The sequence below is a fragment of the Sulfitobacter sp. G21635-S1 genome, from assembly GCF_027213915.1.
Taxonomy (GTDB): Bacteria; Pseudomonadota; Alphaproteobacteria; order Rhodobacterales; family Rhodobacteraceae; genus Sulfitobacter.
Window position 1 is genome coordinate 54690 of sequence record NZ_JAPWGV010000019.1, and the last position, 54368, is coordinate 109057.

Annotated in this window: 58 protein-coding genes and 1 tRNA gene (2 of these 59 cut by a window edge); 31 read left to right on the forward strand and 28 right to left on the reverse strand. The window is 62.5% G+C overall.

Going from position 1 to position 54368, the window contains the following annotated elements; genetic code table 11:
* From O4H53_RS17610 to O4H53_RS17655, 10 genes are all read left to right on the forward strand, one after another.
* Window positions 1-329: the 3' portion of a trypsin-like peptidase domain-containing protein gene (locus O4H53_RS17610; RefSeq protein ID WP_269365865.1), read on the forward strand. The gene continues 1048 nt to the left of window position 1, outside the view; only the last 329 of its 1377 coding nucleotides appear in the window; its start codon lies off the left edge, out of view; the stop codon is at window positions 327-329.
* A gap of 3 nt (window positions 330-332) precedes the next feature.
* Entirely contained in the window at window positions 333-1646 is a 1314-nt protein-coding gene (locus O4H53_RS17615) for a replication-associated recombination protein A (protein ID WP_269365866.1), read from the forward strand.
* Window positions 1647-1916: 270 nt separating this feature from the next.
* Window positions 1917-2297: a fluoride efflux transporter CrcB gene (gene crcB / locus O4H53_RS17620; protein WP_114273595.1), complete on the forward strand. Its 381-nt coding sequence runs from the start codon at window positions 1917-1919 to the stop codon at window positions 2295-2297.
* Complete coding sequence (locus O4H53_RS17625) at window positions 2294-3343, forward strand: RluA family pseudouridine synthase (RefSeq protein ID WP_114273594.1); 1050 nt, start codon at window positions 2294-2296, stop codon at window positions 3341-3343. The genes crcB and O4H53_RS17625 overlap by 4 nt, the downstream gene beginning before the upstream one ends.
* Window positions 3340-4026 (forward strand): HAD-IA family hydrolase, encoded by a 687-nt coding sequence (locus tag O4H53_RS17630; RefSeq protein ID WP_269365868.1) that lies wholly within the window; start codon window positions 3340-3342, stop codon window positions 4024-4026. The genes O4H53_RS17625 and O4H53_RS17630 overlap by 4 nt, the downstream gene beginning before the upstream one ends.
* Window positions 4023-4736, forward strand: a complete 714-nt coding sequence (locus O4H53_RS17635) for an ATP12 family chaperone protein (RefSeq protein WP_269365870.1) — start codon at window positions 4023-4025, stop codon at window positions 4734-4736. The genes O4H53_RS17630 and O4H53_RS17635 overlap by 4 nt, the downstream gene beginning before the upstream one ends.
* Before the next feature lie 195 nt (window positions 4737-4931).
* Window positions 4932-5948, forward strand: coding sequence for an amino acid ABC transporter substrate-binding protein (locus O4H53_RS17640; protein WP_269365872.1), 1017 nt, complete (start codon window positions 4932-4934; stop codon window positions 5946-5948).
* A 156-nt stretch (window positions 5949-6104) separates the two neighbouring features.
* The gene (locus O4H53_RS17645; protein ID WP_269365873.1) at window positions 6105-7319 is read left to right on the forward strand and encodes an amino acid ABC transporter permease; all 1215 of its coding nucleotides are present in this window, start codon (window positions 6105-6107) and stop codon (window positions 7317-7319) included.
* A gap of 1 nt (window position 7320) precedes the next feature.
* Window positions 7321-8619 carry an amino acid ABC transporter permease gene (locus tag O4H53_RS17650; RefSeq protein WP_269365874.1) on the forward strand — a complete coding sequence of 433 codons (1299 nt, stop codon included), beginning with the start codon at window positions 7321-7323 and terminating at the stop codon, window positions 8617-8619.
* A 14-nt stretch (window positions 8620-8633) separates the two neighbouring features.
* Complete coding sequence (locus O4H53_RS17655) at window positions 8634-9401, forward strand: amino acid ABC transporter ATP-binding protein (protein ID WP_269365875.1); 768 nt, start codon at window positions 8634-8636, stop codon at window positions 9399-9401.
* A 167-nt stretch (window positions 9402-9568) separates the two neighbouring features.
* Here the strand turns inward: O4H53_RS17655 and O4H53_RS17660 are convergent, their stop codons facing one another.
* The 8 genes from O4H53_RS17660 to ttcA form a co-directional block, all read right to left on the reverse strand.
* Complete coding sequence (locus tag O4H53_RS17660; protein ID WP_269365876.1) at window positions 9569-10066, reverse strand: SixA phosphatase family protein; 498 nt, start codon at window positions 10064-10066, stop codon at window positions 9569-9571.
* A gap of 1 nt (window position 10067) precedes the next feature.
* Window positions 10068-10721 (reverse strand): ferredoxin, encoded by a 654-nt coding sequence (locus O4H53_RS17665; protein WP_269365878.1) that lies wholly within the window; start codon window positions 10719-10721, stop codon window positions 10068-10070.
* Window positions 10718-11581 carry an acetylglutamate kinase gene (gene argB / locus O4H53_RS17670; RefSeq protein WP_205388138.1) on the reverse strand — a complete coding sequence of 288 codons (864 nt, stop codon included), beginning with the start codon at window positions 11579-11581 and terminating at the stop codon, window positions 10718-10720. Before argB ends, O4H53_RS17665 begins: the two co-directional genes overlap by 4 nt.
* A 28-nt stretch (window positions 11582-11609) precedes the next feature.
* Window positions 11610-12260, reverse strand: coding sequence for a ribosome biogenesis GTP-binding protein YihA/YsxC (gene yihA, locus O4H53_RS17675; RefSeq protein WP_269365880.1), 651 nt, complete (start codon window positions 12258-12260; stop codon window positions 11610-11612).
* Window positions 12260-13000 (reverse strand): MOSC domain-containing protein, encoded by a 741-nt coding sequence (locus O4H53_RS17680; protein ID WP_269365882.1) that lies wholly within the window; start codon window positions 12998-13000, stop codon window positions 12260-12262. The genes yihA and O4H53_RS17680 overlap by 1 nt, the downstream gene beginning before the upstream one ends.
* A complete protein-coding gene (gene yidC / locus O4H53_RS17685; RefSeq protein ID WP_269365883.1) occupies window positions 12997-14820 on the reverse strand; it encodes a membrane protein insertase YidC in 1824 nt (607 codons plus the stop codon). The genes O4H53_RS17680 and yidC overlap by 4 nt, the downstream gene beginning before the upstream one ends.
* A 164-nt stretch (window positions 14821-14984) precedes the next feature.
* Window positions 14985-16526 carry a putative bifunctional diguanylate cyclase/phosphodiesterase gene (locus O4H53_RS17690; RefSeq protein ID WP_269365885.1) on the reverse strand — a complete coding sequence of 514 codons (1542 nt, stop codon included), beginning with the start codon at window positions 16524-16526 and terminating at the stop codon, window positions 14985-14987.
* Window positions 16527-16630: 104 nt separating this feature from the next.
* Window positions 16631-17494, reverse strand: coding sequence for a tRNA 2-thiocytidine(32) synthetase TtcA (ttcA, locus tag O4H53_RS17695; RefSeq protein WP_269365887.1), 864 nt, complete (start codon window positions 17492-17494; stop codon window positions 16631-16633).
* Window positions 17495-17625: 131 nt separating this feature from the next.
* On the opposite strand from ttcA, the gene O4H53_RS17700 reads away from it, so the two are divergent.
* The gene (locus O4H53_RS17700) at window positions 17626-18528 is read left to right on the forward strand and encodes an alpha/beta fold hydrolase (RefSeq protein WP_269365888.1); all 903 of its coding nucleotides are present in this window, start codon (window positions 17626-17628) and stop codon (window positions 18526-18528) included.
* Between the two features lie 442 nt (window positions 18529-18970).
* Here O4H53_RS17700 and yidD read toward each other — a convergent pair whose 3' ends face one another.
* The 3 genes from yidD to rpmH are packed head-to-tail and all read right to left on the reverse strand — an operon-like array spanning window position 18971 to window position 19795.
* The gene (gene yidD / locus O4H53_RS17705) at window positions 18971-19216 is read right to left on the reverse strand and encodes a membrane protein insertion efficiency factor YidD (RefSeq protein ID WP_114273580.1); all 246 of its coding nucleotides are present in this window, start codon (window positions 19214-19216) and stop codon (window positions 18971-18973) included.
* Window positions 19213-19638 carry a ribonuclease P protein component gene (rnpA, locus tag O4H53_RS17710; protein ID WP_269365890.1) on the reverse strand — a complete coding sequence of 142 codons (426 nt, stop codon included), beginning with the start codon at window positions 19636-19638 and terminating at the stop codon, window positions 19213-19215. The genes yidD and rnpA overlap by 4 nt, the downstream gene beginning before the upstream one ends.
* A 22-nt stretch (window positions 19639-19660) precedes the next feature.
* Window positions 19661-19795 (reverse strand): 50S ribosomal protein L34, encoded by a 135-nt coding sequence (rpmH, locus tag O4H53_RS17715; protein ID WP_037911188.1) that lies wholly within the window; start codon window positions 19793-19795, stop codon window positions 19661-19663.
* 295 nt (window positions 19796-20090) lie between these two features.
* On the opposite strand from rpmH, the gene O4H53_RS17720 reads away from it, so the two are divergent.
* From O4H53_RS17720 to O4H53_RS17750, 7 genes are all read left to right on the forward strand, one after another.
* A complete protein-coding gene (locus O4H53_RS17720; RefSeq protein ID WP_269365897.1) occupies window positions 20091-20834 on the forward strand; it encodes a TVP38/TMEM64 family protein in 744 nt (247 codons plus the stop codon).
* A complete protein-coding gene (locus tag O4H53_RS17725) occupies window positions 20831-22249 on the forward strand; it encodes a dihydrolipoyl dehydrogenase family protein (protein WP_269365899.1) in 1419 nt (472 codons plus the stop codon). Before O4H53_RS17720 ends, O4H53_RS17725 begins: the two co-directional genes overlap by 4 nt.
* 63 nt (window positions 22250-22312) lie before the next feature.
* On the forward strand, window positions 22313-23698 hold the full coding sequence (locus O4H53_RS17730; RefSeq protein ID WP_269365901.1) for a sensor histidine kinase: 1386 nt from the start codon (window positions 22313-22315) through the stop codon (window positions 23696-23698).
* A 76-nt stretch (window positions 23699-23774) separates the two neighbouring features.
* A tRNA-Arg gene (locus O4H53_RS17735) sits at window positions 23775-23851 on the forward strand.
* 202 nt (window positions 23852-24053) lie between these two features.
* Window positions 24054-24431: an ArsR/SmtB family transcription factor gene (locus O4H53_RS17740; protein WP_269365903.1), complete on the forward strand. Its 378-nt coding sequence runs from the start codon at window positions 24054-24056 to the stop codon at window positions 24429-24431.
* Complete coding sequence (locus O4H53_RS17745) at window positions 24428-24907, forward strand: SRPBCC family protein (protein ID WP_269365905.1); 480 nt, start codon at window positions 24428-24430, stop codon at window positions 24905-24907. The genes O4H53_RS17740 and O4H53_RS17745 overlap by 4 nt, the downstream gene beginning before the upstream one ends.
* Window positions 24904-25563 carry a glutathione S-transferase family protein gene (locus tag O4H53_RS17750; protein ID WP_269365907.1) on the forward strand — a complete coding sequence of 220 codons (660 nt, stop codon included), beginning with the start codon at window positions 24904-24906 and terminating at the stop codon, window positions 25561-25563. Before O4H53_RS17745 ends, O4H53_RS17750 begins: the two co-directional genes overlap by 4 nt.
* Before the next feature lie 211 nt (window positions 25564-25774).
* Here O4H53_RS17750 and O4H53_RS17755 read toward each other — a convergent pair whose 3' ends face one another.
* Window positions 25775-26479, reverse strand: a complete 705-nt coding sequence (locus tag O4H53_RS17755) for a glutathione S-transferase family protein (protein WP_269365909.1) — start codon at window positions 26477-26479, stop codon at window positions 25775-25777.
* A 107-nt stretch (window positions 26480-26586) separates the two neighbouring features.
* On the opposite strand from O4H53_RS17755, the gene O4H53_RS17760 reads away from it, so the two are divergent.
* Both O4H53_RS17760 and O4H53_RS17765 read left to right on the forward strand, forming a co-directional pair.
* Window positions 26587-26952 carry a winged helix-turn-helix transcriptional regulator gene (locus O4H53_RS17760; protein ID WP_269365911.1) on the forward strand — a complete coding sequence of 122 codons (366 nt, stop codon included), beginning with the start codon at window positions 26587-26589 and terminating at the stop codon, window positions 26950-26952.
* A gap of 346 nt (window positions 26953-27298) precedes the next feature.
* On the forward strand, window positions 27299-28903 hold the full coding sequence (locus O4H53_RS17765) for a thiamine pyrophosphate-binding protein (RefSeq protein ID WP_269365913.1): 1605 nt from the start codon (window positions 27299-27301) through the stop codon (window positions 28901-28903).
* Here the strand turns inward: O4H53_RS17765 and O4H53_RS17770 are convergent.
* Window positions 28900-29727: a nitroreductase family protein gene (locus tag O4H53_RS17770; protein ID WP_269365915.1), complete on the reverse strand. Its 828-nt coding sequence runs from the start codon at window positions 29725-29727 to the stop codon at window positions 28900-28902. The two genes, O4H53_RS17765 and O4H53_RS17770, sit on opposite strands and share 4 nt — an antisense overlap.
* Window positions 29727-29867, reverse strand: coding sequence for a hypothetical protein (locus O4H53_RS17775; RefSeq protein ID WP_269365917.1), 141 nt, complete (start codon window positions 29865-29867; stop codon window positions 29727-29729). Before O4H53_RS17775 ends, O4H53_RS17770 begins: the two co-directional genes overlap by 1 nt.
* Window positions 29868-30053: 186 nt before the next feature.
* Between O4H53_RS17775 and O4H53_RS17780 the strand changes: the two genes are divergently transcribed.
* From O4H53_RS17780 to O4H53_RS17805, 6 genes are read left to right on the forward strand one after another with little or no spacing between them, the layout of a single operon-like run.
* On the forward strand, window positions 30054-30758 hold the full coding sequence (locus tag O4H53_RS17780; protein ID WP_269365973.1) for a succinate dehydrogenase/fumarate reductase iron-sulfur subunit: 705 nt from the start codon (window positions 30054-30056) through the stop codon (window positions 30756-30758).
* Window positions 30758-31087 (forward strand): succinate dehydrogenase, encoded by a 330-nt coding sequence (locus O4H53_RS17785; RefSeq protein ID WP_269365919.1) that lies wholly within the window; start codon window positions 30758-30760, stop codon window positions 31085-31087. The genes O4H53_RS17780 and O4H53_RS17785 overlap by 1 nt, the downstream gene beginning before the upstream one ends.
* Window positions 31084-31425 (forward strand): succinate dehydrogenase, cytochrome b556 subunit, encoded by a 342-nt coding sequence (gene sdhC / locus O4H53_RS17790; protein WP_269365921.1) that lies wholly within the window; start codon window positions 31084-31086, stop codon window positions 31423-31425. The genes O4H53_RS17785 and sdhC overlap by 4 nt, the downstream gene beginning before the upstream one ends.
* Window positions 31425-33179 (forward strand): L-aspartate oxidase, encoded by a 1755-nt coding sequence (locus O4H53_RS17795; RefSeq protein ID WP_269365923.1) that lies wholly within the window; start codon window positions 31425-31427, stop codon window positions 33177-33179. Before sdhC ends, O4H53_RS17795 begins: the two co-directional genes overlap by 1 nt.
* Window positions 33176-34135, forward strand: coding sequence for a fumarate hydratase (locus tag O4H53_RS17800; RefSeq protein ID WP_269365925.1), 960 nt, complete (start codon window positions 33176-33178; stop codon window positions 34133-34135). The genes O4H53_RS17795 and O4H53_RS17800 overlap by 4 nt, the downstream gene beginning before the upstream one ends.
* Window positions 34136-34162: 27 nt before the next feature.
* Window positions 34163-34828: a fumarate hydratase C-terminal domain-containing protein gene (locus O4H53_RS17805; protein WP_269365927.1), complete on the forward strand. Its 666-nt coding sequence runs from the start codon at window positions 34163-34165 to the stop codon at window positions 34826-34828.
* On the opposite strand, the gene O4H53_RS17810 is transcribed toward O4H53_RS17805, so the two are convergent.
* From O4H53_RS17810 to O4H53_RS17820, 3 genes are read right to left on the reverse strand one after another with little or no spacing between them, the layout of a single operon-like run.
* Window positions 34825-35964, reverse strand: a complete 1140-nt coding sequence (locus O4H53_RS17810) for a mandelate racemase/muconate lactonizing enzyme family protein (RefSeq protein WP_269365929.1) — start codon at window positions 35962-35964, stop codon at window positions 34825-34827. The two genes, O4H53_RS17805 and O4H53_RS17810, sit on opposite strands and share 4 nt — an antisense overlap.
* Window positions 35961-36707, reverse strand: coding sequence for a sulfite exporter TauE/SafE family protein (locus tag O4H53_RS17815; protein ID WP_269365931.1), 747 nt, complete (start codon window positions 36705-36707; stop codon window positions 35961-35963). The genes O4H53_RS17810 and O4H53_RS17815 overlap by 4 nt, the downstream gene beginning before the upstream one ends.
* On the reverse strand, window positions 36704-37615 hold the full coding sequence (locus O4H53_RS17820) for a LysR family transcriptional regulator (protein WP_269365933.1): 912 nt from the start codon (window positions 37613-37615) through the stop codon (window positions 36704-36706). The genes O4H53_RS17815 and O4H53_RS17820 overlap by 4 nt, the downstream gene beginning before the upstream one ends.
* A 162-nt stretch (window positions 37616-37777) precedes the next feature.
* Here O4H53_RS17820 and O4H53_RS17825 point away from each other — a divergent pair, with 162 nt between their 5' ends.
* The 3 genes from O4H53_RS17825 (at window position 37778) to O4H53_RS17835 (ending at window position 40806) form a co-directional block, all read left to right on the forward strand.
* Window positions 37778-38752 (forward strand): Bug family tripartite tricarboxylate transporter substrate binding protein, encoded by a 975-nt coding sequence (locus O4H53_RS17825; RefSeq protein WP_269365935.1) that lies wholly within the window; start codon window positions 37778-37780, stop codon window positions 38750-38752.
* Window positions 38753-38818: 66 nt separating this feature from the next.
* Window positions 38819-39301 (forward strand): tripartite tricarboxylate transporter TctB family protein, encoded by a 483-nt coding sequence (locus O4H53_RS17830; RefSeq protein ID WP_269365937.1) that lies wholly within the window; start codon window positions 38819-38821, stop codon window positions 39299-39301.
* Complete coding sequence (locus O4H53_RS17835) at window positions 39298-40806, forward strand: tripartite tricarboxylate transporter permease (RefSeq protein ID WP_269365939.1); 1509 nt, start codon at window positions 39298-39300, stop codon at window positions 40804-40806. The genes O4H53_RS17830 and O4H53_RS17835 overlap by 4 nt, the downstream gene beginning before the upstream one ends.
* Window positions 40807-40824: 18 nt before the next feature.
* Here the strand turns inward: O4H53_RS17835 and O4H53_RS17840 are convergent, their stop codons facing one another.
* The 3 genes from O4H53_RS17840 to O4H53_RS17850 form a co-directional block, all read right to left on the reverse strand.
* Complete coding sequence (locus O4H53_RS17840) at window positions 40825-41649, reverse strand: RNA polymerase sigma factor (RefSeq protein ID WP_269365941.1); 825 nt, start codon at window positions 41647-41649, stop codon at window positions 40825-40827.
* Window positions 41646-42047, reverse strand: coding sequence for an SRPBCC family protein (locus O4H53_RS17845; RefSeq protein ID WP_269365942.1), 402 nt, complete (start codon window positions 42045-42047; stop codon window positions 41646-41648). Before O4H53_RS17845 ends, O4H53_RS17840 begins: the two co-directional genes overlap by 4 nt.
* Window positions 42048-42287: 240 nt before the next feature.
* On the reverse strand, window positions 42288-42815 hold the full coding sequence (locus O4H53_RS17850; RefSeq protein ID WP_269365944.1) for an Lrp/AsnC family transcriptional regulator: 528 nt from the start codon (window positions 42813-42815) through the stop codon (window positions 42288-42290).
* 91 nt (window positions 42816-42906) lie between these two features.
* Here O4H53_RS17850 and O4H53_RS17855 point away from each other — a divergent pair, with 91 nt between their 5' ends.
* Together O4H53_RS17855 and O4H53_RS17860 are read left to right on the forward strand one after the other, a co-directional pair.
* The gene (locus tag O4H53_RS17855; protein ID WP_269365946.1) at window positions 42907-43944 is read left to right on the forward strand and encodes a zinc-dependent alcohol dehydrogenase family protein; all 1038 of its coding nucleotides are present in this window, start codon (window positions 42907-42909) and stop codon (window positions 43942-43944) included.
* A 74-nt stretch (window positions 43945-44018) separates the two neighbouring features.
* Window positions 44019-45203 carry an aromatic amino acid transaminase gene (locus O4H53_RS17860; RefSeq protein WP_269365948.1) on the forward strand — a complete coding sequence of 395 codons (1185 nt, stop codon included), beginning with the start codon at window positions 44019-44021 and terminating at the stop codon, window positions 45201-45203.
* Window positions 45204-45537: 334 nt separating this feature from the next.
* Here the strand turns inward: O4H53_RS17860 and O4H53_RS17865 are convergent, their stop codons facing one another.
* The 8 genes from O4H53_RS17865 to ilvD form a co-directional block, all read right to left on the reverse strand.
* On the reverse strand, window positions 45538-45963 hold the full coding sequence (locus tag O4H53_RS17865; protein ID WP_269365950.1) for a VOC family protein: 426 nt from the start codon (window positions 45961-45963) through the stop codon (window positions 45538-45540).
* 206 nt (window positions 45964-46169) lie between these two features.
* A complete protein-coding gene (locus tag O4H53_RS17870) occupies window positions 46170-48293 on the reverse strand; it encodes a PAS domain-containing hybrid sensor histidine kinase/response regulator (RefSeq protein WP_269365952.1) in 2124 nt (707 codons plus the stop codon).
* 332 nt (window positions 48294-48625) lie between these two features.
* Window positions 48626-49168, reverse strand: a complete 543-nt coding sequence (locus O4H53_RS17875; protein WP_269365954.1) for a MarR family winged helix-turn-helix transcriptional regulator — start codon at window positions 49166-49168, stop codon at window positions 48626-48628.
* Window positions 49169-49170: 2 nt separating this feature from the next.
* Complete coding sequence (locus O4H53_RS17880; protein WP_269365956.1) at window positions 49171-50472, reverse strand: TRAP transporter large permease; 1302 nt, start codon at window positions 50470-50472, stop codon at window positions 49171-49173.
* Window positions 50472-50984 carry a TRAP transporter small permease gene (locus O4H53_RS17885; protein ID WP_269365958.1) on the reverse strand — a complete coding sequence of 171 codons (513 nt, stop codon included), beginning with the start codon at window positions 50982-50984 and terminating at the stop codon, window positions 50472-50474. Before O4H53_RS17885 ends, O4H53_RS17880 begins: the two co-directional genes overlap by 1 nt.
* 425 nt (window positions 50985-51409) lie before the next feature.
* A complete protein-coding gene (locus O4H53_RS17890; protein WP_269365960.1) occupies window positions 51410-52456 on the reverse strand; it encodes a TRAP transporter substrate-binding protein in 1047 nt (348 codons plus the stop codon).
* A 50-nt stretch (window positions 52457-52506) separates the two neighbouring features.
* On the reverse strand, window positions 52507-53394 hold the full coding sequence (locus O4H53_RS17895) for an NAD(P)-dependent oxidoreductase (RefSeq protein WP_269365962.1): 888 nt from the start codon (window positions 53392-53394) through the stop codon (window positions 52507-52509).
* Window positions 53391-54368 carry the 3' portion of a dihydroxy-acid dehydratase gene (ilvD, locus tag O4H53_RS17900; protein WP_269365964.1) on the reverse strand. The gene runs 777 nt beyond the window's last position, so only the last 978 of its 1755 coding nucleotides appear in the window; the start codon falls outside the window, past its right edge; the stop codon is at window positions 53391-53393. Before ilvD ends, O4H53_RS17895 begins: the two co-directional genes overlap by 4 nt.

Genomic DNA, 54368 nt, shown 5'->3' on the forward strand with positions numbered 1-54368 from the left:
CGCTCATCGCCGCACCGGATGTGCCCGCGCGGGACGAGGAGGTGCTGCCTGCCCGCAGCATCCTGCCGGACATGCGGATCGCACGGGTGAACCCGGCGGTGATATCAGAGCTGAACCTGCCGCTGGAGGCAACGGGCGTTGTTGTCATGGACGCGGGCCGGTTCGGCCCCCGGGTCGGGCTGCGCAACGGCGATATCATCCTGTCGGTCAATGGCGTGGAGATCGAACACCCCAGGGACCTGCAGGCCCTGTTCGGTGGCCAGGTGCGGCAGTTTGAACTGCTGATCCAGCGTGGCGACCGTCGCAGCCTTCTGCGGTTTCGGGTCTGAGCGGTGGCAGATCTCTTCGATACCGGGGATGCAGAGGAAGGCGGCGGGCATCGCCCGCTGGCCGACCGGCTGCGGCCGCGCGCCATTTCCGAAGTCATCGGCCAGCGCAAGATCCTGGGGCCGGATGCGCCGCTGACGGTGATGCTGGGGTCGGGGGCGCTGTCCTCGCTGATTTTCTGGGGGCCGCCGGGGGTGGGCAAGACCACCATCGCGCGTCTGCTGGCGGATGAGACGGAGCTGCATTTTGTGCAGATCAGCGCCATTTTCAGCGGCGTGCCGGAGCTGCGCAAGGTCTTTGACGCGGCCAAGCTGCGGCGGCGGCAGGGGCAGGGGACCTTGCTGTTTGTCGACGAGATCCATCGTTTCAACAAGGCGCAGCAGGACGGGTTCCTGCCGCATATGGAGGATGGCACGATCCTGTTGGTGGGGGCGACCACCGAGAACCCCAGTTTCGAGCTGAACGCGGCGGTGCTGTCCCGCGCGCAGGTGCTGGTGCTGGAGCGGCTGACGGTTGACGATCTGGAGCTGATGGCCCGGCGGGCCGAGCAGGAGCTGGGGGTGGATCTGCCCCTGCAGCCAGATGCCCGCATGGCGCTTCTGGAGATGGCGGATGGCGACGGGCGGGCGCTGCTGAACCTGATCGAGCAGCTGGTGGCCTGGAAGGTCGAGGGCAAGCTGGACAAGGCATCGCTGGCGGCGCGGCTGATGCGGCGGGCGGCGCAATACGACAAGAGCGGTGATTCCCATTACAACCTGATCTCGGCGCTGCATAAATCGGTGCGCGGGTCGGACCCGGATGCGGCGCTCTATTGGTTTGCGCGGATGCTGGAAGGCGGCGAGGACCCGCGTTACCTCGCGCGGCGGATCACCCGCATGGCTGTGGAGGACATCGGGCTGGCCGATCCCCAGGCGCAGGCGGTCTGCCTGCAATCCTGGGAGACGTTCGAGCGTCTTGGCAGCCCGGAGGGCGAGTTGGCGCTGGCGCAGGCGGTGACCTATCTGGCGCTCGCGCCCAAGTCGAATGCGGCCTATGTGGCCTACAAGGGCGCACGGCGTGCGGCGAAGGAAACCGGATCGGCCCCGCCGCCCAAACATATCCTGAACGCGCCCACGAAGATGATGAAGGAACAGGGCTATGGCGATGGCTATGCCTATGACCATGATGCCGAAGACGGGTTTTCAGGGCAGGATTACTTTCCCGAAGGGGTGGCGCGACAGGCGCTTTATGCCCCGGTTGAGCGGGGCTTCGAGCGGGAGTTGAAAAAGCGGCTGGAGTATTTCGCGAAGCTGAGGAGCAAGCGGGGTGGCGCGGAGTAACCCGATGCCGATGCCGTGGCAGCAGGGAAGACATGTCATGCAAGACCTGTCTTATTTGACATGTCATACATGACATGTCGTCATTTTCGGAAAATCACGGGGTGCCGGTGCTTCCGGGTGCGGTGTGATCGCGACACAGACTGGCGTTGGCTGACACGGGCTGGCAAAGACCGGCGCGGATTGTCAGGAAAAGGGGTCTCAATTGCCTGCAAATGCCGGGCAGGGGCGTGAATTCTTGACAATCGCGCCGCAAACCGTGACAGACGCCGCATGATTTCAACCTTGTCTCTTGTTGCGCTCGGCGGTGCCATCGGTGCCGCGCTGCGGTTCCTGTCCGGTGTCGCGATGCTGCGGCTGACCGGCCCGCAGGACTTTCCGCTCGCCATCATAACGGTGAACGTCGTCGGGTCCTTCCTGATGGGGGCCTTCGTGGTGTTTGCCGCGCACAAGGGGTTGACCCATTACAGCCCCTTCGTGATGACCGGGCTTCTGGGGGGATTTACCACCTTTTCCGCCTTTTCGCTGGAAACGGTCACCCTGATCGAACGCCAGGCCTATGGGCAGGCCGGGCTTTATGTATGCGCCTCCGTCGGATTGTCCGTGGCGGCATTGATGCTGGGGCTCTGGGCCTCGCGGGGGATCCTGGGATGAGCAAGGTACAGACATTGACCGTGCAGGAAGGCGACGGCGATCAGCGCCTGGATCGCTGGTTCAAACGGCAGTTTCCGCAGATATCTCAGGGCCGCATCGACAAGATGTGCCGCAAGGGGGAGATCCGTGTCGATGGCGGCCGCGTCAAGGGGGCGACGCGCCTTGAGGTCGGCCAGCAGGTGCGCATCCCGCCCTTGCCGGACAGCGACGCCCCGCCGCCACCCAAGCGGACCCGCGTGACGGATGCGGATGCCAAGTTCATCCGCTCCTGCGTGATCTACCGCGATGATCATGTGATTGCGCTGAACAAACCGCCGGGCCTGCCGGTGCAGGGCGGCTCTGGCCAGTCTGACAGGCATGTGGATGCGCTGGCCGAGGCGCTGATGTTCGATCTGGATGAAAAGCCGCGTCTGGTGCATCGGCTGGACAAGGACACATCGGGCGTTCTGATCATGGCGCGCACCCGGTCGGTGGCACAGGCGCTGACGGCGAATTTCCGGCACCGCGAGACGCGCAAGATCTATTGGGCCGCCATCGCGGGTGTGCCGCATCCCAAGAACGGACAGATCAAGTTCGGGCTGGTCAAGGCTGGCGGGCACGGGGCGCGCGGTGAAGGCGAAAAGATGATCGCGGTGCATCCCGCCGACATCGACAGCACCGAAGGGGCCAAGCGGGCCACCACCGATTACGCGGTTCTGGCGCAGGCGGGCAGCCGCACCTGCTGGGCCGCGCTGATCCCGGTGACGGGCCGCACCCATCAGCTGCGGGCACATATGGCCGAGATCGGGCATCCCATCGTGGGCGACGGCAAATACGGCGGCTCGGGCCAGGACAACCCCGGCGACGGCTGGGGCGCGCAACTGGGGGGCGATATCTCCAAGAAGCTGCACCTGCATGCGCGCAGCCTGACGGTGGAGCATCCGGTGACCAAAGCGGTCCTGAAACTGGTGGCCCCCTTGCCCGATCATATGGCCCGCACCTGGGAGACGTTCCAATGGTCCCCCGCCGATGTGCCGGACGATCCGTTCGAGGAAGGCTGGGGATGAGCGACACGCCCCTCAGCCTGGTGATTTTCGACGTGGACGGCACATTGGTCGACAGTCAGGGCGATATCCTGGCGGCCATGGCGGCGGCATTCGGGGCTGTAGGCCAGCCCTTGCCGCAACGGGCAGAGCTTCTGGGGATCGTCGGGCTTTCGCTGGATGTGGCGATGGCCCGGCTTGTACCGGCATTGGAAGCCGTTGATCATGAGCGCATGGTCGGGGCCTACAAGGCCGCCTATATGGACTTGCGGGCGACAGCAGGCGTGGCGCAGTCTTCGCCGCTTTATCCCGGTGCTCTGGCGGCCCTGCAATTGCTGCAGGACAGGGATGATGTGCTGCTGGGCATTGCCACCGGAAAATCCAAGCGGGGGCTGGACAAGCTGATCGAGGGGCACGGGCTGGAGGGCATGTTCCAGACCCTGCAATGCGCCGATTTCCACCCCTCCAAACCGCATCCTTCCATGCTGCTGGCCGCCCTGTCCGAGACGGGGATCGCCGCGGAGCGGGCGGTAATGGTGGGCGATACGAGTTTTGACATGGACATGGCCCATGCCGCAGGGATTGCGGGGGTCGGCGTTGGCTGGGGTTACCATGACCGCCAGCGCCTGACCCGCGCGGGTCAGGTGATCGACAGTTTCGATGCCCTGCCCGCTGCGCTGGACCTGATCTGGGGGGGAGCCGCGTGAGCGACTGGAAAGCCAAGAGATTCTGGAAACAGGCGGCAGTTGTACCCGCCGCAAGCGGATTTGCGGTTGAGCTGGACGGCAGGCCGGTCAAGACACCGGCGAAGCAGCCGCTGTTCCTGCCCACCGAAGAGATGGCCAGGGCCGTCGCCGCCGAATGGGACGCGCAGGAGGGGGTGATCAACCCGAACCTGATGCCGGTCACCAAGACCGTGAATTCGGCGATCGACAAGGTTGCGGCGCAGCACGCCGAAGTGGCGGACATGCTGGCCGACTACGGCGATGCCGACCTTCTGTGCTACCGTGCCGAAGCGCCGGAGGAACTGGTGGCGCGGCAGGCGGCACATTGGGACCCGATGCTGGATTGGGCTGCCGAAGTGCTGGGTGCGCGGCTGGAGCCCCGCACCGGCATCATGCACAAGCCGCAGGACCCCGCCGCCCTGGACACCCTGCGCGCCCGCACCCATGCCTTGAACAATTTCGAACTGGCCGCCTTTCACGATCTGGTCAGCCTTTCTGGGTCCCTTGTTCTGGGCTTTGCCGCAACCCTCGGCGCGCGTGATACAGAGGTCCTGTGGGACATTTCACGGCTGGACGAGGCATGGCAGGCAGAACAATGGGGCCGCGACGATGCCGCCGAGGCGTTGGCGGAAGTCAAGAAAGCGGCCTTTTTGCATGCCAGCCGGATGTTTGCCCTGAGTCAGGCCGATTAGCGTCAATGCAGAGCGTTCTGAGACCGCATTCGTGTCAATCGGTCGAAAACCCGGGGGCTAACCCTTGACCTTTTTGCGGGAATCCGAGCACATTAGCCTACACTGAGCATGGGAACTCCTGCACAGTATCGCCTCCGGCATCGAATTGTCGGATCAACCGTCCAAAACGTGGCGGATTATCAGGAAGAGGTAAAAATGAACAAATCTATGATTTTTGGTGCGTTGACCGTTGCGGGTCTGGCTGCCGGCGCTGCCGGCGCAGCTACGCTTGACGATGTCAAGGCACGCGGCAAACTCAACTGTGGCGTGACAACCGGTCTGATCGGTTTCGCGGCACCGGACGCCAACGGTGAATGGAAAGGCTTTGACGTTGCGGTATGCCGCGCTGTCGCCGCTGCCGTTCTGGGGGATGCGACAGCTGTCGAATTCGTCCCGACAACCGGCAAGACACGCTTTACCGCGCTGGCATCCGGCGAAATCGACGTGCTGGCCCGTAACACCACATGGACCTTCTCGCGCGATGTCGACCTGAAATTCGACTTTATCGGCGTCAACTACTACGACGGTCAGGGCTTCATGGTGCCCAAGGCGCTGGGCGTATCCTCGGCCAAGGATCTGGACGGCGCGACCGTCTGCATCCAGACCGGCACAACCACCGAGCTGAACCTCGCGGACTTCTTCCGCGTGAACAACATCAGCTATGAGCCGGTGCCGATCGAAACCAACGCCGAAGCGCAGCAGCAATACCTTGCCGGTGCCTGCGACGTCTACACAACAGACGCCTCCGGCCTCGCGGCGACACGTGCCGCCTTCGAAAACCCGGGCGATCACGTCCTTCTGCCTGAAATCGTCTCGAAAGAGCCGCTGGGCCCGCTGGTCCGTCACGGCGACAGCGAATGGGGCGATGTGGTGCGCTGGACCCTGAACGCGCTGATCGCAGCCGAAGAACTGGGCGTCTCCTCTGCAAACGTCGGTGAAATGGCTTCCTCGACCAACAACCCCGAAATCGCGCGCCTGCTTGGCACCGAAGGGGAACTGGGCGCCATGCTGGGCCTGGACGCAGATTGGGCCAAGCGCGCCATCGAAACCCAGGGCAACTACGGCGAGATCTTTGCCAAGAACATCGGCGAAGACACACCCATCGGCCTGGCACGCGGGCTGAACGCCCAGTGGACAGACGGTGGCCTGCTCTACAGCCCGCCGTTCCGCTAAACAGAACTGCCGGAGGGCGCGGAACATTCCGCGCCCTTCGCACCTGATGGCACCAAATCAGCGCGATGCGGTGCCTGCGACCAATAATGACCCTGCCGCATGTGCCACAAAGGCACAGTGAAAAAAATCAAGGCATGGGACACAGGGAAAAATCTGATGACAACACTCACCGACCCTCCGAAGGAGTCGTTCCGGCTCTCTATGCTGTTGAACGATACACGCTATCGGTCGCTGACAATGCAGGCCATCGCGGCCCTGCTGCTGGCGCTTGCGATTGTTTATCTCGGCAACAACCTGATCCAGAACCTGCGGGCTGCAGGGCTGAACATCTCCTACGGGTTTCTCGGCAGCGCCTCGAACTATGATATCAACCAGACGCTGATCGAATACAGCAGCCGGTCGACGCACCTCAGAGCGGCTGTCGTCGGCATTCTCAACACGCTGCTGGTTGCATTCCTGGCCTGTGTGACCGCGACGGTCTTTGGCGTGCTCGCCGGTGTCCTGCGCCTGTCGCCGAACTGGCTGGTGCGCAAGCTGATGGCGGTCTACGTGGAGATCTTCCGCAACATTCCCGTGCTGATCTGGATCATCATCATCTTCACCGTGATGACCGCCTCGATGCCTGCACCCAGCGCCTTCCGGGGCGAGGATCCGGCGTCTTCGATGTTGTTGGGCGCCTTCGCCTTTACCAACCGCGGTGTCTATGTGCCCGCGCCGGTCTGGGGGGCAGGGTCCCTCGTGGTTGTCGTTGTCTTTGTCCTGTCCATCATCGGGGTCTTTGCCTATCGCCGCTATGCGACGAAGCTGCTGTACGACACGGGCAGGCTGTTGCCGATGTTCTGGCCTTCGGTCGGGATATTGCTGCTGCCCGCGATCCTTGCCTATTTCATCATGGGGTCCCCCATCAGCCTGGACTACCCGGAACTGCGGGGTTTCAACTTTGGTGGCGGGATCAAGATCGGTGCACCGCTGATCGCGCTCTGGTTCGCCCTGTCGATCTATACCGGTGCCTTCATCGCTGAAAACGTGCGCGCGGGCATCCAGGCCGTGTCCAAGGGCCAGACAGAAGCCGCTGCGGCCCTGGGCCTGCGCCCCGGACGGGTGATGAACCTGGTGGTCCTGCCACAGGCGCTGCGGGTGATCATCCCGCCGCTGATTTCGCAATATCTCAACATCACCAAGAACTCATCGCTGGCGATTGCCGTGGGATATGCCGATGTGACGGCGACGCTGGGCGGCATCACGCTGAACCAGACGGGCCGGGCCATCGAATGTGTCCTGTTGCTGATGCTGTTCTATCTCACGATCTCGCTTCTGATCTCGGCGTTCATGAACGTCTACAACAATGCCAACAAGCTGAAGGAGCGCTGAGATGTCGGACACACATGCACAATCCGTCGCTTTCGTCCGCGAAACAGCCATTCCGCCCTCAGCACCGCCCTCGACTGCGGCAGGGCCGATCAAATGGGTACGGGACAACCTGTTTCCCACCTGGGCCAATGCGCTGCTCACGGTCGCTGCACTTTACGTGATCTGGCTGGTCCTGTCCTCGACCCTGCCCTGGATCCTGGGTGGCGTCTGGAACACCAACAGCCTGGCCGCCTGCCGCGAGGTTCTCGATGGCCGGTCCGCTGCCTGTTTCTCCGTGCTGACGGAGCGGTGGCACCAGTTGCTTTATGGCTTCAAATACCCGTCGGAACTGTATTGGCGGCCCAACCTGGCGCTGCTGATGCTGTTCTTTGCTGCGGCACCGGTGTTGTTCTTTGACCTGCCGCGCAAGCTGCTGATCTTTACCGGGCTCTATCCCTTCATCGCCTATTGGCTGATCTGGGGCGGCACCATCCTTGCGCCGCTGGTGGCGCTGCTGGGCTTCATCGTGGGCTACCTCGTCTATGCACGGTTCGTCAAAACCAGCTTTGCCCAGGGGTTTCTGGGCGGGATCGCTGCGGCGGTTCTGGTCTGGGCAATCGGTGGCTACCTGATCCCGGCAGGCGCATCGGCCAGTGCCATGCTGGAACCGATCCCCAGCAGGGACCTCGGCGGCTTCATGCTGAACCTGATGCTGGGCGTGACCTGCGTGTCGCTGTCCCTGCCCATCGGCATCGCGCTGGCGCTGGGGCGTCAGTCGAACCTGCCGCTGATCAAGGGCATCTGCGTTGTCTTCATCGAGTTCATCCGCGGCGTGCCGCTGATCACCTTGCTGTTCGTGGCAAGCGTGATGCTGGCCTATTTCTTTCCGCCGGAATCCACCGTGGACCTGTTCCTGCGGGTGGTGATCATGATCACCATGTTCTCCTCGGCCTATATCGCCGAGGTGATCCGGGGCGGTCTGGCTGCCCTGCCCAAGGGGCAGAACGAGGCGGCGGATTCGCTGGGGCTGGATTATGCGCAGGCCATTCGCCTGATCATCCTGCCGCAGGCGCTCAAGATATCCATCCCCGGCATCGTGAACATCGCGGTGGGCCTGTTCAAGGACACCACGCTGGTCTCGGTCATCTCGCTGTTTGACATTGTGGGCATGATCCGGGGTCCGATCCTGGCATCGACGGACTGGAACGGGGTCTATTGGGAACTTCTGATGTTCGCCTCGATCCTCTTCTTTGTCGTCTGCTACGGCATTTCGCAATATTCGCAGTGGCTGGAACGCCGCCTTGCGACAGATCATCGTTAAGAAAGGGCTGACACATGGCCACTGCAACACAAATGAAAGTATCGGACGAGATCGCGATCTCGATCCAGAACATGAACAAATGGTACGGCACCTTCCATGTGCTGCGCGACATCGACCTGACGGTCTATCGCGGTGAGCGGATCGTGATCTGCGGGCCATCGGGGTCCGGCAAATCGACGTTGATCCGCTGCATCAACGCGCTGGAGGAGCATCAGAAGGGCCGGATCGAGGTGGACGGCACCGTGCTGTCCTCGGACCTCAAGAACATCGACAAGATCCGGTCCGAGGTCGGCATGTGCTTTCAGCACTTCAACCTCTTCCCGCATCTGACCATCCTGGAAAACTGCACGCTGGCCCCGATCTGGGTGCGCAAGACGCCCAAGAAGGAAGCCGAAGAGACGGCGATGCATTTCCTGGAAAAGGTGAAGATCCCCGATCAGGCCGACAAATACCCCGGCCAGCTTTCGGGCGGCCAGCAGCAACGTGTCGCCATCGCGCGGTCCCTGTGCATGCGACCGCGCATCATGCTGTTTGATGAGCCCACATCGGCGCTGGACCCCGAGATGATCAAGGAGGTTCTCGACACGATGATCGAGCTTGCCGAAGAAGGCATGACCATGCTCTGCGTGACACATGAGATGGGCTTTGCCCGTCAGGTGGCGAACCGGGTGATCTTCATGGATCAGGGCCAGATCGTCGAACAGAACGAACCGGAAGAGTTCTTCAACAACCCGCAATCGCCGCGGACCCAGTTGTTCCTGAGCCAGATCCTCGGTCATTGACCACGGGGAAGGGCCGATGCCCGACCTGCACAATGCTTCAAAGGGCGTCTGCGATCAGCAGGCGCCCTTACAGCGTCCCGCCTATAACCTGATACACGCCGTATCGCCGATGTCCCGAGAGCGCGAAGCGCGGCAGGGTATCGGCGGTTCAAGTTCAAGGCGGGGCTTTAGAGCGAAAGGTCGCGTGGCACGACAAAGGCGGCGGGATGGCCCTTGCCCCAGCCCACGAGCGACCACATGTCCTGATCGAAATCCGCAACCAGCGTCGCACCGGTTGGAAAGCCGATGAACTGCGGATGATCCGGCGCGGTGGCAAGGATTTCATCGGCACACATGCCGACTCCGGGATTATGCCCCAGCACCAGCACCGAATTGCCTGTTGCCCGCTGCAACAGGCTCAGGATCTGGTCCAGCGATGCGAGGTAGAGCTTGCGGGTGATCGTGGTCTTGATCCCGCCGGGCAGGTTCAATCCCGCCAGAGTCTCCTGTGTCCGCACCGCCGATGAACATAACACCTCGTCCGGCACAAAGGCCTGATCCCGCAACCAATTGCCAAGCGCGGGCGCATTCGCCCGGCCCCGGTCGTTCAGGGTGCGGTCGTGGTCGATCAGGGCTTCGCCCGACCAGTCGGATTTTGCGTGGCGCATCAGGATCAGGCGTTTCATGTCAGGCCCCTTTGAATTGGCGCATGTGATATTCGGATTGCGCAGGCAGGCGGCCAAAACCCTGAGAGACCGGGCAGGCCCTGCGCACCCGGCAGCCCCCGGTAAGACAGTCCTGTCCGGCCGCCGTATCCAGATATGCCTTGCACGCCGGTACGTCGTAGCCCGCAGGCGTCAGCGCGGCAACGGGGCAGGCGGTGACGCAGGGCGTTGCGGCGCAAGTCTGGCAGGGCGAGGGCGGGCTGTCGGGCAGGTCTATATGCGCCTGCAAGGCCAGCGCGCCCCGGAAAGAGACCATCAGCCCTGCCGTGTCATGGACCAGGAATTGCACCGGCGCGGCATGGACCCGCCCGCTGCGCAGGGCCCAGCTGTAGAACGGCAGAAAGGGCGGTCCGCCAAAAGGGTAAAGCGCCTGTGCCCCAAGCGTTTCCGCCCAGGCGCCGATCACCCGGCGCGACCAGCGGTCCATCGGGTCGGGGGCGCCGTCCAGGGCCTCGGGGCTGTCTTGGTACACGGGCCAGAATGCAGGCTCATCGGGGCCAAGCAACAGGATGGTTCGGCAGGCTTGCGGGACATCGTCGCCGGCGTCGGGGTGAAAGCCGCCAAGGATGCTCAGGTGACGCGCGCGGGCGCTTTTCTGAAGCGCCGCGAAAGTCATCCCTGCCGGATGATGCTGCCCGCACCGTGTTCGGTAAAAAGCTCCAGCAGGCAGGCGTTGGGAGCGCGTCCGTCCAGGATAACGGCGGCACGCACGCCACCCTCCAGCGCATCCAGGGCGGTAACGGTCTTTGGGATCATGCCCCCGGCGATGGTGCCATCGGCGACCATTTCGCGGATCTGCGCCGCGGTCAGCTCGGTCAGCACTTCACCCTCGGCATTCTTGACACCGGCCACATCGGTCAGCAGCAATAGCCGGTCGGCCTTGAGCGCGGCGGCAATGGCCCCGGCGGCGGTATCGCCGTTGATGTTGAAGGTCTCGCCCCCGTCGCCCATGCCCAGGGGCGCGATCACCGGGATGATCCCCTTGTCCGCCATGTCGCGCAGGATGCGCGGATTCACACGGGTCGGCCTGCCCACCAGACCCAGACGCGGGTCCTCGTGTTCGCAGACGATCAGGCCGGAATCCTTGCCCGACAGGCCCACGGCGCGGCCGCCCTGTTCGGAAATCGCCTGCACGATGCGCGCATTCACCAGGCCGGAGAGAACCATTTCGACAACTTCCATCGTCGCCTCGTCGGTGACCCTTTGGCCGTCGACGAATTCGGACTGGATGTTCAGCCGCTTGAGCATGGCGTTGATCATCGGCCCGCCACCATGCACGATCACCGGGTTGACCCCGACCTGCCGCATCAGGGTGACATCGCGGGCGAATTCATCCATCGCCTCGTCGCTGCCCATGGCGTGGCCGCCCAGCTTGATCACGACGGTGGCATCGGCATAGCGCTGCATATAGGGCAGGGCCTGGCTGAGGGTCTTGGCGGTGGCGATCCAGTCGCGGTTCATGTCTTGTTTTCTCATGCCTTGGGTTCCGGGAACGGCGGCGGGATTATTCCAGCGTCGCGATGATGGCACGAAGCGTGGGGATGCCCCAGCCCTTTTCCGACGATGTGACGATGATTTCGGGATAGGCAGCGGGATGTTTCGCCAGCGCGCCGCGGACCTGATCCAGCACCTTTTCGCGTTCCTTTTCCTTGACCTTGTCGGCCTTGGTCAGAACCGCCTGAAAGGTGACGGCGGCACTGTCGAGCAGGGAGAGGATTTCCTCATCCACCTTTTTCACCCCATGGCGTGCGTCGATCAGCACAAAGGCGCGGCGCAGGGTCTGGCGGCCGCCGAGGTATTGTTTCAGCAGGCGTTGCCATTTTTCGACCACCGGAAGCGGCGCATTGGCATAGCCATAGCCCGGCAGATCGACGAGGTAATGCGAGTCACCGGCAGTGAAATAGTTGATTTCCTGCGTCCGGCCCGGCGTGTTGGAGGCGCGAGCCAGCGCCTTGGTCCCGGTCAGCGCGTTGATCAGGGTCGATTTGCCGACGTTGGAGCGCCCGGCAAAGCAGACCTCCATCCGGTCGGCGGGCGGCAGGCCATCCATCGCCACCACGCCTTTGACAAACAGTGTTTCCCCGGCAAAGAGCAGGCGGCCCGTTTCCAGGGTCTGCGCTTCGGGTTCTGCTGCGATGGGGAAGGGAAGCTGCATCATTTCACCTCGATCGCATCGCCGATTGCCACCTGGCCTGACTGGATCACCTCGGCGTAGACACCGAAATCCTGGTGGTCCCATGAATTGAGGATGCCCAGCGTGTCCACGTCGCGTTCTCCGGTTTCGGGGTTGGCGGCGGTATGCAGGCAGCGGCGGATCGGTTCACGCACCCGCAAAAGCGCGCCGCCAATGGCCACGTCCTTGCCGATCCAGTCGAATTCGTCCCATGCGGTGCCCGTGTCGAACCAGATGTTGCCACGCCAGCGCAGATTGGAAAGCGCCACGCCTGCCTTGTCCGCGACGGCGCGGTGAGACGCCAGGTTGCACAGGCTGACCGAGGGGAACGGGGTGTCGGTGAAACCACGCTCCGCCAGGCGCAGAATCCGGTCGGGCAGGGCGCGGTCCTGCGGGACCAGCGGCAGCACCCATTCGATCAGCCGAGCAGCTTCGCTGTCGGGCTGAAAGGTCAGATCGGGCCGTTCCGGATGCGACAGGGTCAGCGTCTTGCCATCCTCCGCCAGCACGGCATTGATCGCGGCCAGTTTCGGGGCCTTGGTGCCGATGCTGAAATTCACGCATCGTGCCCATTCCGACCCATCCGCCCTGGAGTGGTCATGCGCCACGGCCCAGAGCCGGTCGAAGGGCATCGCCTGCCCGGCGGTCAGGGTCACGCTCTGCAACTCTTCGCGGCCGTGGCTCTTGAGAGGATGGCGGAAAAGTTGAACCAGCGTTGTCATTTCTTGGCGTCCGGCTTTGGCTTGCGCCTGAACGACCCCAGGATGTTCCCCATGAGGTCAGGCTTGTAGCCCTGGCTGCGCATGATCAGGTATTGCTGGGTAAAGGTGATGGTGTTGTTCGCGATCCAGTAGACCACCAGCCCGCTTGCAAAACTGCCCAGCATGAACATGAAGACCCAGGGCATCCAGGCAAAGATCATCTGTTGCGTGGGGTCGGTGGGCGCCGGGTTCAGCTTTTGTTGCAGGAACATCGAGATGCCCAGCAGCAGCGGCAGGATACCGATAAAGATCAGCGCCATGATCGTGCCTGCCTCGGGTGCGCCCCAGGGCAGCAGGCCGAAGAAGTTGAACAACGAGGTCGGGTCAGGCGCGCTGAGGTCCTGGAAGGGGCCGAAGAACGCCGCATGGCGCAGCTCGATGGTGACAAAGATCACCTTGTAGAGCGAAAAGAAGATCGGAATCTGCAACAGGATCGGCAGACAGCCCGCCGCCGGGTTCACCTTTTCCTTGCGGTAAAGCTCCATCATGCCCTGCTGCATTTTCTGGCGGTCGTCGCCCGCGTCTTTTTTCAGCTTCTCCATCTGCGGCTGAAGCTCTTTCATCTTGGCCATGGAGACGTAGGATTTATAGGCCAGCGGGAACAGGATTGCCTTGATCAACAGGGTCAGCCCGATGATCGCGATGCCCATGTTGCCAATCAGCTTGTTCAACTCGTGCAGCAGCCAGAAGATCGGCTTGGTCAGGAAAAAGAACCAGCCCCAATCAATGCTGTCGATGAATTTCGGCACGCCGGCGGCTTCGTAGTCGCGCAGGATCGCCCATTCCTTTGCACCGGCAAACAACTGGGTTTTCATGCTGGCCGAGGCACCCGCTGCCACGGTCTGGGTGGGCTGGCGGGTGACGGCGCGATAGACATCGGAACGCGCGTCATAGGTCAGCGCCTCGTCAAAGGGCTGGCCCTGATCGGGGATCAGGATCGCCTGCCAGAAGTGGTCGGTAAAGCCAATCCAGCCCGTGGTCACATCTTCCTTGACGATGGCCTGGCGGCCCCATTTCGCGTTTGCATCCGCTTCCGAGATGTCGTCCCAGTCGGTTTCGATCAATTCACCATCGGCGATGGATACGGCACCTTCATGCAGGATGAAGAATTTCTGCAGATCATCGGGCTGGGTGTGCTGGACGATCATGCCGTAGGGGGCGAGGGAAATCGGGGCCTCGCCATTGTTGGTGACCCCCTGGCCCAGCGTGAACATGTAGTTGTCATCCACCGCGATGGTGCGGGTAAAGACCTGGCCCGCGCCGTTGTCCCAGGTCAGGGTCACCGGGGAATCGACGCCAAGCGTGTCGCCTTCGGCAAGCGACCATTCCGTGTCGGGGCCGGGGACCGATGTCGGGTCGATGCCGGTGCCGGCAGCCCAACCCTGCAGGGCATAATAGGCGTCTGTCGTGCCCTGGGGGGACAGCAATGTGACGATGGGCGCATCGGCGTCAAGCGTGGTGCGGTAATCCTTGAGTTTCAGATCGTCGATCCGGCCGCCGACCAGCGAGATGGAGCCGGTCAGGCGCGGTGTCTCGATGTTGACGCGGGGCGCATCGGCAAGCGAAACGGTCGATGTGGTGTCGTCCCCGCCCGAAATCGGTGCGGTTGCGGGATCGGCGGGTGCCACGGGCACGGTTCCGTCAGCGGTCTGCTGGGTCGCCGGTGTCGTGCTGTCGAGGGCGGAGTCCGGTTCGGGTGGTGGAAACAGGACGAACCACGCAAGGATCACGATGAAACTGAGTGCCGTCGCGAGAATGAGATTCTTGTTCTGTTCGTCCATGGGGACCGCCACCTTCGGGATGCTTTTGATCTGGGTGGGTTGAACAGAGTTGAGGCCCAGAGGTCAAGCGGATTCGGGCAAAACCTCCGGTCTGCGCGATGATCCGACGCAGGCCCCGCAGGCTGGTTTGACAGGGCGGCAGGGCCCCGTGCCGCCCAAGGCGGTCAGCCGCTCTTGCCATCCATGAAACGGGGGGTGTCGGCCAGTTTGGCGGTATGGCGGCTGATCCAGTCCAGGGTCTGGTCGAATGGCATGGGCCGCCCGATGCCATAGCCCTGCACATGGTCGCAACCCAGTTGCGCCAGCAGAACGTGTTCGCCCACGGTTTCGACGCCCTCCGCCAGGGTCTCCACCTCCAGCCTTTCGGCCATGGTCAGGATCGCGCTGATCATGCGTTGCTGTTCCGGGTCGCGGTCGGCCTTCATCACGAAGGAGCGGTCGATCTTGATCCGGCTGACTGAAAACCGCCGGATCGAGGTGATCGCCGCATGGCCGGTGCCAAAATCATCCAGATCAATGCGGCACCCCATCGCGCCCAGCGCGTTGATATTGCGGGTAATCAGGTCATCCGGCGTGCAGGCGACCACTGTCTCAAGCACTTCGACGGCAAGCCGGTCCGGGGTCAGATCGAACCGGTCGAGCTCCCATCTCACCTTGTCGGTCAGACGGGGATTGCGCAGTTCCGAACTTGTGAAATTCACGCCGACCTGGGGCACATGCGCATCCGCACCGTCCCATGCCTTGAGCGCGGCAAAGGTGTGGTACATCATGACCTCGGTCAGCCGTTCCAGCAGACCGGCGCTTTCGATGGCGGGCAGGAAATCCTTGGGCAGCAGGATTCCCCGCTGCGGATGATGCCAGCGGGCCAGCGCCTCGAACCCGGTGATCTCTCCGGTGTCGGTGGAGATCTGGGGTTGAAACCAGGGCTGGATCTGGCCGGAATCCAGTGCCTTGACCACGTCATCGCGGATCTCTTCGCGGGTTTCGATGGCGATGCGCATCTGATCGGAAAATGCCCGGATCGCGGAAGGCCCCCGGTGTTGCGCTTCGCGCAGGGCGGTGAGGGCGGCGTGCATCCAGGCGTCGCCAGCGCTGTCGGGCGCGCGCGTATGCTGGCAGAATCCGACACTGGCAGAGACGTAGATATTGACGCCGTTGATGGCCACGGGTTCTTCCAGTGCGGTCTGCAGGCGGGACGCCATTTGAATGCAGGTTTCCAGATCAAGATGGCGCAGCGGGGCCGTGCAGATGCCGAACCGGGCGTCGCCCAGCTGCGCAACACTGTCCACATCGCGCAATGTGGCGATCAGCCGTTCACCGGTGCGCAGGACAACCGTGTCGGCGGCGGCCTGACCGTATCGGTCTGCAAGCGCGTCGAATTCACTTAATGCGATGGCATAGATGACGGCAAATCTGTCTTCGGCATGGGCCTGTTTCAGGGTCTGGCTGACGATCTCGGAAAAGGCCTGACGGGTCAGAATGCCCGGCACCGCGGGATCAGAGGCCCGAAACCGCAAGGCACCCTGTCCGAAGATCAGATAAAGCCCCGGCATGGAAAGCGAAAACCAGATCAGCCCGGTTTCGCCGGCAGCCATGTAGACGGCCAGGGTCAGGGTCGGCAACAGGACCAGAGCGCCGGGCGAGCTCAGCGCGGAAGTGAGATGATTTTGCCATCTTGCCAGTGTCCTGGCCCGCCGTCGCGCCATAGGTGCTTCCCCGCTCGTCGTAAGATGCGTCCGCTGCATCTGCAGGAGCTTAGCCTGCGCGGAATGAGCCGGGGGTTAATGTTGCCCGAAAAGATGGCGTCCTTTTAGCTAAAAGTCTGCGGATCAAGCGACAGGCCGGCAAAATCGAACAATTTGGGGTCCAGCAGATGCGAGGGGCGCGCGTTCATCAGCGCCCGGAACATGACCTGGCGCCGGCCGGGGCTGTTTTTTTCCCAGCCGTCGAGGATCTGCTTGACCTGCTGGCGTTGCAACCCGTCCTGCGAGCCGCAAAGGTCGCAGGGGATGATCGGGTATTGCATCGCGGCGCTGAATTTCTCGCAATCGGCCTCGGCCACATGGGCGAGGGGGCGGTAGAGGAAAAGATCGCCCTGTTCGTTCACCAGCTTGGGCGGCATCGTGGCCAGGCGCCCGCCGTGAAACAGGTTCATGAAGAAGGTTTCCAGGATGTCGTCGCGGTGGTGTCCCAGCACCACGGCGGAACAGCCTTCCTCGCGCGCGATCCGGTAGAGGTGGCCGCGGCGCAGCCGCGAACACAGCGCGCAGAAGGTGCGGTTTGCCGGCACCTTGTCCATCACGATGGAATAGGTGTCCTGGTATTCGATCCTATGCGGGACACCCATCTTTTCCAGAAAGGCGGGCAGGACCGTTGCGGGAAAGCCGGGCTGGCCCTGATCAAGGTTGCAGGCCAGCAGGTCGACCGGTAACAGCCCGCGCCATTGCAGCTCGTGCAGAACCGCCAGCAGGGTATAGCTGTCCTTGCCGCCCGACAGGCAGACCAGCCAGCGGGCGCGGGGGGCGTCGGGTTCCTGCGCGCCCGGGGCGATCATGCCATATTGCTCGATCGCCTCGCGCGTGGCGCGCACGATCCGCTTGCGGAGTTTCCTGAACTCCGTCGTCTGGGGCGCACCCTGAAACAGCGCGTGGATTTCTTCGGGTTGGTCGAGCATGTGATCGCAGTAATCCATTGCCCAAAGGCGATCAAGGACGCGATGCGCGGCGGAGGAAGGTTTCGCGCTAAAGGCGAAAATATGCTAGGCTACCACTTATTGCCGACCCTATTGATAAAGGAATTTGAGACATGACGCTTTTTGCAAGCCGGCGGACCTATAACGCCCAGACAAACAGATTCACCAATAATGCTGCGGCACTGACCCGCTATGTACAGATCACCAGCTCTGCGGGGGCGGTGAGCAAGGGGGGCATCATTTCGCGCGCGGATTGGCACCGGGAGGTCCTGCGCGCGTCGCAGAGCCGCGAGATCCTGTTTTTCGTCCACGGGTTCAATACCTCGCAGACAACCATGTTGCACCGGCTGGCCGCGCTGGAGCAGGGATTGCGCAAACATGGCTATCGCGGTGCGGTGGTCGGCTTTGACTGGCCCAGCGACGGGAATGTGCTGGCATATGATTCCGACCGCAATGACGCCAAAAAGGTTGCGCCCTACCTGGTGACGGAAACGATCGGTCTTTTCCTGAATGAAAACCCCCGGTTCAAGCTGCATGTGCTGGCCCATTCGATGGGCGCGTACCTGACCTTGCGCGGGTTCTCCGGTGTCGGTGATGCGCCCGGCGCGCGCAAATGGGATGTGGATCAGGCGATTTTTGCGGCGGCGGATGTGGATGTGGAATGGATGCGCAAGGGCGCATGGGGCAGTCTGGTGATGGACCGTCGGTCCAACCGCCTGACGAATTATTACAACGGCAATGATGCGGTGCTGCAATTGTCGGGGGATTTCATCAACGGTGGCCGCAGGCGCGCCGGGCGCAAAGGGCTGCCTGATCTGGTGGAAAAGGATCAGGTCGATGTCGATGCCACGCAGCGTTATGCGGCCTTTCCCCAAAAGGGGGCGCAGATTTCGCATCGTTTCTATTTCGGCGATGATGGATTTTTCAAGGATGTGGCGCTGACGCTTGCGGGAACGGCGGCGGCGGATATGCCGACCCGGCTGATCACCAACGGGGACGCGGTGTTGAAGGCATGAGGGGCGTGTGAGGCTGCGTAGGGCTGCAGTCCTGGAACGGCTTTTTGGTGAATTTGAACCAGCCGGAGGCCATTTAGGGCGCCCCGCCTTAAACTTGAATCGCCGATACCCTGCCGCGCTTCGCGCTCTCGGGACGGTGGCGATATTGGGTGTATCAGGTTAAAGGCGGGACGCTGTAAACAATATATTTCAGCGTGTTGAGCGGATGGGGCAGGCGCGCGGTATTGCGGCGCGCTACAGATGCCGTTTGCCCTTGCGCGTTGGCGTCAGTTCATACCGACAGTCCTGCAAATGATGACATGTCATTTTTGACATGTCTCCACGGGAGGGTGTCACGGGGGGCCGCACGGCTCAGCAGGTGGGACAGGCCGTGGGTCGTTGACAGCGGGCGTCGAAGCTCTCCCGATCCCGTTGGCATGGCGGCAGGTGGCAGGCTCAGACCTCAGTGCGGCCCGTGGTCCTGCGACATGGGCGGCACGGGATCATAGCCGCTGCGCCCCCAGGGGTGACAGCGCAAGATCCGGCGCAGTGCCAGCCAGCTGCCCTTCAGCCCCCCATGGGTTTCGAGCGCTTCCAATGCATAGGCGCTGCAGGTTGGCTGATAGCGGCAGTTGAACCCGACCCAGGGGCTGAAAACCAGCCGATAGGCGCGCACAGGCAGCGCCAGGATGCGGGCAAGGGCGGTCACGCGGGCGGCCGGTGCAGCTTGCCCAGGGCGCGGGCGAAGTCGGACTGCATTTGCGCAAAGGGCAGGGTGGCGGTGGCCCCGCGCCGGCCGATCAGCACATAATCATGTCCCCGCTGCCCCATCGCTGGCAGGGACAGACGCGCGATTTCCCGCAGGCGTCGTTTTGCCCGGTTGCGGGCCACGGCATTGCCGACCTTCTTGGAGCAGGTAAACCCCACGCGAATGACATCCGGATCGGCTGTTTCATCCGGCTTGCGCCGGCGCATCTGCACAACGAAACCGGGCATCGCGACATGGCTGGCGCGGGAGGCGCGCAGAAAATCGGCGCGGTTCTTCAGCACCTGCAGACGCAAAGAAACCGCCGGAGGATTGTTCCCCGGATTGGCAGTGCTGCCATCCACGGGGGCCTCCGGCGGTGTCATGCTTTGCAAGGCGCTGCGCGGTTTACGCGCTCAGCGACTTCCGGCCCTGGGCGCGGCGTGCGTTGATGATCTTGCGGCCCGCTTTGGTGGCCATGCGCGCACGAAACCCGTGACGACGCTTGCGGACAAGGTTCGAAGGTTGATAGGTGCGTTTCATCGCGTCGATCTCCAATAGGTCATTCGGGGCGCAGATTCGGCCCGTCACGTCAATTCAGACCCGCTCTCTAGTCAGGATGCGCGGGCAAGTCAAACCCTGCAAGCGGGTTTTCCCCCCTCTCTTGCAACAATTTATCCGTCGCGGCTGGTATATATTTCAATTCAGGCCGATCTTTCACGAAAGACCCCCGAAAAGCACACCTTGGTTCAAGGGGCCGTGATAGGGCTAGGCGCGGGCCGGGTTCCGGATCATCTGTGAGGCAGGCAGATAGGCCGGTTGCGGCGGAGAGACGGAAATGGCGGACAGGGCCGACGGAAAACACACCGGATCGCAGCGGGCGCGCATTGTGCCCCTGATTGCGATTGCCGTCGCGGCGGTGATCGGTGCCTTCACGCTGCGCGACTACCTCAGCTTCGACACGCTGCGCGACAACCGCGAGGCGCTGATCACCTTCCGGGACAGCAATTACCTGGTAACTGCGCTGCTGTTCATGGCCGCCTATGTGGCGATTGTCGCCTTTTCCCTGCCGGGGGCCACGATCGCCACCCTGACCGGGGGCTTCCTGTTCGGCACCGTCCTGGGGACCGGGTTCAACGTGACAGCTGCCACCATCGGCGCAACCCTGATCTTCCTTGCCGCGCGCATGGGGCTGGGGCAGGTGCTCAAGGCGCGGCTGGAGGCTTCCGAGGGGCTGGTGTCCAGGATCGGCAAGGGCCTGGACGAAAACCAATGGTCGATGCTGTTCTTCATCCGCCTTGTCCCTGCGGTGCCCTTCTTTGTCGCCAATCTGATCCCGGCCCTGCTGGCGGTGCCGCTGTATCGCTTTGTGGTCTCCACCTTCTTCGGGATCATGCCGGGGGCTGTTGTCTATACCTCCGTCGGCGCAGGGCTCGGCGCGGTTTTCGCGCGCGGAGAAACGCCGGACCTTGGCATCATCTTCGAGCCGCATATCTTGTTCCCCATCCTCGGGCTCTGCGCATTGTCCCTGCTGCCCGCCGCACTCAAATGGGCCACGGGCCGGAAGGATGTATTGAAATGAACCGGATCAAGACGGACATTCTGATTATCGGCGCAGGCTCAGGCGGCCTGTCCGTCGCGGCGGGTGCGGTCCAGATGGGGGCAGATGTGGTCCTGCTGGAAGGCCATGAAATGGGCGGCGATTGCCTGAACTACGGCTGCGTGCCCTCCAAGGCGCTGATCGCCAGCGGCAAGGCGGCCCATGCGCAGCGTCACGCGGCGCCATATGGCGTGGCCAACGCCCCCGGCACCGTGGATTACGCCGCCGCCAAGGATCACGTCGCCGATGTGATCGCGCAGATCGCCCCGGTGGACAGCCAGGAACGCTTCGAAGGCCTGGGCGTCAAGGTGATCCGCGCCTATGGGCGCTTCATTTCCCGCGACGAGGTGCAGGCAGGCGATACGGTGATCAAGGCCCGGCGCATCGTGATCGCCACCGGATCATCGCCGCTGGTGCCGCCGATTCCGGGTCTCGATACGGTCCCCTATGAGACCAATGAAACCCTGTTCAAACTGCGCGAGAAACCCCAACATCTGCTGATCATCGGCGGGGGCCCCATCGGGATGGAAATGGCCCAGGCCCATCTGCGTCTGGGCTGCAAGGTCACCGTGATCGAAGGGATGAAGGCGCTGGGCAAGGACGACCCGGAAACCGCCCGCGTCGTGCTGGACACCCTGCGCGACGAGGGCGTGGTGATCGAGGAAAACGCCACCGCCGCCGAAGTGCGCGGCACGGCGGGCAAGATCGAGGTCGAGGCCAAGGATGGCCGGATCTTCAAGGGCTCTCATCTGCTGATCGCGGTGGGGCGCAAGGCCAATACCGACAAGCTGGATCTCGACAAGGCCGGGATCGAACCGGCCAAAGGCGGGATCAAGGTGGATGCATCGCTGCGCACCACCAACCGCAAGGTCTATGCCATCGGAGATGTGGCCGGCGGGCTGCAATTCACCCATGTGGCAGGCTATCATGCCGGGGTGATCATCAGATCCATGCTGTTTGGCCTGCCGTCTCGGGCAAAGACTTCCCATATTCCCTGGGCGACCTATACCGACCCGGAACTGGCGCAGGTCGGGTTGACCGAGGCCGAGGCGCGGGAAAAACACGGCGACAGGCTGGAAGTGGTCCGGTTCCACTATGAACACAACGACCGCGCCCTGGCGGAGCGCAAGACCAAAGGGTTCATCAAGGTCATGGTGGTCAAGGGCAGGCCCCTGGGCGCCTCCATTGTCGGCCATCAGGCGGGAGAACTGATCGGCCTTTGGGCGCTGGCTCTGGCAAACGGCATGAAAATGAGCCAGATTGCAGCCATGGTGGCTCCTTATCCGACAATCGGTGAAGTCAACAAACGTGCGGCGGGGGCCTATTTCAGCCCGCGCCTGTTCGAAAGCGATCTTGTAAAGCGGGTGGTGCGGTTTGTTCAGCGATGTGTGCCGTGACAACGGGGGCCTGCGCGCCGGGGCGCGACAGTCCGCCCGCCGTCCCATGGGGGTGACGCAGGCATGCTGAATTCCCTGTCCGGCCGCCTGCTGATCCTGACAAGTGTTTTTGTCATGGTGGCCGAAGTGCTGATCTTCGTGCCCTCCATCGCGCGGTTCCGCGAGGATTACATGCTGCAGCGGCTGGAGCGGGCGCAGATCGCCTCGCTGGCGCTTCTGGCGGACGATATGCTGGACCCCGCGCTTGAGGCGGAACTGCTGGAAACGGCAGAGGTGTTCAACGTTGTCCTGCGCCGTGACGCGGTGCGCCAGCTCATGCTGTCTTCCGAGATGCCGCAGGCGATCTCGCAGACCTTCGATCTGCGCAACGCCACCGCGATGACATTGATCCGGGATGCGGTGATGCGCCTTTTCCGGCGTGAAAACGAAGTGATCCGTGTCATCGGGGCACCGGTCCGGGATGCGGGGCTTCTGATCGAGATCACGATGGAAACCGCACCGCTGCGCATGGCGATGATCGACTATGGCCTGCGCATCCTGATTCTCTCGGCAGTGATTTCGGCAATCACCGCGACCCTGCTCTTCCTGACCATCCGGGCGATGTTCCTCAAACCCGTGAAACGCGTGGTGGGTCATATCCAGCGCTATGCCGAAGCCCCCGAGGACGCCCGCCGCATCATCGAACCCAAGGCGGGCGTGACCGAGTTGCGCGAAGCCGAAGTCGCCCTGCGCACGCTGCAGACGGAGCTGACCCAGGCGCTGAAGCAGAAGGACAGGCTGGCGCAGCTTGGCGCGGCGGTGAGCAAGATCAGCCACGACCTGCGCAATATCCTGACCACAGCGCAGCTCTTTACCGATCGCATCGAAACCTCGGAGGATCCGGCGGTCAAACGGCTGGCGCCCAAGCTGGTGGGGTCGATCACCCGCGCGGTCCATCTGTGCGAAAGTACCCTGGCCTTCGGCAAGGCGGAAGAACCGGGGCCGACCCTGACCATGGTGCCGCTTGCCGAACTGGTCGAAGAGGTGATCGAGAACGAACGCCTGGCGACCCAGAGCACGCAGATCAGCTTTGTTGCCGATGTCGCCCCCGGCCTGAAGGTGCGCGCAGACCCCGAACATCTCTACCGTGTGCTCAGCAACCTGACCCGCAATGCCCGGCAGGCGCTGATGTCGGCCGGGACGGGGGGTGAAATCATCCTGCGGGCAACCGAAAACGAAACCAGCTGGAACATCGAGGTGGCCGATACCGGCCCCGGCCTGCCGCCCAAGGCGCGCACTTTTCTGTACAAGCCGTTCCAGGGCGGCACCCGCAAGGACGGCACCGGACTGGGCCTGGCCATCGCGGCGGAACTGGTGCGCGGCCACGGCGGGCAATTGTCCCTGTTGAGCAGCGATGAAACCGGCACATGTTTTGCGGTCTGCCTGCCCAAGGGCGACGCCGCCGTCTGACACCGCCAGGAAATCCGCCACAGGTCAAAACTGGGGCTTGCAAACCCCCGCGCAGGCCACTAAACCGCCCGACAGTGGACCGATAGCTCAGCTGGATAGAGTACTTGACTACGAATCAAGGGGTCGGGGGTTCGAATCCTCCTCGGTCCGCCACTGCCCCCCTGTAAGACGTCAGACGAAATTGGCTTTTACGTCACATCGCTGACCCGGATCGCGGCGTGACCGCCGAAGGACGGGGCAGGGGCAGCGGTCATTCGTGAAAACTGCAGTGAAGGTCTGCTTTGAGGGGAGGTTTCAACGGATCAACACTTAAGTGGACACTTGACTTTTGTCAGGCGCGCTATAACTTAAGCGTATGGTTGAGCATTCCAAACAACTTGATATGGCGTTCCACGCACTTTCTGACGCAACGCGGCGCGGGATCCTTGATCATCTTTCACGCGGACCGGCCTCCGTAAGTGACCTGGCCAAGCCCTACGACACATCCCTTTCCGCGATCCATCAGCACGTTCAGGTGCTGGAGGCAAGTGGACTGGTTGTAACGGAAAAACGCGGCCGGGTGCGCGAATGCCGGATTTCCAGCGAAGCTGTCTTGCGCGTCGAAATCTGGTTGAGCGAACGTCGCCAGCTTTGGGAAGGGCATTTTGACCGGCTCGGAGAATTGCTCGAAAGCAACGAAACAACAGACATGGCTGACGGTTCAGGCCAATCCTCCAAGGGAGATGAGACATGACCGAAAATCGCTTATTCCATGGGACATTTACACTGAAACGACTGTGGGCGGCACCGCCAGACCGCGTGTTCAGCGCATGGTCCGATCCGCAGATCAAGGCGCAGTGGTTCACCGGCCCGGCCGAAAAATGGACCCTGATGCGCCGTTCGATGGATTTTCGCGCCGGTGGTCAGGAAGTCCTGCAGGGGCGTTTCAACGAAAGCGGTCTGGAAACACTGTTCGAGGCACGTTTCCATGTCATCGAACCGGCCAAACGGCTTGTGTATGACTACGACCTTCACCATTCCGGCAGCTTTCATTCCGTGACGCTGTCAAGCCTGGAACTTGACGCAGACGGCGACAAGACCTGCGTCTCCTACACCGAACAGATTGTGTTCCTGGATGGAAAGGACGGCACCGCAGACCGCCGTCACGGCACCGGAATCCAGTTCGACATGATCGAGGCCACGCTTCAATCGCTGGAGATTCTTCAATGACCCTTGCGCTCTATGGGCATCCCTTTGCCTCCTTTGTCTGGAAACCGCTGATCGCTCTATACGAGCGCGGCGTCGCCTTCGACTTCCGAATGGTCGACCCCGATCACCCGGAGAACGCCGCTCGCATGGCCGCCCTTTCCCCCACCGGGCAGTTTCCGGCGCTGGTCGATGGCGACCGGGAAGTCACTCAAAGCAACGCTGTGGTCGAATATCTCGACCTGTTTCACGGCGACGCGCCGCCGATGGTTCCCGAAGATGTCCGCGAAGCGCTGGAGGCTCGCATGATCGCGGATGTGTTCGATGACTATATCCATGCGCAGACGCAACGGATCGTCGGTGACGCCCTGCGTGGCGAAGATGAGCGTGATCCCCGTGGCGTTGCCGATGCGCATGTGCTTATAGACCGCTGCTATGATTGGATGGAACCACGTCTGCGAGACACGGAATGGGCGACCTGTGGTCGTTTCACGATTGCCGATTGCGCAGCAGCTCCGGCGCTTTTCTATGGTGACTGGGTTCATCCGATTCCAGAGCGTTGCTCCGCGCTCGCCGCCTACCGGGCACGGCTTCTGTCCCGCCCCTCGGTGGCCCGCGTCGTCGACGAGGCGCGTCCCTTTCGATCCTTCTTCCCATTAGGAGCACCTGACCGAGATTAGGGCTCGAATGTCCGCTCCGTCCGCTCACCCGTCCTTGACCCATACCACGCCCAAAGTCTGGTTTGGGTCAGAGATGCTTGGCACTTAGGTCGGAATTGCCTGGCGCGGCCCACTGGCATGATTCAGCAAATTCGCCACCCTCGCGTCGCAGTTGCGCGGCGCCGGTGTTGAGCGCGGGCTGATGACGTTTCTCAGCCCGCGCTCGTGGCGTTTAGCTACCAAACCGCTCAATGACCTCGGTGAGATTGATGTGGCCCAGACAGGCGCCGCTCCCCGGGTTCATATCCCCGTTCTCAAGAGCGGTCGCGTAGATGACAGCCGGATGCGCTTCAATTCGTGCGCGAACAGCCGCAAGTTTTGGCCAGCGGCCTTTGTCAGCCAGTTCGTGGAAATCGAGCCAACGAGCGACACCGACCAAGAGGGCGTCAGCCAGCGTAGGGTGATCCGCGATCAGGAACCTGCTGTCCCCGATCATCTCTTCGAGCTTGTCGTGACGTTCGAAAACATTGTCCCGACCCCACTCACTGAGTGCAGATCCTACCGCCTGATTCATGTCAGCCGTTTCCATGGCCGCCCAAAGCGGTCCGAAAGATCCTGTAAAGCCGGTGTTGATGAAGGCCATCAACTGATGCATCCGGTCGGCTTCTCTCGACAGCGGGTCAAAACTGATGCTGCGCCTGGAATCCCTGGCTTCCAGCCATGATGCTATCGCCAGCGTTTCAGTCAGTACGTCGCCGTTGTCGGTGATGAGGACCGGCGTCTCAACCCGAGGATTGATGCGCAGATAGGATGGGTCGCGCATCTCACCGAACATATCGACACGGCAAAGACGGTAGGGTTTCGCCAGCCATTCGAGCGCTGCGACAAGCCCCATGGAGCTTCCAGACGGGAAGCCATAAAGTAGAATCGGTTCCATGATTTATACTCCGTAATCTCATGTCATCACGCTGCGCAGCGAACCCGAAACATACCGCCATGTACTCCGGGGTAAATTACGCACCTTTTTGTAACCATGAGGTCCCAATGAAAAATCTTGTGTCGCGATGCCCGATCGAAGAGGTCATGCAAGTCCTGAGCGGCCGGTGGCCGACGCTGCTCATCTATTACTTGAAGTCGGGCACCAGGAGGTTCAGCGATCTGCGCCGCGACAACCCGACGATTTCCCATAAGATGCTGGCACTGGAGCTGAGGAAGTTGGAGGATGCGGGGATCGTTCAGCGCACGGAATTCAGCGGCTACCCGCTGCGGGTGGAATATGATCTGACTGCCGACGGACATGATCTGGTGCCGCTGATCGACGCGTTGGGAAGCTGGTGGGAAGACCTCGAAGATCGAGACGCACCTCGGAACATGACTGATGCGAACAACGCGGCGCGAACCGCCCGGTGAGCAACGATCAGGCACTCCCGCGCTGTCGTTCATCGGTGCTGCATGTGGCCCGTACCATGCCGGGGCCGCGGTGCGACCGGTTCAGTCGCGCATGGCCGATATCGGAGCTTGAGCCCGGGTGCCCCTCCATTCAGCGCAGCTTGCCAAGGCAGAAGCTGCCATAGCACCAGTGTCACGGTGCAATTTCACCTCTACCCGCTGTCGAAGGCATTATTCGGGTGATCGGGACTTTGTGAGTTCTTCATGCCCTCAGGGGCCCTTGCGGCAGGGGCCGCCATAAAGGGGATGGACGGGGCGGGAAGGATAGGTTCAGGTCGCGGCGGCATTGATCACGGGGAGAGAGAACATGAGGCGCGGTGCAGATCTATTGGTAAGAACGCTGGCATCCGCCGGTATCACCCGCATCTTCGCGCTGTCGGGGAACCAGATCATGCCGATCTTCGACGCCTGTTTCGATGCCGGGATAGAGATTGTCCATACCCGTCACGAGGCAGCGGCGGTGTTCATGGCGGAGGCCTATGCGCAGCTGACCGGAACCGTGGGCGTGGCCTTGGTGACTGCGGGGGCAGGGGCGGCAAATGCGCTGGGGCCGCTGTTCACCTGCTCTGAATCAGAGACGCCGGTGCTGCTGCTGACCGGCGATTCTCCCATCGGTCAGGATGGCAAAGGCGCTTTCCAGGAGCTTGACCAGGTGCCGATGACAGCGCCGGTGACCAAGTTGTCGTTCCGTCCGACCCGCGCGGCGGATTTCGGCGTTGAGACGGCGCGTGCCTTGCGGGTCGCGCTTTCGGGGCGGTCGGGGCCGGTGCATATGGCGCTGCCCTTTGACCTGGTCGAGGCGGATGTGGGCGATGTCGATGTGCCCCGCGCGGTCACGAAAGAACCGATGGGTTTGTCGGTCTCCGATGCGGCGGCGATTGCGGCGGCCGTCGCCGGAGCGGCGCGGCCCCTGATCATCTGCGGCCCGGCGATGAATGCCACACGCAACCCGGGCAGGCTGGAGGCGCTGGAAGCGGCCCTTGGCGCGCCCGTTGTGGTGATGGAAAGCCCGCGCGGCCTGAAGGACCCGGCGCTTGGCGACATCGGCAAGGCGCTGGGGCAGGCCGACCTTGTCGTTGCCCTGGGCAAGCGGATCGACTTTACCCTCGGGTTTGGCGGCGCAGGGGCGTTCCATGCCGATTGCCGCTGGATGGTTGTTCAGGCCGGCACGGCAGAGCGGGACCGGGCGCATCGCAATCTTGGCAATCGGCTGGCCGCCTGTTTCGCCGCTGATCCCCGGGACAGTCTCGGTGTTCTGATCGAGGCCGGGCAGGGAGGGCACGACCATTGGCGGGCCGATGTGGCGGCGCATCTGGGACGGCGCGGGTTCAGCACCACCGACACGGTGCCTTCGGGGCGGATCACCCCTGCGGAATTATGCGCCGCCGTGCAGCGGCAGATCGACAGCGCGGCGCAGGCCGTGCTGATCTGTGATGGTGGTGAATTCGGCCAATGGGCGCAGGCCGCCACGCGGGCGGAGCGCCGGGTGATCAACGGGATTTCCGGGGCGATCGGGGGCGGGCTGTGTTATGCTCTGGGCGCCGGCGCCGCAGCGCCGGATGCCGCGATCTTTGCGCTGATGGGGGACGGCACGGTTGGTTTCCACTTTGCCGAGTTCGAGACGGCAGCGCGCGCTGGGCTGCCGTTTGTCGCGGTGATCGGCAATGACGAGCGCTGGAACGCCGAACATCAGATCCAGCTGCGCGAATACGGCCCCGAACGGCTGATCGGCTGCGGGCTCAGCAGGGCGCGCTATGATCTGGCCGCCAGGGGGCTTGGCGCGCACGGGGAATATGTGACAGAGCTTGCCGGGCTTGACGAGGCATTGGAACGCGCGGTGCAAAGCGGCAAACCCGCTTGTGTCAACGTGCTGATCGAAGGCCTGCCCGCCCCGAGCGGCGCTGCGCATTAATCAAGGCGGAAACCCTTGCCGCGGATGAACTGCGCGAAGCCTTTCCGTTCCGGCAGGCTGTATTGACGGGCCTTGTCCATTGACCATGTGTAGCTGTCGCTGGTGCCGTAAAGGTCGGTGCGGCGCTGATTTGCATAGGGTTGCACGGCGGCGCGCTCCGCGTCGTAGGCCGCGATGTCTGCGGTTGTCGTCTCGCTGAAACGGTCCAGGTGAAGCGTCGCCCGCAGGGGCAGGCGGGGGCTGATCCGGGGGGCAGCAGCGGGTCGGCCGATGGCCAGCGCGGCAACGGGAAACACGTGGTCCGGCAGCCCCAGAATATCGCTTGCCTCTGCCGCCCGGTTGCGGATCGTGCTGATCGGGCAGCAGCCGAGGCCCGCCGCCTCCGCTGCGATGACGAAACTTGCCAGCGCGATGCCCGCGTCCACACTGGCGTTGAAGAACGCGTCGAGATGATCGTTGGCAAAGTCGAGCCCCTGCATCTCATGCAGGTGACGCTGGCGGCGGTTGTTGGCACAGAAGACCACAAGCGAGGGCACCTGCGCCGTCCACGCCTGGTCAGAGACAAGAGCCAGCAGCCGTGACTTCTGTTCCGCATCATCAACGATCACGATGTCGCGCTGTTGCAGGTCGCTTTTCGACGGCGAGGCAAGGGCGATTGCGCCAAGCGTTCTGAGCGTTTCGAGGGGGACAGGATCAGGTTCGAACGACCGGCAAGAGCCCCGTCCGGCAATGGCCTGCAGGGATGAAACCCGCTCCAGGTCCGATGGGACCTGCCGCGCATCGGAAAAGCGCGCGGCGAGGAGGGCAGAGAGGTGGTCACTCATCAGACGTCAGCACCGGTTGCACAGCAGGGTGTGTCGCCATCAGCGCGCGCTGCGCCATTATGCCCGGAAAGGCCGCCGCTGGCCGCAGCGATATGGACGGGCGATGCGGCCGTTTCCCCGGTGTCGTACAGCATCAGCATGCGGTTCCTCCCTGGACTTCAGGGGCGATCATAGCGGCCGGCAAGCAATTGAAAAGGCTGCGTTAATGTAATCAAATCTTAAGAAACAGGTAAGTCTTTATTCCTTTTTGTTAGAAAAACAATCATCTATATTGCCACGGAACCACCCTGCAACCGATGGAGAGACGCTTGGCCAATGAAACCCATATGTCTGTCTCGGTCTGGCGCGGCGACGCCGTGGGGTCCTTTCAGCCCTTTGAAGTGAAGGTCGAGGACAACCAGACCGTGCTGGATGTGGTCGCCTGGATCCAGCAATACGCCGACCCGACCCTGAGCTATCGCTACGCCTGTCGTGTCGGCATGTGCGGATCCTGCGCAATGATGGTGAACGGCACGCCGCGCTGGACCTGCCGGACCCATGTCAAGAAGGTGCTGGTGGACGGCCACATGGAAATCGCGCCGCTGCGCAACCTGCCGGTGATCAAGGATCTGGCCACCGATATGGACCCTTTCTTCGATAAATGGGTCGCGGCGGAAGGGGTCCACCACCCGACCCTGACCCGCAACGACCCGATCGAGGCACTCGACCCTGCGGCGGAGGCGCGGGTCGAGAGTGCGGCGGGCATCGAATGCATCAATTGTTCGGTCTGCTATGCCGCCTGCGACACGGTGGCGAACAATCCCGATTTCCTCGGCCCCGCCGCATTGCAACGGGCCTGGAGCGTCTACAACGACAGCAAGAACGCGGACAAACAGGCGGTGCTGGACGCGGTGTCGGGTGTTGGCGGTTGCCACAATTGCCACAGCCAGGGCAGCTGCGCGGTGCATTGTCCGAACGCGTTGAACCCGATGAACGCCATCGCCGGCCTGAAGCGCGAAACCGCACGCAATTTCTTCAGGAGGCGCTCCTGATGACGCTTGGTCTTTATATGGCGCAGCGGATTTCGGCGCTGATCATGGCGCCGCTGGTGCTGCTGCATATCGGTGTGATGATCTATGCCATCCAGGGCGGGCTGTCCGCCGCCGAAATCCTTGGCCGCACAAAGGGCAGCATCCTTTGGTTCGCGGTCTATGGCACATTTGTCGCCGCCGTGTCCGTGCATGGGGCGATTGGCCTGCGCACGGTATTGTCGGAATGGATGGGCCTGCGGGGCGGCGCCCTGAATGCGGCGGCCTGGGCCATTTTCGCCCTGCTGCTGGTCCTTGGCATGCTGGCTGTTCACGGGGTGACGACGAGATGAGGCGCGGCTACCGGAACCATACCCTTTGGGTCGCCTACCTGTTGCACCGCCTGTCCGGTGTGGCGCTGGCATTGTTCCTGCCGGTGCATTTCTGGGTGCTGTCCTATGCGCTGAACCAGCCGGAACACCTCGACGGGTTCCTGCGCTGGAGCGAGATGGGCATCGTCAAGATCGCCGAGTTCGGCCTGGTTTTCCTGCTGGCCGCGCATCTGTTCGGTGGCCTGCGCCTGATGGCGCTGGAATGGCTGCCCTGGACATCGGGCCAGAAGACCGCCGCCGCCGGTGCGGTTGCCGCGTCGACGCTGATTGCGGGCGTTTTCCTGATGAGGGCCATCTGATGCAGATCGAGAGACATGATACCGATATCCTCATCCTGGGTACGGGCGGCGCGGGCATGTTCGCCGCCCTGCACGCCCAGCAAAGTGCCCCGCCGGGGACGAAGATCACAATCGCGGTGAAGGGCCTGATCGGGAAATGCGGATGCACCCGCATGGTGCAGGGCGGCTACAACGTGGCGCTGGGCGGTGGCGATACCGTTGAGCGGCACTTCATGGACACGATCAACGGCGGCAAATGGCTGCCCAATCAGGATATGGCCTGGAAGCTCTGCGAACAGGCGGTGGTGCGGATCCGCGAGCTGGAGAACGAGATCGGTTGTTTCTTCGACCGCAACCCGGACGGGTCGCTGCACCAGAAGGCCTTTGCCGGGCAGACGGCGGACCGCACCGTGCACAAGGGCGACCTCACGGGGATCGAGATCATCAACCGGCTGATGGAGCAGGTCCTGTCCCGCCCGGTGGAGAAGTTGCAGGAACATCGGGCGATTGGTCTTGTCCCGACAGCGGACGGCAGCGCGCTGGCCGGGGTTCTGATGATCGACATGCGCAGCGGCAGGTTCCGCTTCGTGCGGGCCAAGACCGTGATGATGGGCACCGGCGGCGGGCCGACCATGTACAAGTACCACACCCCCAGCGGCGACAAGACGATGGACGGTCTTGCCATGGCCCTGCGCCTGGGCCTGCCCCTGCGGGACATGGAGATGGTGCAATTCCACCCCACCGGCCTGCTGGCCGGGGACCACACCAAGATGACCGGCACGGTGCTGGAAGAAGGGCTGCGCGGGGCGGGGGGGCAATTGCTCAACAGGGCCGAGAACCGCTTCATGTTCGACTACGACCCAAAGGGCGAGCGGGCCACGCGCGATGTGGTCAGCCGTGGCATCTTTGCCGAGATGCGCAAGTCGAACACCAGCGAACACGGCGGCGTCTATATCTCCATGTCGCACCTTGGCCCGGAAAACGTGCGCGCGAAATTTCCCGGTATGGTCAAGCGCTGCGCCGACAGCGGTTTCGATCTGGCCGCCGGCAAGGTGGAGGTGGTGCCGACCGCGCATTACTTCATGGGCGGCGTCGTGGTCGACCCCGACACGCGCACGGCGATGGAGGGGCTTTACGTCGCGGGCGAGGACGCGGGGGGCGCGCATGGTTCCAACCGCCTCGGTGGCAACGGCGTGGCAAATTCCACGGTCTACGGTGGCGTTGCGGGTGATGTGATGGGCGCGGACATCCGGCGCATGGGCGCGCTCCGTGACCCGGACGAGACGGTGCTGGAGGCAGAAATCGCCCGCGCGCTGCGGCCCCTGTCGAACAAGGTCGCCCCGATCCAGCCCTTGCGCGACAAGTTGCAGGACGCAATGTGGGAGGATGTGGGCGTCATGCGCACGCAAACCGGCCTGGCGCGCGGATTGACCCGGATCGCGGATATCCACGACGAACTGTTGCAGGCCGGCGTGGCGGGTGACAACCTGGCCTTCAACCTGACCTGGCATGACTGGCTGAACATGGCCTCGCTCTGCGAAGTGTCGGAGGTCATCGCGAAAGCGGGGCTGGCGCGGGAAAACTCGCGTGGCGCACATTTCCGCGAGGACTTTCCCGACAGCGGCGCGATGGAAAGCAGCTATTTCACCGTGGCGCGGCAGACAGGCGATACGCTCGATGTCAGCCGCGAGGACGTTCAGTTCACGATTGTCAGACCGGGCGAGACGATATTGCCCGAAAACGAACCCCTATCCCTGGTGGAGGCTGCCGAATGATCCCGATAGACATCATCCAGAAGACCGCGGAAACCCTGATGGACAAGGCCGCCATCGAAATCCCGCAGGATTACCTCGACGGTCTCAAGGCCGCCGCCGAGGTGGAGGACGGCGATCTGTCCTCTTTCGTGCTGCAGGCGATGCTTGAGAATTACGAAGCCGCCAAGGAGGACCGCCGCGCGATGTGCGGCGATACCGGTACGCCGCGCTGGTACGTCAAGATGGGCAACGACACCCGGATCGAGGGCGGACCCATCGCGCTGGAAGCCGCACTGCGCCGCGCCACGGCGAATGCGACCAACGGCGTGCCGTTGCGGCCCAATCGGGTCCATCCGCTGTGGCGCACCGATCACAACAACAACGTCGGCATCGGCGCGCCCGAGATCGAATATGGCTATGAACCGGGCGGCGAATGGATCGACCTGATCACCGTCCACAAGGGCGGGCTGTTCGGCACCGATTACCGGATGCTTTTCCCCTCCGACGGGATCGAGGGGATCAGGCGGTTCTACCTCGACAGCCTCATTGCCTTTGGCAAACGGGGGCTGGCCTGCCAGCCTGCCATCATCGGCATCGGGCTGGGCGGCTGCAAGGATACCTGCATGGTACTGGGCAAACGCGCCGCCTGCCTGCGCACGGTCGGCAGCGAAAACTCCGATCCGAAAATCGCCCGGCTGGAGCGGGAGTTCAAGGAGCTGGGCAATTCCATCGGCATGGGGGCGATGGGTTTCGTCGGCAAATCCATGGTCGTCGATTGCAATATCGAGGTGGGCTATTGCCACACCGGCGGGATGCAGATGTCGGTTCACGCCTTCTGCCTGTCGTCACGCCGGGCCGTTGCCCGCGTGTTCCCCGACGGGCGGGTGGAATACCGCACCGATCCCGACTGGTTCACCGACTACCAGCGCCGCGAAACGGTGGAATGGGACGCCCCGGCGATGGAGGCCGCGGAATGACCGAAATCCTGACCCCGGAGGCCCCTCATGAGCCCACGTAAGATCCGCCTGAGCACCACGCCCACGCAAGAAGCGCTGGATGACCTGCAACTGGGCGACATCGTCTATCTGGACGGGCTGATGTATACCGCCCGCGAAGGCGTCTACAAACGCGCGCTGGAGGAAAAGGCCAACATCCCGATGGAACTGCCGCGCGATTCGGCTGCGAACTTTCACTGTTCGCCTGCCGCCCGGATCAACGCCGACGGCAGTTTCGAGATGGGGGCGGTGACCGCCACCGCGTCCTTCCGCTTTTCCAAGTGGTTGCCGGAATGGATGGAAAAATCGGGTGCCAAGCTGATCATCGGCAAGGGCGGGATGTCGTCGAAGGACTACAAGTCCTACTTCGTTCCCAATGGTGCGATTTACCTGTCCACGGTCGGCTACGGCACCGGTGCCCTGCTCGGCCGCGGGGTCGAGAACGTCGAGGCCGTCCACTGGAACGAGGAACTGGGCCTTGCCCAGGCCATGTGGGTCATCAGGTGCAAGGAGATGGGGCCCTTCATCGTCGCCTCGGACAAGAACGGCGATTGCCTGTTCGAGCGGGAGAATGCGAAGATCTCGCAGAATTTCGACAAGATCTACGAGGGCACCCGCCCGGCCACGCTGAAACGCTATGGTGAGACGGATGATCGGTCGGACGAGGTGATCTAAGCCCGCCGCTCAAGCGATAAGGTTTGGTATTGCGACAGTTCTGCTGGCAAGGCGTCGATGCCAAGCCCCGGTGCCGTGCCGATGGTGAAATTGCCGTCATCGCGCAGCCGCGCGCCCTCAAAGGCATCGCGGAGGGGGTTGGGGTTCACATCCACCTCCAGCAAGCCGTCGCCTCCGACAGCCGCCAGCAGATGGGCCGAAGCGATCAGGCCGATCCCGCCGCCCAGGAAATGCGGACAATAGCGCAGCCCGGCATCCCTTGTCCGCAGCGCAGCCGCGCCGCAGCCGCTGATCCCGCCCCATTTCACGATGTCCGGCTGCACCACAGAGATATGACCGGCAGCGATGGCGGTCTCGAACCCGCTGTTGCCGGTGATGTTCTCGCCGGCGGCCAGGGGCGTGGCAAAGCCGTCTGCCAGGGCTTGCCAATCACCGGCGGGCAGATCGGCGCGGATCGGTTCTTCGAGCCATTGCAGCCCCAGCGCATCTATTGCAGCCGCATGTGACAGCGCCTCGGTGACGGTCCAGGCCTGGTTGACATCCGCCATCAGACGCTCGCCATCATCCAGCCCGTCCGCAAGGGCGCGCAAGGCGTCGATATCGCGCGCGCCGTCAAAGCCGATCTTCACCTTGAAGGCGTTGTGACCCACCGCGCGGGATCTGGCGATCAGCTCCGCCGCCGCGCCGATGGCGATGCCGCTGGCATAGGTCGGCACCTCTGCGGCAGCGCCACCATCGAGGAATTGCGCCAGAGGCAGGCCGCGATGGCGTGCAAAGATGTCATGCAGGGCGATGTCCAGCCCGGCAATCACCTGCCGGAACGGCCCCCATTCCCCCGACTGCAATGCGCGGATGTGGGTTTGCGCGGTCAGGCTTTCGAACAGCGCGCCGGCGGTGGCGACATTCGCGCCGACCACCAGATCGCAGATGTCCTGCACAAGCAGCTGCGCGCGGTGTTCCGCAGCGGCGGCGGGCCAGTTCGCAAAGATTTCGCCCCAGCCATGGCATCCGGTGCTGTCTGTCAGTTTGACAAAGACGGCGGGTCGGTCCCGCATCACGCCAAAGGAGGTTGCGACGGGCACTTTCACGGGAACCCGGTAACAGAAAACTTCGACGCGTTCGATAAGACAGGTCATCCCATTACCACTCTTGCCATCAGGATCAGCCCGGACACCAGCATCATCGCAATCAGCAGGCGGCGGAACTGGTTGTCGGTAAGGCGTTTGAAAACCGCGATGCCGATCTGTGCGAAGATCATCGTCGTCGGCAGGGCCACCGCGCCATAAATGATCGTCTGGGTCGTGTAGGTCCCCTTGAGGGCAAACACGATTGCCGCGAGCGCCAGCACGCAGACGTTGAAGGGCTGCAGGACCGCGCGGGTCTCGGCCTTTGGCCAGGGGCGCATGGCGCACCACATGGTCGGCAGGGCACCGGAAAGGGATGCGGCACCGCCCAGGATGCCGCCGAAAAAGCCCACCAGCACGTCGACCACCGGGGTCGGGCGCTCCAGCCGGGGCAGGGAAGAGCGCAGCGTGAAGAACCCGCCATAAAGGATCAGAAAACCCGCAATGATCAGGCGAAGCATGTCGGGTTCGAGCATCGACAGCATCGCCACCCCGAGCGGCACGCCGATCAGCGCAGGCAGCAGGAAACGTGCCAGCCGGCGCGGGTGATCCGTGATCGACCTGCGGACCAGCCAGACACCCTGCAATCCCGCCACCACCGACATGACCACGACGATGGCCACCGCCTGGGCCGGTGGCATGATCTGCAGCCAGAACCCCAGCGCAAAAAGCGCGGTGCCAAACCCGGCCAGCCCGTTCATGAACCCGCCCGCTGCGGCGCCAAGGGCGAGGATGACAAAGAAATACAGGCTCATGGTGCCGCAACACCGGCAGGAAAGGGATCGAAGACACCAACGCGGACAGCATTCAGAAGCTCGGCCTCGACCTCCTGAAGGACCCGCAGCTTGACCGTGTTCGCCAGCGACAACAGCCCCAGTTCGCGCACCGGCGCGTCGCTGCCAAGGGGGATGTACCTGAGCGGCAGCGGATTGGGCGGCTGAACGCACCGGCGCGGCACGATGGATACGCCAAGATCGGCATGCACCATGCTCGAAATGTTTTCCAGGTTTTCCAGCTCCATCGTGTCTTTCACCACGATGCGGTTCATCTGCAGCCAATTGTCGATGATGTCGCTCAGCAGTGCCTTGCGGGTGAAGCGGATGTAGGGATATGTGGCCAGAATCTCGAAAGGGTCTTCGGAGGTGACATTCAGGGAGGTCACAAGCTGCATCGGTTCTTCGGCGATCGGGGCCCAGACCATGTTGCGCGGGATCACATGCGGCTTGGTCACGACAGCGGCGTCCAATATGCCGCGCTCCAGTTCCACGACCAGTTCCTTGGTCTGGCCAGGCGTGACACCGATGTGCAGTTCGGGAAAACGGGCCTTGATGGATGTAATGGCGAAGGGGATCAAACTGGTCAGCCCCGTCGGCACACTGCCAAGCGACAGGTTTCCCCGCAGCCCGTCATCGCCCAGGACGGAGGGCAGCAGGTTGTCATAGGCCGCCACGATCTCCCGGACACGGGCAACGATGGAGCGACCGACAGGGGTCAGTTCCGGCGTGCGCCGGGTGCGGTCGAACAGGGCAATGTCCCATTGCGCCTCCAGCGCCTTCATCTGCTGGCTGACAGCGGCATGGGTGATGAACACGGCCTCACCCGCCGCACTGAACGTGCCGTGATCGGCCACCGCGATCAGGGTGCGAAACATTCTGATGGACATCTGAGTTACGCTTTTCGTTAGCAATACTTTCGGAAATTGTAATGAGTTTCCGCTTTATACAAAATTGACTTACCAATAGAGTTTGTCAAGGATCGTCAGGTCGCCAGGATTGTCGACCCAGCGAGCTGAGTGAAATCAGCCATTTGTTTTTGGGAGGAAACGATGAAATTTGCAAAATTCGGTGCGGTCGGCGCCCTCGTCTTCGGGCTCGCGACGGCAGCAGCGGCGGAATATCCTGAACGTCCTGTCAACATGATCATCCCCTTCGGCGCGGGCGGTGCGACAGACATTTCTGCGCGCACGATAGCAGAGCCGCTGGGCAAGGTTGTCGGCAAGCCGCTGATCATGGCGAATGTAACCGGGGCCGGTGGTGCCACCGGATCGGTCGCCGCGATGAACGCAAAGCCGGACGGCTACACGATGCTGTTCACCCGCGTCGGGTCGCATTCGGTCAACCCGGCGATGAAGGCGACACTCCCCTACACGCTGGACGATTTCCGCTATGTGACCGTCTACGAGATCAACCCCTTTGCCTGTGCGGTTGCCGCCGATTCAGACATCAATTCGATGGATGATCTTGTCGCCAGGGCGCGTGAGGGCGGGGTCAGCTTTTCCTCCTCCGGCGTTGGCTCCGGCCTGCACCTGGGCGGGGTCATGGTGATGGACGCTTTCGGCGTTGAGGACCCGCTCAACCAGGTGACGCATATCCCGATGGACGGTGGCGGTGCCGCGGCGACAGCCGTTCTGGCGGGGACGGCGACCTTTCTGTGCACAAACTCCTCCGCCTTGGCGAGCTTTGTCTCCAATGGCCAGCTCAAGCCGCTGATGGTCACCACATCGGAGCCGGTCGTGGGCTTTGACGCCCCGACAGCAGCCGACCTTGGCAAGCCGGAACTGGAACAGCTTGTGGGTTGGACAGGCATCGCCGGTCCCAGGGACCTGCCGGATGAAGTCGCGGCGAAGTGGGGCGAATGGATGCAGGCCGCAGCGGGGGACGAAGAATTCGTATCACGCATGGAAGCGGTCGGTTCGATCATCGACGTGATGAGCCCGGAAGAAGCCAATGACTTCATCCGCACCCAGTACAACACGTTCAAGGATCTGGTGGATCGCCTCGGCATGCGGATCGAAGGGTAAACCTGAACCGAACCGGCGCACGAAGCCATTCGTGCGCCCTTTTCTTTGCACGGGGCTCGGTTGGACATGCAGCGCATCAAGCGACAATCCCTGATCGGTATCGCAAGCATCATCGTGGCCGCGATCCTGATGTTCGCGGTCATACCGACATGGGTTTCCTCGCCCAGCAACGTGCGCAATATCGTGCTTTCGCCGCTGTTCTGGCCCTATATCCTCAGCGGGCTGACAGTGCTGATCGGGCTGGGTCTGGTTGTCACGGGCTTTTTCACCACCGACCCGGATGAGCCGGAACAGCCGGCCATATCCGGCGGTTACAGGCGGCTGGGCATCCTGGCGGCAATCATGGCGCTGACCATGTTCGCCCTGCCGCGCCTCGGCATGGTCTGGACCTCGATGCTGATTTTCGCAGCAACGGCATTCCTGATCCGGACTTCCCACCCCCGGACTGCGATCATCTGCGCCATTACCGTGCCACTGGTGCTTTACGGATTCTTCGCCCATGTCGCGAGCGTTGCGATCCCGCAGGGCAATTACGTGAGATTGCCATGAGTTTTCTCGACAGTATCGCCGCGGGCCTGTCGCTGGTCGGCAATTTCGAAGCCTTCGCAGCGCTGTTTGTCGGTGTGTTGATCGGCACCATTGCCGGGGCGATTCCGGGCATGTCGGCCACGATGGCCGTTGCGCTGACGCTGCCCTTCACCTTCGCGATGGAGGCGGTTCCGGCGATCCTTCTGCTGCTGGGTGTCTACAAGGGCGGCATCTTTGGCGGCTGCATTCCCGCGATCCTGATCAAGACGCCCGGTACGCCCGCCTCCAGCGCAACTGTGCTGGACGGCTATCCGATGGCCGAAAAGGGGCAGGCGGGAAAGGCGCTCGGCATGGCGCTCTGGGCATCCTGCACGGCGGATCTGATCTCCAATCTCTCGCTGATCCTCTTTGCGGGCTGGCTCGCCTCCTTCGCGCTCAACTTCGGCCCGCCGGAATTCTTCACGCTGATCCTGTTCTCGCTGACGATCATCGCGGGGGTGTCGGGCAACAGCCTGCTCAAGGGGGCACTGTCGGCGATGCTGGGGCTGCTGCTGGCGACTGTCGGTCTTGACCTGGTCTATGGGACGAACCGGCTCACTTTCGGCGATCCGAACCTGATGGGCGGGTTGAATTTCATCGCCGTCCTGATCGGGCTTTTCGCGATGCCCGAGGTGATGTCGATGGTCTGGAATCCCAAGCCGCACGAAGGCAAGGCGCGCGGCCTGGGCAATGATTCCGTCACCTTCGGTGAATACAAACGCTGCTTCCGGACCATCGTGCGCGGCAGTTTCATCGGTGTCTTCCTGGGGTCAATTCCGGGGATCGGCGCGGCCCCGGCCGCCTTCCTCTCCTACAGCGAGGCGCGCCGGAAATCGCCGAACAAGGCGAACTTCGGCAAAGGCGAGGTGGAAGGCGTGGCCGCATCCGAATCCGGCAACAACGGCGTGGCGGGGGCCACGCTGATCCCCTTGCTGGCACTTGGGGTGCCGGGCGATGTCATCACCGCGATCATCATCGGTGCATTCATGATCCACGGGTTGCAGCCCGGTCCCATGATGTTCGTGCTGAACAAGGATCTGATCTACGGCCTGTTCATCGGGCTGATCGTCAGTTCCGTCTTTCTGTTCTTCATCGGCTCGCTGGCAATCAGGCTTTTCAAATACGTGGCCGACATTCCGCGCGGTGTGCTGTTTCCCGGTGTGCTGGTGCTGTGCATCTACGGGGTCTTCGCGGTGAACAACAACATCTTTGATGTCGGGGTGATGTTCGTCATGGGGTGGGTCGGATATGTGATGCTGCGCAACGACATTCCCGCAGCGCCCTTCCTGATCGCCTTTATCCTCGGCCCGCTGCTGGAGAACAATTTCCGCCAGGCGATGCTGATGTCCGGCAATTCCCCTGAAATCCTGTTCCGGGGTCCGATCACCTGGTTTTTCTGGTTCCTGACCCTGCTCACCGTTGCCGCGATCATCCGTGCCGGCATTCGGGCGACGCGGAACATGCGCAGCAAGCCCGGCGCCGGGTAAGCCGCTTTGCGGGGCGGTCTATGAAATCCGGTCCAGGAATTGTTCCACCAGGGACGGGACCGCACTCGCAAACTGCGGGTTGGAGCGCATGATCGCGATCGAGCGCTGCGCGGTCTCAAGCGCCGCCACGTCCCGGCGGATCTCATCCGGCGACATCTGCCCGGCCTGATCGCTGTCCAGATGCGCGGCGCCCTTTGCGATGCGCCCCATCCCCAGCGCGGGTGCGATGCGGTTCTCGCAGCGGCAGGGGGCCTTCGCGGATTGAATGCCGCAATTCGATTGCATGAAACCGCTGACCGCAGACCGGGCGCGCCGCAATCTCTGGCGGTAGGTTCCGGCCGGAACATCAAGCACGTCGCTGGCTTCGGTATCGGTCATCTCGAAGATGTCGCCCAGAATATAGGCCATGCGCAACGGCCGCGACAGGCACACCAACAGGGCCAGGGTGCAGCCCACCTTCACTTCCTTCAATGCAAGCTGATGTTCCATCTCCGTCAGACCCAGATGCGCGGAGTCCCCCTGGCCCAGGTGCAGGTCTTCGGCGAAATCGTCAAAGGTCAGGCGCATCCTCTCGACCCGTCCCAGCCGCGCGGATTGGGCAAGATGGCGGGTCGCCACGCGAAAGGCCCAGGCCCCGGCAAGCTCGGTGTCACGCAGATCGCCCAGATGCGTGATGATCTTGATCAGAATTTCCTGTGTTGCATCCTCTGCGTTCTCCCGATGGGCAAGCATGCGCATGGCCAGATTGAAAACCGGGGCTTTCGCCGCGTTCACAAGTGTTTCAAGGGCCGCGCGACTTCCCTTTCGCGCGGCCTCCACGTCAACCGGATCAAAGCGGATCATGCGGCAAGAATCCCTTTCAGTTTTTCCAGCTCGGTTGCCAGAATGCCCTTTTGCGCTTCCAGCGCGCCTTCCAAAGCCTCAAGCGGCACAGGCGGTGCCATCAATACAAAGGTATATATGGAATTATCTGCGCCATTTGCAGTGATCCGCGAATAGGCCGAGGCGACGGAACCGTCGGGAAAGGTCATCAGCCAGTCGATATTGCCCGCCTCGCGCGAGGTCACGGTCTGCAAGGTGATCGGAACCTCGCCGTTCGGGGTCACCAGAACGGCTGTCGTGGCATCGGCGCGGGAAAACGCGTTGGTCCATTTCGGCAGGTTCGCGGGCTGCGAGATATAGTCGAATGCCGCTTGGGCGGAAACGGTAAGGCCGATGGATTGTACGTCGAAATTTTTCATTTTGAGCTCCATGTTTCCCGCCGCGAAACTGCGGCGGATACATATGAAGAGGGCGCGGTGCAGCGATGTGTTACATGCGGATTCAGGTTTTTTCAGGATCACCTGCCCGGCCTGGCACCCGGGCGAGGCATTTGGGGTCTGGGCATCGCAATAACGGAACGACCGCTGCGTCCGCATGGTAAACATCGACACCTCAGCGGGTTTCGCAACATCGACGGTCTTTCACCCGACGTTTCACAATCAGGGGGCGGCAGGCGGTATGATCGGCAATTTGCTGGAGGCTTTCATCTCTTTCAAGGACAGGTTCGAACGAATGCTCGTCACCCCCGGCAGCCGGCGCAGGGTGCTGTCGACAAAGCTGCTGTAATCGTCCAGATCCCGCGCCACGACGATCAGCAGGAAATCATCCGCCCCGGTGGTGTTGTGACAGGCAAGGATGTTTGGCGTCGTCTCCACGATCCGCTGAAATTCCGCCGTTGCGGCCTGATCGTGTTCGGAACAGCGCAGCTGCACAAAGGCCATCACACCCAGTCCCAGCTTGCGGCGGTTCAGGTTGGCCTGATAGCCTTCTATGATCCCGTTTTCCTCCAGCCGTTTCAGCCGCCGCCAGCAGGGCGTTTCGCTCATCCCCAGCTTTTCGGACAGCTTCGCATTGGTCATCCGCCCGTCACTTTGCAGCAGGGACAGCAAATGGGCGTTCACGGCGTCAATCTCGGGCAAGGGCAGAAACCTTTCGAAACTTGTCGGATAAGAGGGGTTCTCACTCAAGAATACCAGAAATCCTGCAAGATTGGCAAAGTTGTTTCCCTGCTGAACGCTATGATCACCCCGATTCACACTCCAAAACGAAAGCCCCGCCATGAAAGCCCTCATGTTCGAAAAGTTCCAAGAAGCGCCCAGGCTGGTCACGGTGGCTGATCCCAGCCCGCAGGCGCATGGCGTGGTGCTGAAGGTCGCGGCCACAGGTGTCTGCCGCAGCGACTGGCACGGGTGGATGGGCCATGACAGCGACGTCGATCTGCCGCATGTGCCGGGCCACGAACTGGCCGGCGTGGTCGAAGCGGTGGGCAAGGATGTGACCAACTGGAAGGTGGGGGACAAGGTGACCGTGCCCTTCATCTGCGGCTGCGGCAGCTGTCCGGAATGCCACGCAGGCCATCAGCAGGTGTGCCTGCATCAGGAACAGCCGGGTTTCACCCACTGGGGCTCTTTCGCGGAATATGTCGGCATCCATCAGGCCGATCTGAATCTCGTGGCGCTGCCCGAAACGATGGATTTCGCCACGGCGGCCAGCCTTGGCTGCCGCTTCGCCACCTCCTTCCGCGCCGTGATTGATCAGGGCAAGGTCAGGGCGGGCCAATGGGTGGCCGTGCATGGCTGCGGCGGCGTGGGGCTCTCTGCGGTGATGATCGCCACCGCCGCCGGGGCCAATGTGATCGGCGTGGACCTCGACCCGGCCAAGCTGGCCCTGGCGCAAAAACTGGGTGCCGTGGCCGTGATCAACGGGGGCGAGGCCGATGTCCCCGAGGCAATCCGGGAGATCACCCGCGGCGGGGCGCATGTCTCCCTCGATGCGCTGGGCCATACCGTGACCATGACCAACTCCATCCTCTGCCTGCGGCCAAGGGGCAAACACATCCAGGTCGGCCTGATGCTGGGCGAACATGCGGCCCCGGCCATTCCCATGCCCAGGATCGTGGGGCAGGAGATCGAATTGCTCGGCTCGCACGGGATGCAGGCGCACCGCTACGGCGCGATGCTGGACATGGTGGCCAGTGGCAAGCTGGATCCCGCGCGGCTGGTGGGCGACCGGATCAGCCTTGCCGAGGCACCGCAGGCCCTGATGAACATGGACAAGTTTCAATCCGTGGGTGCCACGGTCATCACCCGGTTCTGAACCATGGGTGGCATTGGTTTCACCGACGGCGGCAATATGCCCGCCGCGCCAGGGCAGCGCGAAAGGTCTGGGGCATGTTCGAGAAACTAGAGGAGTACCCGGTCGATCCCATCATGATCGGGGCGGATTACTTTGCCCAGGACCCGCGCCGCGACAAGCTCAACCTGACAGTGGGGATCTATCAGGACCAGGACGGCCAAACACCGGTTCTGCGCGCCGTGAAGGAGGCGGAGCGGCGGCTGGTCGAGACGCAGATGACAAAATCCTACCTCGCCCTGACCGGCGACGCCGAATATTGCGCGGTGCTGGGGCAGGAAATTCTGGGCGCGGCCTTTGGTGCGGATTGGGTTGCGGCGCAGACCTCGGGCGGGGCCGTGGCCCTGCGGGTCATGGCGGACCTGCTGGCGCAGATGCCTGAACCGCCCAACGTATGGCTGCAAACGCCGACCTACGGCAACTACGTCCCGATCCTGAGCGCAGCCGGGGCCCGCTTTGCTGCCGTGCCTTATTACGATCCGATTGCGCGTCAGATTACCTTTGATCAGATGCTGGCGGGGCTGAATGCCGCCCGGCCCGGCGATGTCTTCCTGATGCAGGGCGTATGCCACAACCCGACAGGCGCCGACATGACGCCAGAGCAGTTTGCCGCCCTGCTCGATCTGCTGGAGGCGCGCGGGATCATCCCATGGATCGATCTTGCCTACCTCGGATTCGCCCAGGGCTTTGACGCGGATTGCGCCATGGCCCGGCAGGTCGCCGCGCGCTTTGCCGAATGTATCGTCTGCGTCACGCTTTCCAAATCGTTTGGCATCTACCGCGACCGCGCCGGGGCGTTGTTCGTGAAAACCCGGCAAGCCGACCGCGCCCGCATGCACCGCGCCGTCTCTGCCATCGTGCGCGCCAGCGCGTCCCATGCCCCCGATCACGGCCCATCCGTGGTACGTACCATCCTGCAGGATCAGGTGTTAAAGGCGCTCTGGCTGCAGGAACTGGACCAGATGCGCGCCCGCGTGGCACAGGTGCGTACCGCTATCGCAGAGACCGAAGTGAATGATTTCGGCACGCAGGAGCTGGCCTATTTCGCCCGGCAATCGGGGATGTTTTCCCTGCTGCCGCTGACAGAGGGTCAGGAAAAGGCGCTGACCGCGGAGCATGGCATTCACGTCGTCAAAGGCGGCCGGGTCAACGTCGCGCGCCTCGGCTCCGGCGATATCGGCTGGCTGATCCGTGCCGTACATGCGGTGAGGGCGCAGGCGTAGCCGGTGCCATCCCCGGCGCGGGCCGCGACTGACCTGGTCTACACCTTTTGCAGGTCACACCAGATCCGGCAACATGCCCCGGCGATACACCGTTCCGGCATCAGGAGGCGGCTTTGACCTGAGACAAATCAAATCGCCAATGTCCCGAATGCGCACAGCGCGGCAGGGTATGGGCTACTCAAGCTTAAAGCGTCCGACCTTTACCCTGAAGCATCCAGCGACATGAATGTCCCGAGAGCGCCGCAGGCGCGGCAGGGTATTCATGTCTCGGGTTTAAGGTCGGGCGCTCTAAGGCGGGGCGCTTTCATCGGCACTGACCGGGGCGCGGGGCCCGTTACCCCTCCGGCGGCAGCATCTGCGGATTCCAGACGATTTCCCACAGGTGCCCGTCAGGGTCGCAGAAATAGCCCGCGTAGCCGCCATAGAATGTGTCCTGTGCGGGTTTGATTATCCTGGCACCGGCCTGTGCCGCGGCCGCAAGGTTCTGATCCACCTCTTCGCGCCGCGCCACATTATGCCCGATGGTGACCGCTGTCGGGCTGACCGGCTGCACCGCCAGCCCGGTATCATGGGCAATGTCGGCCTGCGCCCACAGGGCCAGCTTCATGCCGCCGGACAGGTCGAAAAACGCAACCGCGCCATGATCGTACTCCTGCCCGATGATGCCTTCTGTCGGCAGCCCGAGGCCGTCGCGGTAGAATGCCAGCGAACGTTCGAGATCGGCGACACCAAGTGTGAGAACGGATATTCCGGGTTTCATGTCATGCCCTTTCCTATCGGCGCCCGCACCATGCAGACGCCTGGATAGTCTTGGGCCGCTGACAATCAGCAGAAGGACCCGCAGGGCGCGGGGGCCGGGCCAACCTTCCCGAGCCTGACCTGTTTCAGACCCGTCAAGGATAGACAGCGCCCCGGCGCCGGTCAAGAAGGGCAGGTCAGCTTCCCGACAAACGGCAGGGCCTGTTTTCAACCCCGCTTCGCGATCACGGATGCGACAGCGTTCAGCAAATCGACCTGTCGCACGGGTTTCATCAGGCGGATGTCATCGGCGTGCAAGCCGTTGCCGTGGACCATGGCCTCATTGGCATAGCCCGACATGAAGATGAAGGCGGCGTCGGGGTCCATCGCCCGAATGGCTTTCGCCAGATGGGTGCCCTGCAACTTCCCCGGCATGACAATATCTGTCGCGATCAGGTCAAAACTCGGGTCCTTTTCCCAAAGGGCCATTGCATCGTCGCCGGAGGGTGCGGTCGTGACCTCGATGCCGGCCCGCACCAGAATATCCTCAAGCGCGATCAGAAGGTCGGCGTTGTCTTCGACCAGCAAGATCCGCTTGCCCGCGAGATGCGATATATCCCGGGGCAGGGCAGCGGCCGCCCTGGTCTTGCCACCCTCCAGGGCCGCTTTGAAATACAGTTTCAGCGTCGTGCCGGTGTTCCTCTCCGAATAGATGCGGACCGTCCCGTTCGACTGTTTCATGAAGCCCTGAACCATGGACAGCCCAAGCCCCGTCCCCTGGCCGGTCGGCTTGGTCGAGAAGAACGGCTCGAATACCCGTTTCAAATCTTCTTCCCCGATCCCGACGCCGGTATCGCTGACCGCTATCATCACATAGCGCCCCGGCACCAGATCTTCGCCACGGTCCTCGATATATTCATTGTCGATGCGGACATTGGCGGTCTCAATCGTCAGCCGGCCACCGTCGGGCATGGCATCCCGCGCATTCAGCATCAGGTTCAAAAGCGCGTTCTTGGCCAGACTTTCATCGGCGGTAAATCGCCACAGGTTCGCCAGCAGCGAGGTCTCGATCTGAATGTTCGCGGGCAAAAGCCGGTTCGACCAGTTCAACACATCGCGGATCATGTCATTGGCCTGCAGCAGGGTCGGTTCCAAATGTGAACGGCGCGCAAAACCCAGCATGTTCCGGGTAAGGTCGGCACCGCGCTGCGTCGCATCAATCACGTTTTCTATGTAATCCGCATGCCCGGCGTAATCGGGTTCAGTCTGCAGCAGCTCCAGATTTCCAAGGATGACGGCGAGGATATTGTTGAAATCATGCGCCATGCCACCCGCGAGATTGCCGATGGCCTCCATCTTTTGCGACTGGCGAAGTTCGTTTTCCATATCGACCAGCATGGAAACATCCTGCAGCGTGCCGGCCATGCCTATGATCTCTCCCCCGGCATCCAGAATGACCTCTCCGCTGTCGACGACATTCACGATCGACCCGTCAGGGCGCCGCATACGGTGCAGGTTTGAAAACTGCCCCTTTTCCGCCTGCGCCAGATCGACCGCTGCGCGCAGCTTGGCCCGGTCCTCCTCCAGGACAAAGGCCCAGCCCTCTTCGACCGTCGTCGGAAAATTTCCGGGTTCAAGCCCGCAGATCCGGCCCACGGCTTCGGACCAGTAGAGATCGCCCTTGAGGTCGGATTTCCAGCGCCCGAGCCGGGCGATGCGTTCCGCCTGAAGAAGAAATGTTTCCTGCTCCTGCAGCTTCAGCTTGTCGGTTTCGGCCTGACGGCGCCGTCTTGATTGCACGACGGCAACCGCCAGGGCCCCCGCCACGACGGAAGATGCAAACAGAAGGGCCACGGCATAGAGGATGGCCCGTCGGCGTGCCATCACATCCAGAATCTTGCGTTCGAATTCTTTGATGCTCTGCGCGGCGTCCGTATCCGATACGCGAACGCGCTCATCGACCTCGGCAATTGTCAGCTGATCCCGTATGTCGCGGGTCCTATCCAGCATTTCGCGATAGGTCGCCAAAGTCGACCTCAGGTCGGTCATCTGTTCCTTAATGCCCAAATTCGCGGCCTGAACTTCAATCTCTGAGATCGCGACAACAGCGATGTTGTAGTCTTCCAGGGCCGCGTCCAGATACCCCGTCTCGTCGGGGCGCAGCACGTGATTCTTGAAATTATGGATGAACCCGGCATAGCCGATTGACCGTTCAAGCAGCAGAAACAGGCGCGGCAATGTATAGGATGCACGCTCATAATAGACAAAACGCTGGCCGAGCAACACCATCGCGAAAATGACACAGACAGCGGCCAGCAGCAGCAACGGCCTGTGCAAATTCGATAATTTCATGTTCTCAAGCCTCGTTTGAGGGCGCGGGGATTATGCATAGTCGAGATTTTTGTTTTCAACTTCAAGCCGACACATTCAATTGGATGCAATGACCACCCCGGCCAATGCCCCTGCCAGGCCCCCGTGGTTTGTCGTGAACCTCGCATGGGCGCATGCATAGACTCAACTTCTTGCATTCTCGTCAACAAGCCAGCCCTGCCTGAGTTCTTGGGTCTGGATGGACGTCGGCCGCCACCAAAATGATCATCCAGTGCAGCGAAGACTGGTATGGGTCCCTTCCGGCGCCTCAGGCTTGTTCGGGGTCGGGGTGGCAGTGATCGGCGGCGTTCTGCCTAGTCGCCCCTTGCGGATGCGGCGCTTTCCAGGTTGCGGATCAGATCCTTCAGCGTGGCGATGAAGGTCGCATATCTTTCGCTGCCGATCGCATCATTCAGCGATTGCAGGTGCCCGATGGCTTTCGCCTCCATCATGGCCTGCTGCCTGATGCCCTTTTCGGTGGCGACGCTCAGATGGATCCGGCGGTCGCTGGCCGATCTGAGACGCACGATCATCCCCTCGTCTTCCATCCACCGCAGCGCCTTGGTCACACTGGATTTGTCGCGCGCCGAGGCGGTGCCGATCTGGGTCTGGCTGATATGCGGGTTGCGCACGATCAGGGTCAGGATGGTGAAATAACCCGGATGCAGGGCATCATCGCCCAGACGCGCCCGGAAATCCTCATATGCCGTCTCATGGGCGCGGCGCAGATACATACCGATGAATTCGTGCAAAATGCCATGGTCCAATGTGTCGGTGTCCGGGGCCTGTACCGACCCATAGGACAGCACGTCGCCATCCCTGATCCCCGGAGCTGCATCGTATGTCTTCTTGTCCATATTCACCGCGCCATCAGAGGAAGGACCATCACGATCCATGGGAAAGCAATTATGATAATGATCCGGACAATATCAGCCAGAACAAATGGCAGGATCCCCCGGTACATCTGACCGACCGACAGGTCGCTGATGACGGATTTGATGACAAAAAGGTTCAGCCCCACCGGCGGCGTGATCAGCGAAAGTTCCGTCACCATCACCGCAAAGATCCCGAACCAGATCGGATCAAACCCCATCTGTGTCACGATGGGAAAGAATATCGGGATGGTCAGCAGGATCATGGAGAGGCTTTCCATGAACATGCCCAGAAACAGATAGATCACGAGGATGGCAAAGATCACCGCCATCGGGCCAAGGCCCAGCGAGGTGATCAGATCCGACAGGGCGGCGGGCAGGCCGATCAGGTTCATGAAGTTGGAAAAGACCAGGGCCCCGATCAGCACCAGGAACAGGCTGGCCGTGGTGGTCACGGTTTCCACCAGCGAGGCGATCAGCCCCTCCCAGGACAGGGCGCGCCGCCACAGGGCAAAGGCCAGCGCGCCGGTTGCGCCAACGCCCCCCGCCTCGGTCGGGGTAAAGACACCCTGGTAAAGCCCGCCGATGATGCCGATGAAAAGCAGCAGGATGGGCCCGACGCTGCGCAGGTATCGCAGCCGTTCGGCCCAGTCCGCGCGCGGGGCCGCAGGCGCGCAGGCAGGATCGATCTGCGCGGCAATCCGGATCGCCGCCAGGTAAAGCAGGATCGCCAGCACACCGGGCAGGATGCCCGCGATGAACAGCGAGCCGATGTCCGTCCCGGTCGCGATCCCGTAAAGCACAAGGATCACCGAAGGCGGGATCAGGATGCCCAGGGTGCCGCCCGCCGCAACGGCAGAGGCCGCGAAACCATCGGCATAGCCATAGCGGCGCATCTCCGGCACGGCGACCTTTGCCATCGTGGCCGCCGTCGCCAGCGAAGAGCCGCTCAGCGCCGAGAAACCGCCGCAGGCCAGGATCGTCGCCGCCGCCAGACCGCCGCGCATATGCCCCACGAACCCGTGACAGAGCCGGTAGAGATCCTCCGACATCCGTGCCCGTGTCACGAAGACCCCCATCAGGATGAACATCGGCAAAACCGACAGCTCATAGGACATCGTGGCGTTGATCGGCAGCTGGCCGATCATGCCCATGGCGGTGCGGTCCGAAATATTGATCCAGATGCCCGACAGGCCGACCAACAGCATCGCCAGCGCAATGGGCATGCCGCCCATCATCATCACAAAGACCCCGGCAAAGGCCAGACCGGAGATTTCCCAGACCGCCATCAGAAACCACCGCCCGTCTCGGATACGGCGGGACGCGCCCGCCTCAGCACATCAATGGCACAGATGAGAAAGGCGAGGGCGGCAACCGCCAGAAACACCGCCATGCCCTGGGCAATCAACCCCTTGGGCACCCGCAGTTCCATCGTGACCTCGTTATAGGTCAGCAGCCGCTCACCCTGCAGCCAGACCCGCCAGGACACAAAGGCCATCAGCGCCGCACCCACAAGATCCGACAGGAAGGTTGCAACCGCCAGCACCTTCGGGGGCAGCCGCTCGGTCAGGATCGTCACGGTGATGTTGCCCCGCCTGCGCACCATCAGCGGCACGGCGGTAAAGACAATCAGCCCCATGCCGATCTCGATCATCTCGAACCCGCCCATCAGCGGACTGCGGAACCCATACCGCATCACGACACCGGTAAAGGTGACAGCCATCACGAAAAAGGCGATCAGCCCGGACAGCCAGGCAAGCGCCAGACACAATCTGTCAAAAAGGGTAATGGCGGCTGTCACGGTGATCTTCCCTCCGGTGCGCGCGGGTGACGGAATGAAAAAGGCGGCACCTTCTGCAATGCCGCCTAGGCTCTGGACCCATTAATTCTATATACTCAGCGGTGATTTCACGAGATTTCAATGGTTTGGGGCGTGCAGCCAATAGTGGCTCTATTTGCAAGCGACCCAAGACGTTGAAATGAAGTGAAATCGCCGCCCGTCGCTCCAAAGGAGCGCCGAGTCATGTAGGCACGCCTTTGGCGTGACGGGTTTGACGGATTTTCCCGCAGCCCATTGCCCGGCAGGGCATTGCGCAGCAATGTCCCGAGAGGAGGCGTCACATCTGCTTGGAATAGAACCACTATTCCTGCGCAGATGTTCCTGGTCTGCGAAAAAAATCTGTCAAACTGAGCATATAGAATTAATGGGTCCAGAGCCTTACAGGGTTACTTTACCACATTCACCACTTTGTCCGTGCGGTAGTTCTCGACCATGTCCCGCGCATATTGCAGGATCGCATCCCCGTCGAAGCCCTTTTCCGAGGCCTGCGCCAGCCATTCGGCCTCCAGCGGCTTCAGCTTTTCGCGCGCGGCGGCGACATCTGCCTCGGGCAGGGTCACGAATTCCACATTGTTTTCGTTCAGCTTCGCTTCGCCATGCTTGTCGCCATTGGTCCAGGCAAAGCCGGAGAGCATGGCGATGGCCATGCCCGAATGTTTCTCGACCGCGGCGCGTTCCTCATCGCTCAGACTGTCCCAGCTGTCCTGATTGAAGGCGACCCAGAAGGTATCGGTATAAAGCCCGCCGGGAATCCGCGTGATCGAGGAGATGACCGGGGTGATGCCGAAAAAGTCGATGGATTCAGACGGGAAGGTGATGCCATCGGCCACACCGCGCGACATGGCGGTCTGCGCTTCGGTCGGGGGCAATTGCACCGGCGATGCGCCCAGTTCGGACATGATGCGCCCGGTGACATTGCCGCCAACGCGGATCGTCTTGCCCTCCAGATCGGCAAGCGTGTCGACCCGGCCCTTTGCCATGTTGATGTTGGGGTTCGAATGGGTGAACAGCCCCACCACATGCGCGCCCTCATGCTCGCCATATTCGGCGCCGTACTTCTGGTAGGTCAGCCAGGAGGCCGCAGAGCCGGCCCAGGGATCGGGCGACATGAACGGCAGGTCCATGACCTGCGTCATGGTGAAACGGCCCGCGTTATGGCCGGACACGCCATAGCCGACGTCAAAGGCCTGATCCAGCAACAGGTCGAACTGCGCAGGCGGCGGGCCCAGCGGCGATGTCATGATCTCGAACTTCAGCGACCCGCCGGTTTCCTCTTCGATGGCCGTGGCCCAGGGCTGCAGGATACCCGAAACGATCAGGTGATGCGGCGGCAGCCAGGACCCGATCCGCATGGTCTTGGTGTCCTGCGCCAATGCGGGCAATGCCGCGACAGTCATGGCCGCCGCCAATGTCCAGGTCGTAAAGTGTTTCATCTTACTCTCCCTTGTGTGTTGCGGCCTTCGCCGCGCTTACGTCAAAATTGTCAAAGCTTGCTCGGCCCACTCAGTTTGAAGATTTCCAGGGCATCCGCCGTCTCGCCGCCGCGCACGGTCAGCAGGCGGAACTGTTCCGCAGCCATGGCGGTGAAGGGCACCGGCGAGGTGCAGGAGCGCGCCAGCGCACAGACCGAATCCAGATCCTTCAACATGGTATAGACATGCCCCAGGGGCGGCTCATGCTGCGCATTGACCATGCGGGGCAGGAAGATCTGCAAGGGCTTGCTGTCCGCAAACCCGCCCGCCAGGGCCTCCGGCAGCCGCGTGGCGTCCACACCCGCATTGGTGGCAAGGCGCGCGGCCTCGGCCAGCACCGCCATGGTGCAGCCGACAATGACCTGGTTGCACAGCTTGGTGGTCTGCCCGGCCCCCGAAGGCCCCATCAGCGTAAACCGCGCGGCCATGTCCAGCACGGTGCTCTCGACCCGGTCAAAGACCTCTTGCGTGCCACCGGCCATGATCGCCAGCGTGCCCGCCTCGGCCCCCGGCACGCCACCCGAAACCGGCGCGTCGATCCAGTCCATCCCGGTCTCGGATTTCAGCCGCTCCGCCATCCTGACCGATGCATCCGGCTGGATCGAGGAGAAATCGACCAGAACGCTGCCCTTGCGCGCGCCCCTGGCCACGCCGTTTTCGCCAAAAACGGCCTCTTCCACGGCATTTGTGTCGGTAAGACACAGGAACACGATATCGGACCGGCCGGCCACATCGGCGGGGCTTTCCCCCATCGCGGCACCCTTGTCCACAAGCCCCTGCGCCTTGGCCGCTGTGCGGTTCCAGACGGTCAGCGGATGGCCCGCCGCCAGCAGCCGTGCCGCCATGGGGGTCCCCATCAGACCGGTGCCGATATAGCCCAGTGTTGCCGTCTTGGTCATGTCGTCTTTCCTTTCCTGCGGGTTTCCGGCCATTGCGCATTGCCCGCATGGGTCACGGCACCTTCATGGGCCTGTCCCACCGTCGCCGCATATTTCGACAGCAGACCGGCGCGATGCCGCGTTTCCGGTGCCGTCCAGCCTTCGCGGCGGCGGGCCAGTTCATCCTCTGACACGTCCAGCGTGATCGTCGCGGCCTTGCCGTCGATGGTGATGCTGTCGCCGTTCTGCACCAGCCCCATCGGGCCGCCGGTCGCAGCCTCGGGCGCGGCATGGCCGATGCACATGCCCCGCGTCGCGCCGGAGAAACGGCCATCGGTCAGCAGGGCAACCTTCTCTCCCATGCCCTGCCCATAGATCAGCGCCGTCAGGCCCAGCATTTCGCGCATGCCGGGGCCGCCCACGGGTCCTTCGTTCCGCACGATCAGAACCTCGCCTGCCTTGTAGTCGCGCGAATGGACCGCCTCCACTGCGTCATCCTCGCTCTCGAACACGCGCGCCGTGCCGGTAAAGGTCAGCGATTTCAGCCCCGCCACCTTGAGCAGCGCCCCATCCGGGCAAAGGTTCCCCTTCAGGACAACCACGCCGCCCGATTGCATGATGGCGTCGGACACGGGGCGGATGATCTCACCATCCGGTGCCGGCGCATGGGCGACCTCCTCGGCCAGGGTCCGGCCCGTCACGGTCAGCGTATCGCCATGCATGAACCCATGGGCGATCAGCTCCTTGATCACCACATGCGCGCCGCCGATCTCATAGACATCCCTGGCATGGTATTTCCCGCCGGGACGCAGGTTGCCGATGAAGGGTGTCCGCTGCAGCACCGCGGCAACGTCATCGGCGGTAAACTTGATGCCCGCCTCATGGGCAATCGCCGGAATATGCAGCGCGGTATTGGTTGACCCGCCGGTCGCCGCCACAATGGCGCAGGCATTCTCAAGCGCCTTGCGCGTGACAATCTCGCGCGGCAGCGGGCC

What these genes read in the sequence shown, in the direction of transcription:
- O4H53_RS17845 (WP_269365942.1), bottom strand. Translation starts at nt 42,047, where the DNA reads ATGAAAAATTTCGACGTACAATCCATCGGCCTTACCGTTTCCGCCCAA.
- O4H53_RS17725 (WP_269365899.1), top strand. Translation starts at nt 20,831, where the DNA reads ATGAACCGGATCAAGACGGACATTCTGATTATCGGCGCAGGCTCAGGC.
- O4H53_RS17865 (WP_269365950.1), bottom strand. Translation starts at nt 45,963, where the DNA reads ATGAAACCCGGAATATCCGTTCTCACACTTGGTGTCGCCGATCTCGAA.
- O4H53_RS17775 (WP_269365917.1), bottom strand. Translation starts at nt 29,867, where the DNA reads ATGCTGATGCTGTACGACACCGGGGAAACGGCCGCATCGCCCGTCCAT.
- O4H53_RS17740 (WP_269365903.1), top strand. Translation starts at nt 24,054, where the DNA reads ATGGTTGAGCATTCCAAACAACTTGATATGGCGTTCCACGCACTTTCT.
- O4H53_RS17680 (WP_269365882.1), bottom strand. Translation starts at nt 13,000, where the DNA reads ATGACAACGCTGGTTCAACTTTTCCGCCATCCTCTCAAGAGCCACGGC.
- O4H53_RS17640 (WP_269365872.1), top strand. Translation starts at nt 4,932, where the DNA reads ATGAACAAATCTATGATTTTTGGTGCGTTGACCGTTGCGGGTCTGGCT.
- O4H53_RS17745 (WP_269365905.1), top strand. Translation starts at nt 24,428, where the DNA reads ATGACCGAAAATCGCTTATTCCATGGGACATTTACACTGAAACGACTG.
- O4H53_RS17750 (WP_269365907.1), top strand. Translation starts at nt 24,904, where the DNA reads ATGACCCTTGCGCTCTATGGGCATCCCTTTGCCTCCTTTGTCTGGAAA.
- sdhC (WP_269365921.1), top strand. Translation starts at nt 31,084, where the DNA reads ATGAGGCGCGGCTACCGGAACCATACCCTTTGGGTCGCCTACCTGTTG.
- O4H53_RS17815 (WP_269365931.1), bottom strand. Translation starts at nt 36,707, where the DNA reads ATGAGCCTGTATTTCTTTGTCATCCTCGCCCTTGGCGCCGCAGCGGGC.
- O4H53_RS17655 (WP_269365875.1), top strand. Translation starts at nt 8,634, where the DNA reads ATGGCCACTGCAACACAAATGAAAGTATCGGACGAGATCGCGATCTCG.
- O4H53_RS17805 (WP_269365927.1), top strand. Translation starts at nt 34,163, where the DNA reads ATGAGCCCACGTAAGATCCGCCTGAGCACCACGCCCACGCAAGAAGCG.
- O4H53_RS17645 (WP_269365873.1), top strand. Translation starts at nt 6,105, where the DNA reads ATGACAACACTCACCGACCCTCCGAAGGAGTCGTTCCGGCTCTCTATG.
- O4H53_RS17855 (WP_269365946.1), top strand. Translation starts at nt 42,907, where the DNA reads ATGAAAGCCCTCATGTTCGAAAAGTTCCAAGAAGCGCCCAGGCTGGTC.
- O4H53_RS17660 (WP_269365876.1), bottom strand. Translation starts at nt 10,066, where the DNA reads ATGAAACGCCTGATCCTGATGCGCCACGCAAAATCCGACTGGTCGGGC.
- O4H53_RS17785 (WP_269365919.1), top strand. Translation starts at nt 30,758, where the DNA reads ATGACGCTTGGTCTTTATATGGCGCAGCGGATTTCGGCGCTGATCATG.
- O4H53_RS17690 (WP_269365885.1), bottom strand. Translation starts at nt 16,526, where the DNA reads ATGGCGCGACGGCGGGCCAGGACACTGGCAAGATGGCAAAATCATCTC.
- rpmH (WP_037911188.1), bottom strand. Translation starts at nt 19,795, where the DNA reads ATGAAACGCACCTATCAACCTTCGAACCTTGTCCGCAAGCGTCGTCAC.
- rnpA (WP_269365890.1), bottom strand. Translation starts at nt 19,638, where the DNA reads ATGACACCGCCGGAGGCCCCCGTGGATGGCAGCACTGCCAATCCGGGG.
- O4H53_RS17830 (WP_269365937.1), top strand. Translation starts at nt 38,819, where the DNA reads ATGCAGCGCATCAAGCGACAATCCCTGATCGGTATCGCAAGCATCATC.
- O4H53_RS17755 (WP_269365909.1), bottom strand. Translation starts at nt 26,479, where the DNA reads ATGGAACCGATTCTACTTTATGGCTTCCCGTCTGGAAGCTCCATGGGG.
- O4H53_RS17870 (WP_269365952.1), bottom strand. Translation starts at nt 48,293, where the DNA reads ATGAAATTATCGAATTTGCACAGGCCGTTGCTGCTGCTGGCCGCTGTC.
- O4H53_RS17825 (WP_269365935.1), top strand. Translation starts at nt 37,778, where the DNA reads ATGAAATTTGCAAAATTCGGTGCGGTCGGCGCCCTCGTCTTCGGGCTC.
- O4H53_RS17760 (WP_269365911.1), top strand. Translation starts at nt 26,587, where the DNA reads ATGAAAAATCTTGTGTCGCGATGCCCGATCGAAGAGGTCATGCAAGTC.
- O4H53_RS17665 (WP_269365878.1), bottom strand. Translation starts at nt 10,721, where the DNA reads ATGACTTTCGCGGCGCTTCAGAAAAGCGCCCGCGCGCGTCACCTGAGC.
- O4H53_RS17875 (WP_269365954.1), bottom strand. Translation starts at nt 49,168, where the DNA reads ATGGACAAGAAGACATACGATGCAGCTCCGGGGATCAGGGATGGCGAC.
- O4H53_RS17820 (WP_269365933.1), bottom strand. Translation starts at nt 37,615, where the DNA reads ATGTCCATCAGAATGTTTCGCACCCTGATCGCGGTGGCCGATCACGGC.
- O4H53_RS17700 (WP_269365888.1), top strand. Translation starts at nt 17,626, where the DNA reads ATGACGCTTTTTGCAAGCCGGCGGACCTATAACGCCCAGACAAACAGA.
- O4H53_RS17810 (WP_269365929.1), bottom strand. Translation starts at nt 35,964, where the DNA reads ATGACCTGTCTTATCGAACGCGTCGAAGTTTTCTGTTACCGGGTTCCC.
- yihA (WP_269365880.1), bottom strand. Translation starts at nt 12,260, where the DNA reads ATGCAGCTTCCCTTCCCCATCGCAGCAGAACCCGAAGCGCAGACCCTG.
- ttcA (WP_269365887.1), bottom strand. Translation starts at nt 17,494, where the DNA reads ATGCTCGACCAACCCGAAGAAATCCACGCGCTGTTTCAGGGTGCGCCC.
- argB (WP_205388138.1), bottom strand. Translation starts at nt 11,581, where the DNA reads ATGAGAAAACAAGACATGAACCGCGACTGGATCGCCACCGCCAAGACC.
- O4H53_RS17840 (WP_269365941.1), bottom strand. Translation starts at nt 41,649, where the DNA reads ATGATCCGCTTTGATCCGGTTGACGTGGAGGCCGCGCGAAAGGGAAGT.
- O4H53_RS17730 (WP_269365901.1), top strand. Translation starts at nt 22,313, where the DNA reads ATGCTGAATTCCCTGTCCGGCCGCCTGCTGATCCTGACAAGTGTTTTT.
- O4H53_RS17835 (WP_269365939.1), top strand. Translation starts at nt 39,298, where the DNA reads ATGAGTTTTCTCGACAGTATCGCCGCGGGCCTGTCGCTGGTCGGCAAT.
- O4H53_RS17770 (WP_269365915.1), bottom strand. Translation starts at nt 29,727, where the DNA reads ATGAGTGACCACCTCTCTGCCCTCCTCGCCGCGCGCTTTTCCGATGCG.
- O4H53_RS17880 (WP_269365956.1), bottom strand. Translation starts at nt 50,472, where the DNA reads ATGGCGGTCTGGGAAATCTCCGGTCTGGCCTTTGCCGGGGTCTTTGTG.
- yidC (WP_269365883.1), bottom strand. Translation starts at nt 14,820, where the DNA reads ATGGACGAACAGAACAAGAATCTCATTCTCGCGACGGCACTCAGTTTC.
- O4H53_RS17895 (WP_269365962.1), bottom strand. Translation starts at nt 53,394, where the DNA reads ATGACCAAGACGGCAACACTGGGCTATATCGGCACCGGTCTGATGGGG.
- O4H53_RS17765 (WP_269365913.1), top strand. Translation starts at nt 27,299, where the DNA reads ATGAGGCGCGGTGCAGATCTATTGGTAAGAACGCTGGCATCCGCCGGT.
- O4H53_RS17780 (WP_269365973.1), top strand. Translation starts at nt 30,054, where the DNA reads ATGTCTGTCTCGGTCTGGCGCGGCGACGCCGTGGGGTCCTTTCAGCCC.
- O4H53_RS17890 (WP_269365960.1), bottom strand. Translation starts at nt 52,456, where the DNA reads ATGAAACACTTTACGACCTGGACATTGGCGGCGGCCATGACTGTCGCG.
- O4H53_RS17630 (WP_269365868.1), top strand. Translation starts at nt 3,340, where the DNA reads ATGAGCGACACGCCCCTCAGCCTGGTGATTTTCGACGTGGACGGCACA.
- O4H53_RS17720 (WP_269365897.1), top strand. Translation starts at nt 20,091, where the DNA reads ATGGCGGACAGGGCCGACGGAAAACACACCGGATCGCAGCGGGCGCGC.
- crcB (WP_114273595.1), top strand. Translation starts at nt 1,917, where the DNA reads ATGATTTCAACCTTGTCTCTTGTTGCGCTCGGCGGTGCCATCGGTGCC.
- O4H53_RS17800 (WP_269365925.1), top strand. Translation starts at nt 33,176, where the DNA reads ATGATCCCGATAGACATCATCCAGAAGACCGCGGAAACCCTGATGGAC.
- O4H53_RS17795 (WP_269365923.1), top strand. Translation starts at nt 31,425, where the DNA reads ATGCAGATCGAGAGACATGATACCGATATCCTCATCCTGGGTACGGGC.
- O4H53_RS17860 (WP_269365948.1), top strand. Translation starts at nt 44,019, where the DNA reads ATGTTCGAGAAACTAGAGGAGTACCCGGTCGATCCCATCATGATCGGG.
- O4H53_RS17625 (WP_114273594.1), top strand. Translation starts at nt 2,294, where the DNA reads ATGAGCAAGGTACAGACATTGACCGTGCAGGAAGGCGACGGCGATCAG.
- O4H53_RS17650 (WP_269365874.1), top strand. Translation starts at nt 7,321, where the DNA reads ATGTCGGACACACATGCACAATCCGTCGCTTTCGTCCGCGAAACAGCC.